At 34.0% G+C, this 57,671-nt stretch carries 59 protein-coding genes (1 of these 59 running past the window's edge); 46 read left to right on the top strand and 13 right to left on the bottom strand.

Going from position 1 to position 57,671, the window contains the following annotated elements:
• Positions 1-449, top strand: the 3' end of a protein-coding gene (locus MRBLBA3_RS10760; protein ID WP_001235295.1) for a dynamin family protein. 2,335 nt of this gene lie to the left of the window's left edge; only the last 449 of its 2,784 coding nucleotides appear in the window; its start codon lies off the left edge, out of view; it ends in the stop codon at positions 447-449.
• A gap of 95 nt (positions 450-544) precedes the next feature.
• Here the strand turns inward: MRBLBA3_RS10760 and MRBLBA3_RS10755 are convergent, their stop codons facing one another.
• On the bottom strand, positions 545-2,464 hold the full coding sequence (locus MRBLBA3_RS10755; protein WP_000791055.1) for an LTA synthase family protein: 1,920 nt from the start codon (positions 2,462-2,464) through the stop codon (positions 545-547).
• 494 nt (positions 2,465-2,958) lie between these two features.
• Entirely contained in the window at positions 2,959-4,296 is a 1,338-nt protein-coding gene (locus MRBLBA3_RS10750) for an NAD(P)-binding protein (RefSeq protein ID WP_000272123.1), read from the bottom strand.
• 560 nt (positions 4,297-4,856) lie between these two features.
• Here MRBLBA3_RS10750 and MRBLBA3_RS10745 point away from each other — a divergent pair.
• From MRBLBA3_RS10745 to MRBLBA3_RS10700, 10 genes are all read left to right on the top strand, one after another.
• Entirely contained in the window at positions 4,857-6,575 is a 1,719-nt protein-coding gene (locus tag MRBLBA3_RS10745) for a methyl-accepting chemotaxis protein (protein WP_000895968.1), read from the top strand.
• 231 nt (positions 6,576-6,806) lie between these two features.
• Positions 6,807-8,216: a glycoside hydrolase family 1 protein gene (locus MRBLBA3_RS10740; RefSeq protein ID WP_097810821.1), complete on the top strand. Its 1,410-nt coding sequence runs from the start codon at positions 6,807-6,809 to the stop codon at positions 8,214-8,216.
• Between the two features lie 30 nt (positions 8,217-8,246).
• Entirely contained in the window at positions 8,247-8,954 is a 708-nt protein-coding gene (locus MRBLBA3_RS10735) for a GntR family transcriptional regulator (protein WP_001274915.1), read from the top strand.
• Between the two features lie 195 nt (positions 8,955-9,149).
• Positions 9,150-9,344 (top strand): hypothetical protein, encoded by a 195-nt coding sequence (locus tag MRBLBA3_RS10730; protein ID WP_000006447.1) that lies wholly within the window; start codon positions 9,150-9,152, stop codon positions 9,342-9,344.
• Positions 9,345-9,376: 32 nt separating this feature from the next.
• On the top strand, positions 9,377-10,057 hold the full coding sequence (bshB2, locus tag MRBLBA3_RS10725; protein WP_000787331.1) for a bacillithiol biosynthesis deacetylase BshB2: 681 nt from the start codon (positions 9,377-9,379) through the stop codon (positions 10,055-10,057).
• Positions 10,057-10,854, top strand: a complete 798-nt coding sequence (locus tag MRBLBA3_RS10720) for an alpha/beta fold hydrolase (protein WP_141528887.1) — start codon at positions 10,057-10,059, stop codon at positions 10,852-10,854. Before bshB2 ends, MRBLBA3_RS10720 begins: the two co-directional genes overlap by 1 nt.
• 67 nt (positions 10,855-10,921) lie before the next feature.
• Positions 10,922-12,355 (top strand): PLP-dependent aminotransferase family protein, encoded by a 1,434-nt coding sequence (locus MRBLBA3_RS10715; protein WP_000454951.1) that lies wholly within the window; start codon positions 10,922-10,924, stop codon positions 12,353-12,355.
• Positions 12,356-12,394: 39 nt separating this feature from the next.
• The gene (locus MRBLBA3_RS10710; protein WP_002099620.1) at positions 12,395-12,751 is read left to right on the top strand and encodes a CidA/LrgA family holin-like protein; all 357 of its coding nucleotides are present in this window, start codon (positions 12,395-12,397) and stop codon (positions 12,749-12,751) included.
• A gap of 23 nt (positions 12,752-12,774) precedes the next feature.
• Positions 12,775-13,446 (top strand): LrgB family protein, encoded by a 672-nt coding sequence (locus tag MRBLBA3_RS10705; protein ID WP_000242915.1) that lies wholly within the window; start codon positions 12,775-12,777, stop codon positions 13,444-13,446.
• A gap of 65 nt (positions 13,447-13,511) precedes the next feature.
• Entirely contained in the window at positions 13,512-13,934 is a 423-nt protein-coding gene (locus tag MRBLBA3_RS10700) for a YfmQ family protein (protein WP_000214621.1), read from the top strand.
• Between the two features lie 10 nt (positions 13,935-13,944).
• Here the strand turns inward: MRBLBA3_RS10700 and MRBLBA3_RS10695 are convergent, their stop codons facing one another.
• Both MRBLBA3_RS10695 and MRBLBA3_RS10690 read right to left on the bottom strand, forming a co-directional pair.
• Complete coding sequence (locus MRBLBA3_RS10695; protein WP_141528888.1) at positions 13,945-14,391, bottom strand: CBO0543 family protein; 447 nt, start codon at positions 14,389-14,391, stop codon at positions 13,945-13,947.
• On the bottom strand, positions 14,339-15,517 hold the full coding sequence (locus MRBLBA3_RS10690; RefSeq protein WP_000284922.1) for a DUF2515 domain-containing protein: 1,179 nt from the start codon (positions 15,515-15,517) through the stop codon (positions 14,339-14,341). Before MRBLBA3_RS10690 ends, MRBLBA3_RS10695 begins: the two co-directional genes overlap by 53 nt.
• A gap of 311 nt (positions 15,518-15,828) precedes the next feature.
• Here MRBLBA3_RS10690 and MRBLBA3_RS10685 point away from each other — a divergent pair, with 311 nt between their 5' ends.
• From MRBLBA3_RS10685 to MRBLBA3_RS10670, 4 genes are read left to right on the top strand one after another with little or no spacing between them, the layout of a single operon-like run.
• Positions 15,829-16,815, top strand: a complete 987-nt coding sequence (locus tag MRBLBA3_RS10685) for a UDP-N-acetylglucosamine 4,6-dehydratase family protein (RefSeq protein WP_000932602.1) — start codon at positions 15,829-15,831, stop codon at positions 16,813-16,815.
• Positions 16,812-17,723, top strand: a complete 912-nt coding sequence (locus MRBLBA3_RS10680; protein WP_000739102.1) for an NAD-dependent epimerase/dehydratase family protein — start codon at positions 16,812-16,814, stop codon at positions 17,721-17,723. Before MRBLBA3_RS10685 ends, MRBLBA3_RS10680 begins: the two co-directional genes overlap by 4 nt.
• 25 nt (positions 17,724-17,748) lie before the next feature.
• Complete coding sequence (locus MRBLBA3_RS10675) at positions 17,749-18,057, top strand: DUF6572 domain-containing protein (protein ID WP_000995931.1); 309 nt, start codon at positions 17,749-17,751, stop codon at positions 18,055-18,057.
• 21 nt (positions 18,058-18,078) lie between these two features.
• A complete protein-coding gene (locus tag MRBLBA3_RS10670; protein WP_001035072.1) occupies positions 18,079-19,143 on the top strand; it encodes an undecaprenyldiphospho-muramoylpentapeptide beta-N-acetylglucosaminyltransferase in 1,065 nt (354 codons plus the stop codon).
• Positions 19,144-19,242: 99 nt separating this feature from the next.
• On the opposite strand, the gene MRBLBA3_RS10665 is transcribed toward MRBLBA3_RS10670, so the two are convergent.
• Positions 19,243-21,963, bottom strand: coding sequence for a putative bifunctional diguanylate cyclase/phosphodiesterase (locus MRBLBA3_RS10665; protein WP_363381213.1), 2,721 nt, complete (start codon positions 21,961-21,963; stop codon positions 19,243-19,245).
• A 434-nt stretch (positions 21,964-22,397) separates the two neighbouring features.
• On the opposite strand from MRBLBA3_RS10665, the gene MRBLBA3_RS10660 reads away from it, so the two are divergent.
• Positions 22,398-22,784 (top strand): VOC family protein, encoded by a 387-nt coding sequence (locus tag MRBLBA3_RS10660; RefSeq protein WP_000872328.1) that lies wholly within the window; start codon positions 22,398-22,400, stop codon positions 22,782-22,784.
• Between the two features lie 210 nt (positions 22,785-22,994).
• On the top strand, positions 22,995-23,570 hold the full coding sequence (locus tag MRBLBA3_RS10655; RefSeq protein WP_363381209.1) for a histidine phosphatase family protein: 576 nt from the start codon (positions 22,995-22,997) through the stop codon (positions 23,568-23,570).
• A 67-nt stretch (positions 23,571-23,637) separates the two neighbouring features.
• Here the strand turns inward: MRBLBA3_RS10655 and MRBLBA3_RS10650 are convergent, their stop codons facing one another.
• Entirely contained in the window at positions 23,638-24,282 is a 645-nt protein-coding gene (locus MRBLBA3_RS10650) for a YczE/YyaS/YitT family protein (RefSeq protein WP_001241274.1), read from the bottom strand.
• Positions 24,283-24,465: 183 nt separating this feature from the next.
• On the opposite strand from MRBLBA3_RS10650, the gene pepT reads away from it, so the two are divergent.
• Together pepT and MRBLBA3_RS10640 are read left to right on the top strand one after the other, a co-directional pair.
• The gene (gene pepT, locus MRBLBA3_RS10645) at positions 24,466-25,698 is read left to right on the top strand and encodes a peptidase T (RefSeq protein WP_000807001.1); all 1,233 of its coding nucleotides are present in this window, start codon (positions 24,466-24,468) and stop codon (positions 25,696-25,698) included.
• A 101-nt stretch (positions 25,699-25,799) separates the two neighbouring features.
• Complete coding sequence (locus tag MRBLBA3_RS10640) at positions 25,800-26,864, top strand: lactonase family protein (protein WP_363381206.1); 1,065 nt, start codon at positions 25,800-25,802, stop codon at positions 26,862-26,864.
• Positions 26,865-26,898: 34 nt separating this feature from the next.
• Here the strand turns inward: MRBLBA3_RS10640 and MRBLBA3_RS10635 are convergent, their stop codons facing one another.
• From MRBLBA3_RS10635 to MRBLBA3_RS10625, 3 genes are read right to left on the bottom strand one after another with little or no spacing between them, the layout of a single operon-like run.
• Entirely contained in the window at positions 26,899-27,810 is a 912-nt protein-coding gene (locus tag MRBLBA3_RS10635; RefSeq protein ID WP_363381203.1) for a DNA-3-methyladenine glycosylase family protein, read from the bottom strand.
• A 2-nt stretch (positions 27,811-27,812) separates the two neighbouring features.
• The gene (locus MRBLBA3_RS10630) at positions 27,813-28,337 is read right to left on the bottom strand and encodes a methylated-DNA--[protein]-cysteine S-methyltransferase (protein WP_000805998.1); all 525 of its coding nucleotides are present in this window, start codon (positions 28,335-28,337) and stop codon (positions 27,813-27,815) included.
• Positions 28,324-28,923: a bifunctional transcriptional activator/DNA repair enzyme AdaA gene (locus tag MRBLBA3_RS10625; RefSeq protein ID WP_001058397.1), complete on the bottom strand. Its 600-nt coding sequence runs from the start codon at positions 28,921-28,923 to the stop codon at positions 28,324-28,326. Before MRBLBA3_RS10625 ends, MRBLBA3_RS10630 begins: the two co-directional genes overlap by 14 nt.
• 154 nt (positions 28,924-29,077) lie before the next feature.
• Between MRBLBA3_RS10625 and MRBLBA3_RS10620 the strand changes: the two genes are divergently transcribed.
• The 15 genes from MRBLBA3_RS10620 (at position 29,078) to MRBLBA3_RS10550 (ending at position 42,088) form a co-directional block, all read left to right on the top strand.
• Positions 29,078-29,836, top strand: coding sequence for an exodeoxyribonuclease III (locus tag MRBLBA3_RS10620; protein WP_363381199.1), 759 nt, complete (start codon positions 29,078-29,080; stop codon positions 29,834-29,836).
• A gap of 307 nt (positions 29,837-30,143) precedes the next feature.
• Positions 30,144-31,109 carry an iron-hydroxamate ABC transporter substrate-binding protein gene (locus MRBLBA3_RS10615; protein WP_001035502.1) on the top strand — a complete coding sequence of 322 codons (966 nt, stop codon included), beginning with the start codon at positions 30,144-30,146 and terminating at the stop codon, positions 31,107-31,109.
• A gap of 27 nt (positions 31,110-31,136) precedes the next feature.
• Positions 31,137-32,144 (top strand): FecCD family ABC transporter permease, encoded by a 1,008-nt coding sequence (locus MRBLBA3_RS10610; RefSeq protein WP_363381196.1) that lies wholly within the window; start codon positions 31,137-31,139, stop codon positions 32,142-32,144.
• On the top strand, positions 32,137-33,159 hold the full coding sequence (locus tag MRBLBA3_RS10605; protein ID WP_363381193.1) for a FecCD family ABC transporter permease: 1,023 nt from the start codon (positions 32,137-32,139) through the stop codon (positions 33,157-33,159). Before MRBLBA3_RS10610 ends, MRBLBA3_RS10605 begins: the two co-directional genes overlap by 8 nt.
• A 14-nt stretch (positions 33,160-33,173) precedes the next feature.
• The gene (locus tag MRBLBA3_RS10600; RefSeq protein WP_000025781.1) at positions 33,174-33,995 is read left to right on the top strand and encodes an ABC transporter ATP-binding protein; all 822 of its coding nucleotides are present in this window, start codon (positions 33,174-33,176) and stop codon (positions 33,993-33,995) included.
• Positions 33,996-34,010: 15 nt separating this feature from the next.
• Positions 34,011-34,829, top strand: coding sequence for an alpha/beta hydrolase (locus MRBLBA3_RS10595; protein ID WP_363381190.1), 819 nt, complete (start codon positions 34,011-34,013; stop codon positions 34,827-34,829).
• Between the two features lie 169 nt (positions 34,830-34,998).
• The gene (locus MRBLBA3_RS10590) at positions 34,999-35,373 is read left to right on the top strand and encodes an ArsR/SmtB family transcription factor (RefSeq protein WP_363381187.1); all 375 of its coding nucleotides are present in this window, start codon (positions 34,999-35,001) and stop codon (positions 35,371-35,373) included.
• A gap of 66 nt (positions 35,374-35,439) precedes the next feature.
• Positions 35,440-36,147 carry a 2,3-diphosphoglycerate-dependent phosphoglycerate mutase gene (gene gpmA, locus MRBLBA3_RS10585; RefSeq protein WP_000240142.1) on the top strand — a complete coding sequence of 236 codons (708 nt, stop codon included), beginning with the start codon at positions 35,440-35,442 and terminating at the stop codon, positions 36,145-36,147.
• A 55-nt stretch (positions 36,148-36,202) separates the two neighbouring features.
• Positions 36,203-36,448, top strand: coding sequence for a ferredoxin (locus tag MRBLBA3_RS10580; protein WP_242399347.1), 246 nt, complete (start codon positions 36,203-36,205; stop codon positions 36,446-36,448).
• A 43-nt stretch (positions 36,449-36,491) separates the two neighbouring features.
• Complete coding sequence (locus MRBLBA3_RS10575; RefSeq protein ID WP_363381182.1) at positions 36,492-37,439, top strand: cation diffusion facilitator family transporter; 948 nt, start codon at positions 36,492-36,494, stop codon at positions 37,437-37,439.
• A gap of 259 nt (positions 37,440-37,698) precedes the next feature.
• Entirely contained in the window at positions 37,699-37,926 is a 228-nt protein-coding gene (locus tag MRBLBA3_RS10570; RefSeq protein ID WP_000849103.1) for a hypothetical protein, read from the top strand.
• A gap of 291 nt (positions 37,927-38,217) precedes the next feature.
• Complete coding sequence (locus MRBLBA3_RS10565; protein WP_000349635.1) at positions 38,218-38,520, top strand: metal-sensing transcriptional repressor; 303 nt, start codon at positions 38,218-38,220, stop codon at positions 38,518-38,520.
• A 203-nt stretch (positions 38,521-38,723) separates the two neighbouring features.
• Entirely contained in the window at positions 38,724-38,930 is a 207-nt protein-coding gene (gene copZ / locus MRBLBA3_RS10560; protein ID WP_000436980.1) for a copper chaperone CopZ, read from the top strand.
• Positions 38,931-39,025: 95 nt separating this feature from the next.
• Complete coding sequence (locus tag MRBLBA3_RS10555; protein WP_363381176.1) at positions 39,026-41,446, top strand: heavy metal translocating P-type ATPase; 2,421 nt, start codon at positions 39,026-39,028, stop codon at positions 41,444-41,446.
• Positions 41,447-41,608: 162 nt separating this feature from the next.
• Complete coding sequence (locus tag MRBLBA3_RS10550; protein ID WP_363381173.1) at positions 41,609-42,088, top strand: GNAT family N-acetyltransferase; 480 nt, start codon at positions 41,609-41,611, stop codon at positions 42,086-42,088.
• Between the two features lie 20 nt (positions 42,089-42,108).
• Here MRBLBA3_RS10550 and MRBLBA3_RS10545 read toward each other — a convergent pair whose 3' ends face one another.
• Together MRBLBA3_RS10545 and MRBLBA3_RS10540 are read right to left on the bottom strand one after the other, a co-directional pair.
• Positions 42,109-42,381: an HU family DNA-binding protein gene (locus MRBLBA3_RS10545; RefSeq protein ID WP_001043903.1), complete on the bottom strand. Its 273-nt coding sequence runs from the start codon at positions 42,379-42,381 to the stop codon at positions 42,109-42,111.
• A gap of 141 nt (positions 42,382-42,522) precedes the next feature.
• Positions 42,523-43,338 carry a formate/nitrite transporter family protein gene (locus tag MRBLBA3_RS10540; RefSeq protein ID WP_363381169.1) on the bottom strand — a complete coding sequence of 272 codons (816 nt, stop codon included), beginning with the start codon at positions 43,336-43,338 and terminating at the stop codon, positions 42,523-42,525.
• Positions 43,339-43,534: 196 nt separating this feature from the next.
• Here MRBLBA3_RS10540 and MRBLBA3_RS10535 point away from each other — a divergent pair, with 196 nt between their 5' ends.
• The 10 genes from MRBLBA3_RS10535 (at position 43,535) to entD (ending at position 55,009) form a co-directional block, all read left to right on the top strand.
• Positions 43,535-44,428: a metallophosphoesterase gene (locus tag MRBLBA3_RS10535; protein WP_363381166.1), complete on the top strand. Its 894-nt coding sequence runs from the start codon at positions 43,535-43,537 to the stop codon at positions 44,426-44,428.
• Positions 44,429-44,541: 113 nt separating this feature from the next.
• Positions 44,542-45,759, top strand: a complete 1,218-nt coding sequence (locus MRBLBA3_RS10530) for a M20 metallopeptidase family protein (protein WP_212087752.1) — start codon at positions 44,542-44,544, stop codon at positions 45,757-45,759.
• Between the two features lie 286 nt (positions 45,760-46,045).
• Positions 46,046-47,440: a GABA permease gene (gene gabP, locus MRBLBA3_RS10525; RefSeq protein WP_000360105.1), complete on the top strand. Its 1,395-nt coding sequence runs from the start codon at positions 46,046-46,048 to the stop codon at positions 47,438-47,440.
• A gap of 133 nt (positions 47,441-47,573) precedes the next feature.
• Positions 47,574-47,912, top strand: coding sequence for a hypothetical protein (locus MRBLBA3_RS10520; RefSeq protein WP_002076883.1), 339 nt, complete (start codon positions 47,574-47,576; stop codon positions 47,910-47,912).
• A 317-nt stretch (positions 47,913-48,229) separates the two neighbouring features.
• Complete coding sequence (locus MRBLBA3_RS10515; protein ID WP_000228315.1) at positions 48,230-48,772, top strand: DUF420 domain-containing protein; 543 nt, start codon at positions 48,230-48,232, stop codon at positions 48,770-48,772.
• Positions 48,773-48,890: 118 nt separating this feature from the next.
• Complete coding sequence (locus MRBLBA3_RS10510; RefSeq protein WP_363381161.1) at positions 48,891-50,054, top strand: iron-containing alcohol dehydrogenase; 1,164 nt, start codon at positions 48,891-48,893, stop codon at positions 50,052-50,054.
• 157 nt (positions 50,055-50,211) lie between these two features.
• Positions 50,212-50,964 carry a DeoR/GlpR family DNA-binding transcription regulator gene (locus MRBLBA3_RS10505; protein ID WP_328024367.1) on the top strand — a complete coding sequence of 251 codons (753 nt, stop codon included), beginning with the start codon at positions 50,212-50,214 and terminating at the stop codon, positions 50,962-50,964.
• Positions 50,961-51,872 (top strand): 1-phosphofructokinase, encoded by a 912-nt coding sequence (pfkB, locus tag MRBLBA3_RS10500; protein ID WP_363381158.1) that lies wholly within the window; start codon positions 50,961-50,963, stop codon positions 51,870-51,872. Before MRBLBA3_RS10505 ends, pfkB begins: the two co-directional genes overlap by 4 nt.
• Positions 51,873-51,885: 13 nt before the next feature.
• Entirely contained in the window at positions 51,886-53,742 is a 1,857-nt protein-coding gene (locus tag MRBLBA3_RS10495) for a PTS fructose transporter subunit IIABC (protein ID WP_363381155.1), read from the top strand.
• A gap of 346 nt (positions 53,743-54,088) precedes the next feature.
• Positions 54,089-55,009 (top strand): cell wall-binding protein EntD, encoded by a 921-nt coding sequence (gene entD / locus MRBLBA3_RS10490; protein ID WP_212087742.1) that lies wholly within the window; start codon positions 54,089-54,091, stop codon positions 55,007-55,009.
• A 93-nt stretch (positions 55,010-55,102) separates the two neighbouring features.
• Here the strand turns inward: entD and MRBLBA3_RS10485 are convergent, their stop codons facing one another.
• Positions 55,103-55,348, bottom strand: a complete 246-nt coding sequence (locus tag MRBLBA3_RS10485; RefSeq protein WP_071771467.1) for a hypothetical protein — start codon at positions 55,346-55,348, stop codon at positions 55,103-55,105.
• Between the two features lie 180 nt (positions 55,349-55,528).
• Between MRBLBA3_RS10485 and miaA the strand changes: the two genes are divergently transcribed.
• The gene (miaA, locus tag MRBLBA3_RS10480) at positions 55,529-56,479 is read left to right on the top strand and encodes a tRNA (adenosine(37)-N6)-dimethylallyltransferase MiaA (protein ID WP_363381150.1); all 951 of its coding nucleotides are present in this window, start codon (positions 55,529-55,531) and stop codon (positions 56,477-56,479) included.
• Positions 56,480-56,504: 25 nt separating this feature from the next.
• On the top strand, positions 56,505-56,729 hold the full coding sequence (gene hfq / locus MRBLBA3_RS10475) for an RNA chaperone Hfq (RefSeq protein WP_000813896.1): 225 nt from the start codon (positions 56,505-56,507) through the stop codon (positions 56,727-56,729).
• Positions 56,730-56,809: 80 nt separating this feature from the next.
• Here the strand turns inward: hfq and MRBLBA3_RS10470 are convergent.
• A partial coding sequence (locus MRBLBA3_RS10470) for a Gly-Xaa-Xaa repeat protein (protein WP_363381147.1) occupies positions 56,810-57,671 on the bottom strand: 862 nt, incomplete at its 5' end.

The raw sequence follows: 57,671 nt of genomic DNA, 5'->3' as shown, positions 1-57,671 counted from the left end.
AAATGGAAGAAGTAAATATTTTACGCCGATTTACGCCAGCACAATTTTTACTGAAAAGTGCCGGTAAATTATTTGGAGTTCTTCCTAAAAATAAAGCTATGCTATATAACAAATACAAACAGTATTTAGAAAATGAAGATTATACCGATGTAACGGCTTCTATTATGAAGAAGTTTTTCTTGCAATTTGAGCTGTTTGAAAACACACAAGAGCGGGATATTAATATGTTCTTTAGAAATCCATTTGGTGCGTTGGAACAAGCTATAGAAAACACTCATTTAGAAATAAAAGAAAAACAAGATAAATTGCATAAAATGAAATCAAACCCTGAAGTTTACCATGATCCTATAAAGCTCTTTGAATTGAGATTACGTCAATGTGAAGTAATTTTAAATATAGGTGATGATAATACCTATACAGATGTAACTTTAGAAACAAGCATAGAATAAAAGTAAAATATATCAGTTTTTTTATATGAAATTGCACCATGTGTTATAAGGAAAGGGAGCAACTTTTAATAAGTTGCTCCCTTTCCTTATATAGATTACTTTTCAGTCTCTTTAATTTTAGTTTTTACTTCTCCAGTTTTAATTTTATTACTTTCTGAGAAACGTAATAAATCGCCTTCAATAATTTTGTCAGACATTCGTAACTCATTTTGTGCACGGTTAATGAGTGCTTGTGCTTCTTTTTTTGGTAAATCTACAATTTCACCTGTTATGCGGTCATAGAAAGTATTGTTTGTGTATGCATACTTGTCTGTAATAAAGCTACCATCACGTAAAACAACAAAACCGGTATATTCATCTGAAAACATATCATGGCCAAAACGGATATCGTTAGTAGTATCAATCCCTAATAAATTTAGAATAGTAGGTTTCATATCGATTTGTCCCGTAGGCTTTGAAATAGTTTGACCTTCTGTTTGGCCAGGGATATGAATATATAAAGGTGTGCGTTGTAAATTTAAAGTATCAAATTCTGTTATTTGATCTTTTTCTAAAAACTGTGCCATTGCGCGATTATGTTTTTCAGAAATGCCATAATGATCACCGTATAACACAATAATAGAATCATCATACATTCCCTCGGCTTTTAGACGCTCAATAAATTTTTTAATTGATTCGTCTAAGTAACGTGCTGTTACGATATAACGATCAAATACGCCATTACCAGAGTTGTATGGTTCAATGAATTTTGTATCTTCATCATACGTAAATGGATAATGATTTGTTAAAGTAAGGAAACGAGCATAAAATGGTTGATCAACAGTTTTTAATATATCTACTGATTGATCAAAGTATTCAATATCTTTTAATCCCCAATTTAAATTTGTTTCGGGTGTAATTTTGTAATCAAGTTCATTATAGTAACGATCATAACCAAGAGCAGAGTACATGATATTACGATTCCAAAATGTTGCGTTATTCGCATGGAATACAGAAGTGAAATAGCCTTGCTGACGTAAAATTTCTGGAGTCGCAGTATAATCGTTGTTACCGTGCGTGAAGAATACAGCTCCTCGATTTAATGGATACAACGATGTATCTATTAGAAATTCAGAATCTGATGTTTTTCCTTGCCCAGTTTGGTGGAAAAAGTTATCAAAGTAATAGCTTTCATTTATGAATTCATTCAAGAACGGTGTAACTTCTTGGCCATTGACGGATGCACCTATTAAAAAGGTTTGCAAGGATTCAAGAGTAACGACAATTACGTTTTTTCCTTTCGCTGCACCAAACATATTAGGATTTGGTTCACTTTGGTTTGCTTTTACGTAGTTTTCAGTTTCTTGTAATTTACTACTATCTGCAAGTGCCTTTTGGGATCCTGCTTTTACTTGTAGTGTTAAATCATATACTTGATGAGTGTATAGTCCTAAATTTTTCACAAGCATTACGCGGTCGAAGGATCTCGTTAATAATTCAGGTCGCTCTTTTTCTGCAAGATGTAGATTCGCAAAAAATACACCAATCGTTAAAAGAAAATATAATAAGCGTGCAGAATGAGTTACACGTTCTGTTTTAAAGACTATTGCTTTCTTTTTTAATAAAATAAAGAAGAAAATAATGTCTACGAATGCGAGTATAATTTTGTAGTTCAATATTTCTATAATACTGCCGCCTAATTGGCCAAAGTTTGATGTTTGTCCAAGTACTGGTAACGTAACGAAATCATTATAAAAATCATAGAACATTACATTCCCAACAAGTACGATTGTTAATAAGAGATTAATACATAGCGCTATATAATTTCTCTTTTCACCGGTTGCAAATAATGCTAATCCAACAAATGCTAACGATGCAGCGAGAGGGCTAATAAACAAAATAAGTTCTTGTGTAGAAGACTCAATTTTTAAATCAAAACTGAATCGCGTAATAAGATATGTTTTTAACCATACTGCTAAAGCAATTATTAAAACAAAGCTTATATTTTGCATTTGTAAATTTATTTTATTCTTCATTTTTACACCTTCTTTTTAGAGTTTATTTAACTAAGGTTATATATTATATTTTTATAACTATTAGAGTGTGGTGAACCATTTAGATTATATTTTTCTAAAGGTAATATTTTGAAGTATTCATATACATACAATGGAGAATTTTAAAGCGAAGTAACATACATCTAATTTTTTTAGAAACAGAGCAGAAAAAGTCATAGTCGTAGTAAAAAATACTTATAGACATCCTAACATATTAAACACTACGGCGATGTTACAAAATATCGAACAAATAAAAGTGAAAATGAATAGAGACTTGTAAAACTATTGACATTCAATTTGTTAGAATTGAATGTCAATAGTTTTACATACATGGTTATATTAAATATGTATCTTGTAAAATCTCGATTCTTTGTGGGTTAATCAGTAGCGCGGGAATGATTTCATTCATGTTATTACTACATAAGTAAAGTACTGGTGAAACTCAAAATATTTGATTGGTATCTAAATTATAGCAATTAAATGTCAGACAAGTATTTTCCAACATACAGACCACTTGCAGCTGCTTGAGATAATGAATGAGTGACGCCTGAACAATCTCCAATTAAAAATAGCCCATTTATACTTGTTTCAAAATGGTTATTGATTTTTATTGTAGGAGCGTAAAACTTGCCATCAATTCCATATAATAAAGTATCTTGATCGATAGGTTCTTGGATAAATTGTTCTAAACGTAATAAAAATTTTTTGAGTCCTTCAATATATAATGGAGGAATTTCTTTATTCAAGTCTCCATAATCTCCGTGTAGTGTAGGCTGTATACGATTATGTTTCATGGTGTTCTCCGCTGTAGGCTGTTTCTTTATTAAGTCCTCTAAACGCTGTATAACAATCCGATCTCGTCCTTGGTTAATGTTTTTAATAATTGAACTTGCGTATACATTTGCTTCTCTGAGAGTTGGAAAATAGCGCGGGATAAATAAAGTGAAATTTAAGTTAGAAGTGCCAGTTTCTTGCTCTCGGAAATTTTGACCGTCAGGCATAATCAAGCCGTCTTCGTACTTTCGAATAATGCGTCCTTTTGGATTCATACAGTAAGTAGTAGCCGTGAAAAGTTCATGCTCATAAGAAAGTTTTGTCTCAAATGTATCTTTTAATATAGAACGTAATTGGTGTTCTTTCATCTCTACTCTAATACCTAAATCTACACGAGTTTGCTCTTGAGAAATATTTAGAGAAGTGCACATTTCTTTTAACCAATCCGCTCCGGAACGTCCTGTTGCAAATACGATTTGCTTAGATTGAACTATTCCTTGATTGGTATCTATTTTAAAATGATTTTTCTGTTTCATGATATGCTCTACATCTATATGAAATTGGATATCTATTTTCGTAAGTAAAAATTCATAGAGCTGCTGAAAAATGTTACGGGAAAGTGTAGTACCAAGATGTCTTACTTCGGTTGTTAGCATTTGTAAACCACACGCTTCAGCTCTCTTAGTGAGATTTAGATTTTCTGTAGAATATTTTGAAACTGAACTTCCGCCAAACTGACATAGAATTTCATCTACTTCATCCATGAGTTGTATAAAGCCTTCTTTACCTACCTTTTGCTCAAGTCCGCCTCCAAAACCGTTTGTGTAATTAAATTTCCCTTCAGATTTTCCTAAACCACCAAACCCGAAATATTTATCACATGCAGTACAGTTACATATTTCCCCTTGTTCTAAAGAGCAATTTCGATGTTCTAACGGTTTACCTTTATCAAGAATTAAAACCTTTTTGTTGCTTTTGGCTAGTGTATAAGCCATAAAAATGCTACTCACTCCAGCACCGATAATGGTAATGTCATACATATTTTTTCACCTGCTAACGAATAGTTTGTTTTTTATTTTCTTAGTGTATAACACTTTTAGGAAGTTAAGAAATAGCTTTTATTAATAAAGAGGGCATTTTTGAACTTGATGCTTTTTTAATTTCTCCGAGTAGTGGAGTAAATACAAATGTTTTTATTTGAAAGAAGAAATAGTTTTAATTGATCACTGTGTCATATGATTAATAAAATCTTACATATAAAAAAACAGACCTTTTAAGTGAAGAGGTCTGTTAATGATTTCAAATCTTATTTAGCGAAGACTTGGTTACCGATTCTCTATCAAGAAGTTATAAGTACTAATAAGTCACTTTAATTTTCAACATAATTTCATAGAAACAATGTAACTCTATTAAAAGTCTTGTAGAATTCCCATAAGGCCTTTTAGTATTTGTTATTATGAGAATCAAAGTTCTTTGAATAGGTTTATATAGTTAATATAATAATTTAATACAATTATAAGATTGATACGAAAAATGTCGATTAATGTCGATTATTGTTGTAAAATAAAACGTATAAATATAATATATAGATGAGGTGTAAATGTTGTTTTTTATTAAAAATAGTAAAATTGGAACGAAATTAAATGTGTTAGTCATTATATCGAGTTTGGCTTGTATCATGTTATCTGCACTGGGGTTTTTAGGGCTTCAAAAAGGTGAAAATACATCTTCTAGTATGTATGACGAAAGGCTATTACCAATTCAATGGATAGGAATTGTAGAATCAAATTTTTACCATGCTAATATGAATTTTATGGAGATTATGATATCGAAAGATGAAAATAGAATGAAAGAACTAATAACAGAAATAGATAAGACTAGGAAAGAAAGTGAGGAGTTATTAAAACAATTTGAAACTAGAATTAGTTCTCATAAAGAAAAGGACTTGTATAATGCATTTCAAGGTCAATTCAAAGATTTAAGAATACAAATGAAGAAAGCACAGGACTTGGGACTGACTAATAATGAAGAAGCGTATAGCTATTATTTAAAAGAAATTGAACCTAATATGGGGAAAACAATTCAGTCTATTCGTGAACTTATTGTACATAATAATACCGCGGCTGAACAACTACAAAAAGAGAATATTAATAGTGTGAAAAATACAATAATAACATTTGTAATTATTTCATTTGTTGGAATCATAATAATCATTTTTATTGGTTTTATAATAAAAAATGCTATAAAAAAACCAATTGTATTATTACAAAAAGATATGGAACGAGTATCTGCTGGAGATTTAACAATTCGAACTTCTTATAAATCCGAGAACGAATTAGGCCGTATGGTACAATCCTTTAATAGTATGTTAGATAACTTGCAACAATTAATCGGTCAGGTGAAGGCTACAGCGAAAGAAGTAATTACTTCAACTGAAAATATGCTACAAGAGACAAAAACGGCAGCACATATATCAAACGAGGTTGTTCGAACTACTTCTGAAGTAAATAAAGAAATAGAGGGACAAGTGACTAGTATTCAAGAAAGTTCAACTTCGATGGAAGAAATTGCAACTGGAGTTCAAACAGTAGCTGAATCTTCAGCGATGGTTGCTGAAGTTGCTGTTGCAACAATAGACCAAGCAAATTTTGGTAGTGAAGTTATAAAACAATCTATTCGTCAAATGAATAGTGTGAATGAAGTTGTCGAAGAAACTTCTAAGGTCATTGATAGACTTGTTACGCGTACACAACAAATTGAAGAAGCGCTAGATATTATTACTAATATTGCGGAACAAACGAATTTACTTGCTTTAAATGCAGCAATTGAGGCAGCACGCGCCGGAGAAAATGGAAAAGGATTTGCAGTAGTTGCAGCTGAAGTAAGAGGTCTGGCGGAGAAATCTAAAACATCTGTAAATGATATAAATAATTTATTACGTTTTATACATCAAGATACACAGGATACAGTTCATGTAATGAAAAAAGGTCAACAACAGGCTAGTGGTGGTAAAGAAGCAGTACATAAGGCAGAAATCGCATTTTCATCTATTATGCAAGATATTAATAGAATAACGTCCCAAATTCAAGAAGTGTCTGCTGCCACAGAAGAAATGTCTGCTGGGACAGAAGAAGTGAATGCCTCTTTATCAATAGTTTCTGAAACTGCAACACAAGTCGCACAAGAAACGAATCGAACGGTACAATCAATTCAAGCACAAGCCACATTGATTCAAGAAATAACGACGAAATCTAATGAAATGAAAAAGAAAGTCGAAAATTTAGAAATGCTAATTTCACAATTCATTATTGAAGAATAAGTCTGTTAACATTTATCATTAGTAAAAACTTTAAGATACTCAATATAGTGCTGCGTTGCACAATTTGAAAAGGACCTTCATAGGTTCTTTTTTTTATAAATGGTGTGAATGCTATGTTTAATTATAGTGAAAAGCAGAAACTTATTATATAATAAATATTTAAATTTATACCTATAAATTTTATATGTAATAATGAATTTGATTTATTCTAATGAAACGGAGGTATATATTATGAAGTTTCCACATGATTTTTTATTCGGGGCTGCTTCAGCTTCTTATCAAGTAGAAGGTGCATGGAATGAAGATGGAAAAGGTGTTACGAATTGGGATGAGTTTTCAAAAATCCCTGGCAAAACATACAATGGAACAAATGGTGATGTAGCTGTTGATCATTATCATCGATATAAAGAAGATGTTCGTTTAATGGCTGAGATGGGATTAGAATCGTATCGTTTTTCTATTTCTTGGGCGAGAATATTGCCGACTGGAGATGGAGAGGTAAATGAAAAAGGAATAGAATTTTATAACAACTTAATTGATGAATGTTTAAAATACGGGATTGTACCGTTTGTCACTTTATATCATTGGGATTTACCGTTACCTTTAGAAAAAGACGGTGGATGGATGAATAAAAGAACAGCAGAAGCTTTCGTAAAGTACGCAGAGATTTGCTTTAAGGCGTTTGGTGATAGAGTGAAACATTGGATTACTTTTAATGAGACAGTGATGTTTTGTGGATTAGGGTACTTAAAAGGTGCACATCCACCAGGAATACAAAATGATGTTTCAAAGTATTTTCAAGCGACTCATTATGTATTTTATGCACATGCAAAAACAGTTGCAGTGTACAAGCGGTTGAAACAATATGGAGAGATTGGTATCACGCATGTTTTCTTGCCTGCTTATAGTGTGGATAATCAAAAAGAAAATATACTAGCAGCAAATCATGCGAATGAATATGAAACGTATTGGTACTATGATCCAGTTTTAAAGGGTGAGTATCCGTCTTATGTTGTACAGCAATTAAAGGAAAAAGGATGGACTCCTAATTGGACGGGTGAAGAATTAGAAATCATTAAACAAAATGCCGGGAAAAATGATTTTATTGGCTTGAATTATTATCAACCGATACGAGTGGAAAGATATGATATGGATCTAAAGAATGAAGAACATTCTCGAGAAAACTCAACACTTGCTCCAGGTAATCCTTCTTTTGATGGTTTTTATCGAACAGTTAAAATGGATGATAAAACATATACAAAATGGGGATGGGAAATATCTCCCGAAGGTTTCTTAGATGGATTGCATATGTTGAAAGCACGTTACGGTGACATAAAGATGTATGTAACGGAAAATGGACTTGGTGATGAAGATCCAATCATTGACGGAGAAATTGTAGATGTTCCGAGAATTAAATTTATTGAAGAACATTTAAAAGTAATGAAGCGTGCAATTCAAGAGGGAATTAATTTAAAAGGTTATTATGCATGGTCTGTTATTGATTTATTAAGTTGGCTAAATGGATATAAAAAGCAATATGGCTTTATTTTTGTCGATCATAATGATAACTTAAAACGTAAGAAAAAACTTTCGTTTCATTGGTATAAGCATGTGATCGAAACGAGAGGAGAAGAGTTATAATAGATAAAAGAGTATTTTAGGAGAAAGTGTATGAGTGCAAAGTATAAACAAATTGCAGATGTGTTAGAGCAAAATATTCGAGATGGGCTTTTTAATGAAACGAAAAAACTACCTACAGAAGAAGCGTTGATGAATCGATTTGAAGTAAGCCGTAATACGATACGTAAAGTAATTAGTCAGCTTGTGAATAGAGGCTATATTTTTCAAGTGCAAGGTAGTGGGATGTTTTTACGCGAAACTTCTGTAACAGATTACATTAATTTAGGAAGTTTACGTGGATTAACGAAAAACCTCGTTTCACAAAACATTGAAACGAAAGTGTTAGAGCTTGAAGTAATAGATGCGGACGAAGAGATAGCAAAGCGGATGCAATGTGAAATTGGAACTAGGTTATATTTCTTGAAGCGCTTAAGAATTGTAGATGGGAAACCATTCTCTATTGAAGTAAGTTATTTCAAAAAAGATATCATTCCTTATTTGAATGAAGAAATAGCATTAAGCTCTGTATACAGTTATTTCATTGAAGATTTACGATTAAATATTGGCTTTGCCGATAAAGTTATTAGTTGTGAAAAAATAAATAAAGAAAATGCAAAGCTTTTAGAACTAAATGAAGGTGATCCAGCACTTCTTATTGAAAATACAGTTTATCTTGTAAATGGAACAATTTTCGAGCTATCTCAATCAATGTTTCATTATGAAAAGACCAAACTTTTAAATCGAATTAATTTTAATTGAAAATGAATATAAGTAGCCTTGTAAAAAAAGCAACTGGTCCTAAGTGAGCAGTTGCTTTTTATTTTTAAAGTGGATGAGTAAAAAAACACAAAAGTGGTTGGTCCGTTTTTTACAAACTTCTATTATGATAAGAGAAGAAAGGTAGTATTTTATTCATGCTTTAAAATAGACTGGCCTTAGAGAGGTGAAAAGACAATGAGTTTTGCGATTTCACTAGTTATTATTATTGTAGTTGTATCACTATTTGGGACCGTACTAGTCGCACGAAATGTAGAAGATAATTACGGTAAGTCTACAAAGAGGAATGTAAAAAACTTATCTGCTATCTATATCATTCTTCTTTTAGGACTTCTTGTGGGAGTTACTTGGTATGCGGTCGTTATTTTATAGAGTTTGTATATGATGAAGGAGTTAATGCATTGATGAAAAATGAGCGCCATGTTTTAGTTGTTTTCCCGCATCCAGATGATGAGTCGTATTGTGTGGCTGGCACAATTTTGGCTTATACTGAGCAGAAAGTCCCTCTTACCTATGTTTGCTTAACACTTGGTGAAATGGGGAGAGCGATGGGGAATCCACCTTTTGCAACTCGTGAATCTTTATATACTATTAGAGAGAAAGAGTTAAAGCGAGCTACAAATATTTTAGGGATTGAAGATTTACGTATGATGGGATATCGTGATAAAACTCTTGAATTTGAAGAGCCTGGAAAATTAAGAAGCTTGATTCAAAACTGTATTGAAGAATTGAATCCTTCTGTAGTTATTTCTTTCTATCCTGGGTATGCAGTTCATCCAGATCACGATGCAACAGGGGAAGCGGTAGTAGAGGCGTTAGCTAATATTTCGGAAAGTAAACGACCAGCCTTTTATGCTGTAGCTTTTTCGAAAAATCATGAAGACGAAATAGGACCTCCAGATTTTAAAAATGAAGTAAAAAAATATGTTCCGAAAAAATTGGAAGCATTACGAGCACATGCATCACAATTTACAGCTAAAGTGGATGAGCTGGAAAGAGAGTATGAAGACGGTATTTCAGACACAGTTGAGTGGTTAGAAAAAGAACCGTTTTGGATATATTCATTCAAAGATAAAAATATGTGATGCTACATCTGAAGGTGATGAATATGTATTTTGAATATAAGAATCGAAAGGTTTTTTACAATATAGAAGGATCGGGGCCTGTCATATTGTTTTTACATGGTCTTGGAGGAAATTCGAATAATTGGTTATACCAAAGAAAATACTTCAAGGAAAGATGGACAGTAATCTCACTCGATTTACCTGGACATGGGAAATCCGAAGGGATTGAAATTACTTTTAAAGAATATTCAAATGTTTTATATGAGTTATGTAATCATTTAAAGCTAAAATCAGTAACAATTTGCGGTCTATCAAAAGGAGCTAGAGTCGGTATCGATTTTGCCATTCAATATCCAAGTTTTGTTTCTAGCTTAATTGTTGTAAATGCATTTCCCTATTTAGAACCGGCAGATCGTAAAGAACGACTTGAAGTATATGATTTACTTAGCTTGCATGATAAAGGGAAAACTTGGGCGGATACGTTATTGAGAGCGATGGGAGTAGAAGATAATGATGCGATTGTCCGAGGATTTCATCAATCCCTACAAACTATTCATCCGATGCATATTCAAAGGCTATTTACTGAATTAGTTGATTACGATCAAAGACCATACCTCTCTAACATTACATGTCCTGTATTAATAATACGAGGAGAGAATGATTATTTTGTTCCAGAAAAGTATGTGAGAGAATTTGAAAAACACCTGAGAAACGTGACGTTCGTTGAGTTGAAAAATAGTGGGCATTTGCCTTATTTAGAACAGCCGACTAATTTTAATGTGACGGTTGAGGTATTTTTAAACCATGTGCTTGATTAATACCATTTTTACAGTGAATACTGTTGTTAATGAATTCAGGACACTAGCTTGGAGAGGAGGGAACTAAATGGAATGGAAACCGAATCGTGCAGATAAGATACCAGTGTATAAACAAATTGCTGATTACATTGAAAGAGGCATTTCTACCGGTGAATTCCCTTCTGATAGAAAATTACCTTCTGAGCGTATGTTAGCACAGAAGTTACAAGTGAACCGGAGTACGGTAGTAGCTGCTTATGAGGAATTAAAATCCCTTGGGGTAGTAGAACGGCAAAAAGGAAGCGGCACCCGGGTGAATACAGACATATGGGGTGTGTCACATAAACGAATACCGAACTGGGGGAGGTATGTTGAGGATGGATCGTTCTTACCTAATGTACCACTTGTTCAACAAATTCGAACGGAAACACAAAAAGATGATTTAATCAATTTAGCGAGTGGTGAATTGTCACCAGAATTAATTCCGAGTGATAGATTTCGAACAATTTTGTCGGAGAAAGCATTTATGGAAAACCTCGGTTATGACCATCCACTTGGAAATGAAATGTTGCGAAAAACAATTGCGGCACATGTCGAGCAATATAAACAAATAGAAGCAGATTCAAGCTCTATTCTTATTACATCTGGAGCTCAGCAGGCACTTAATCTTATCGTTCAATGTTTGTTAAAACCTGGCGATGCGATTGCAATTGAGGATCCTTCATATTGTTATTCACTTCCGATGTTTAAATCAGCAGGTTTAAACATATTCCGTTTACCAGTTGATCAGCATGGTATGAATCCAGATGACTTAATCAATTTGCACAAAAAGCATCGCATTCGTATGGTGTTTTTAAATCCGGATTATCAAAATCCAACTGGAACGGTACTTTCATTGGCAAGACGTAAAAAGGTTTTAGAATTATCTTCTGAATTTGGTATACCGATTGTAGAAGATGATCCGTATAGTTTGACTTCTTTTAATGGAGAAGTAAATCCAACATTGAAATCGATGGATCAAAATGGAAACGTTCTTTATGTAAGCTCATTATCAAAAATTGTTGCATCAGGATTACGTATTGGTTGGGTAATTGGCCCCACGCGCGTAATTGAGCGATTGGCAGATGCGAAGCAGCAAGTTGATTTCGGTCATAGTGTATTTACACAGTGGGTAGCGAACCAATTTTTAGAATCTGAGGATTTTCATACGCACATTACGATGCTTCGTGGACAACTGAAGCAAAGAAGAGATGAGTTAATTAGAAAGCTTGAAGAAATATTAGGGGACCAGGTTGAATTTTTTGTTCCTGAGGGCGGAATACATTTATGGTGCAAAGTGCAAGGAACGTTTGATGAATATCATTTACTAGGTGAATCTATACAAAATGGTGTAGCATTTGTCCCAGGAAGCGTCCTAGGTTCGAAAAGTGAATATATCCGATTTACTTTTGGCAGAGCGAATGTAGAACAAATTCAGCTTGGAATTATAAGATTTGCAGAGACATTAAACGAGATTCAATAATAAATTGTGGGAATTTGGTATTGAAATGGGGAGTAGCAATTGAAGTTTTTGACGCTTTTACTTCAAGTAGGAGTGCTATATATGTTTAGTTTGGTTGGTGTATGGATTCAGGAAGTATTTCATCTATCTATGCCAGGAAGTTTAATAGGAATGTTAATTCTTTTTCTGCTTCTTTCCACTCGCATTGTGCCATTAAAATGGTTTGAGATAGGTGCAGAAAAGCTAATAGTATTTTTACCTTTATTTTTAATTCCTTCGACGACGGGGTTAATGGAATACGGCTCATTTCTTTTAAGTAAGGGTAGTATTATGTTCTTTCTAGTTGTTGTAAGTACTTTAGTAACATTGATTATTTCAGGTTATGTAAGTCAATTATTAATAACATCTAAAAAATAAAATTGATAAGGTGCGCTATTCAAATGGTCTTAATTTTTATTACTGTAGTGATTTATTTATTGGCGACAAAGCTATATAAAAAATTTACGTTTCCATTTACTTTACCGGTGTTAACAGTTACGACAATTATGATTTGTATATTTTTTACCTTCGGGATCTCGCATCAAGATTATAAGGAAAATGGGGGAGATATTCTTTCCAGCTTCTTGAGCCCTGCGATTGTAGCTTTAGCAATACCGCTATTTAAGGAACGAAAAATACTTATGAAAAACTTCTTATCAATACTTGTTGGGGTAGTAATCGGTATAGTGGCTTTAATAAGTTTGAATGTAGTGATTGGGGAAATGTTGAATATAGATAAGAAACTTATATTAACAACTATCCCGCAATTAGCGACAATGCCTATTGCCATTTCATTAGCGGATCAAATTGGTGGCATTCCATCTATGACTGCTAGTTTTGTAGTTGTTGCGGGAATAACAGGTGCTATCATAGGACCGACGGCACTTAAGTTTTTCCGAATAACAAGTGCAATTGGAAAAGGAGTTGGGATGGGCTGTGCATCACATATCATTGGTGTGAGTCGCTTAGTGAAAGAAGGAGAGAAAGAGGCAACTATCGGTTCGGTAACGATGATTGTAACAGGGATACTTATTAGTATATTAGTACCTTATGGAATGAAATTTTTATTTTGAAAATTAATGAATCGTAATAAGGAGTATAACACTACTCATTTTAGAGCGTAATGGAGATGATTAAAATGACAACATGGTTTATAGTTACATTATTTATTTTTGGTGCTCTTAAAGTACTAGTTTCTAGTATGCCAACTTCTGTTGTAGAATCAATTATTAGTAGATTTGAGTTACATCAAAAACTTGATGAGGAAAATACTACTGTAACAATAGATGGGGAAAGTATAAAAGGAGAAATGAAAGTTCAAGTTATTCATGAATTTAACGAGGCTTTATTTTTAGATAAACATTATTTTCCGCCACAAGGGAATGGTACACCAATAGTCATGGAGACGAAGAAAGGAAAAAGAGAGATTAGATTTTCTATATATAGCTACGAGGAACACGTTGATGTAATAAAGCAATATAAGAAGAAAGTAGTTGCATATCGTTTGCGATCAAAAAGCCTTCAAAGTCGTTCAGTAGCAGTAACTGAAGATTATGCTTAAGGAGAGACCGTTATAAAAACGGTCTCTTTATTTTTAGCATCCAATTATAAAATTTCCAAATAAGAGAAAAGAAAATGATATATCCAAACAAAGAATAACTATGCTGCCAATCCGTACTATGTACAAATAAGCCTAGCCTCTCAGCAACTTGCTCAAAAATGCTAGCGCAAACGCCTATTGAAATAATAAATAGAGTTCTAGAAACGGTCGATAATTTCTTTGAAATTTGAATAAAAGAGGCTGTTAAAATCGGTAGTACGAGTAACGTGAAAGCTATGTTAACTGAAAATGTGGATGAGAAGGGTCTAACCGGAAAAGAATATATTTGTTTATTAATAAAGAAAGCATCTAAGCAAGTTCCGATAATGGAAGAGAGAAAGAGTGTAACTACTATTGCTAGAAAATCATTCTTCTTCACGGAGGAGAACGTTTTTCTTTGCGAGAATTGCGAGTTCAATTTTTTCGAGTGTTTTGCAGTAGTCTTCTGTAATTTGTCCACTTACCTTTTCCTCCTTATCAACTAAGTAATTTACAACTTGCCAATCAGTAAACCAATCTTTACTTTCATCTTCTTCATGTTTCATATCGCGCCATGCATAGATGAGTGCAGGGCTGTATATACGATAAGCGCCACTACGCAACTGGCATTTCTTTATTCGGCGTTTATAAAACTCACGGGAAAAAGATTCATTTACACTTGAAAATAAATGAGGCCAGTAATCTTTCCTTGAGCCTGTGTGTGGATGATGCTCGGCCCAACGTATTATTTGAGATAAAATATGTGTATCCCGAAATAATAGTGAATACAACCTTTTCCCAATTAAGATTCGTTCATGCAAGGACGTAAAATGTTTCATTGTATCACCAAATAGTAATACTTTTTGTTTCTTATCATTTTCGTAGAATGGGAAAAGGATATGATTAAACTGAAAGAAATCAAAGAGTTTAAATCCAATACTATTTAGTACAGTCTTTTTAAAGTGTGCATTTTGAATAACTCTTTTTTCTAAGTAGTTTTGCTCATTAATAATAGTTGCAATCGCTAATGTTTTTTTGTTACCTGTTTTCCAAAAATCGTTCCACATCGTTTCCATAAATGTAGAAACATTTAGGTGAGGGAGAAGGTGAAATAGCCTTTGCGATCTTTTTACACTTTGTTCATATAGCAAAAATTGAGGATATACATCTTGGAAAATAAGCCAATTTCCCCTTTCTAAAAAAGAAAAAAATGTAATTTGATCTTTCTCTGATAAAATTCTCGTATATAAATCTCCCTTTAAATCGGTCATATTCCAACCACCGTTACGTGATACCATATGCCCAAGTAGTGCCCAATGTATTTCTGGATATTGAATGTAAAATTGGTAGTATGCACGTGTTCTTGTTACATTATTTTTATTTAGTTGTTTTGTTTGTACTTTTATGTTCTCGATGATGAGTTGCTCTTCTTTCGTTAATTTATACATGGTTTCAGAATGAATGAGTGTGCATTTTTGTTTTAACTCATTTTTCACATCAAATAGGGAGAGAGGAAGTGCTTTGGAAGCTTCATTATATGTATTATTTGAGTTGCTTTGGTACATTCCATTACCTCCCTTTTCATGAATTTAAACATGATATTGGTTATGAATCATTCTATTTATTTTATTACGAGTATATGAAATAAATGAGCGGTGTTTTTTTACAAGTAATATAGTTATCGTGCAAACAGTATGAAAAAATCTTACTGTTAAGAGGTGAAATGAAAAACAGAAACTATGTTTAATAGTTTCTGTTTTTTTATTTTGTCAATTTAATGTAACAAACGACGATTATGATTTGAATCAATTGAAAAATAATTCAATAGCTTTGGTAAGTACAATTTTTATTGAAATGTATGGTAGGAGGAAAAGGAATGCTTAATAAAATAATTTTAATTACTGGTGGCACAGGTTCGTGGGGACATGAACTTATAAAACAACTATTAGAAAAATCGCCGAAAGAAATTAGAGTTTTTTCAAGGAATGAAACGGTTCAGTTTGAAATGCAGCAACAGTTTATAAATGACGATAGATTAAAATTTATTATTGGAGATATTCGTGATAAGGACCAACTAGTCTATGCGTGCCAGGGTGTACATTATGTATTCCATCTTGCAGCTTTAAAACATGTTCCAGTATGTGAGTATTATCCTTATGAAGCTATCAAAACAAATATACATGGTACGCAAAATGTAATTGAAGCATCAATCCAGGAGCAAGTTGAGAAAGTTATATATGTTTCAACTGATAAAGCGGCCGACCCATCAAATACGTATGGGATGACAAAAGCAATTGGTGAAAAGTTAATGGTTCATGCGAATGTGCAAACGAAGAAAACAAAATTCATTTGTGTTCGTGGTGGAAATGTTTTAGGGACGAGTGGGAGTGTGGTACCGCTCTTTAAAAAGCAAATTAAAAAGTCTTCACAGGTAGGGATTACTGATGAAAATATGACTAGATTTTTCTTAACAATTGAAGATGCTGTTGGATTGTTATTTAAAGCAGCATCTGAAGGAAGAGGAGGGGAAATCTTTGTTATGAAAATGCCAGCATGTAAAATAACGGATTTAGCAAAAGTATTGATTGAAGATTCAAAAAAAGAAAACGTGAAGATAAAAGAGGTAGGGATAAGACCTGGTGAAAAATTAAGTGAAATGCTTTTATCTGAGGTAGAGAGTAAAACAAGTATTAGTTTTGATCAAAATTATTTTGTGGTACTACCGACTATTCCTATAGAAGGACTTCAAGAATATTATGCTAGTTATCCGCTTGTGGATGTGAAGAGTTTTAGTTCTCAACAAGACTTACTTGCAAAACATGAGGTGAAACAAATGTTAGAAAAAGGAGGGTTTTTACGATGAAAAAAAATGCGAGCCTTTTAATCACTGGTGCAAATGGCTTCACAGGACGTCATGCTTGCCAATATTTTTTAGAGCAGGGCTTTCATGTAATTCCTATGTTTCAAAATCGTTCACATAGTGAAAAAATCGAAAATGGTATTACTTGTGATTTAACAAATAAGAGTGAAGTAATGAAGGTAATGAAACAAATAAAGCCAGACTATGTATTGCATTTAGCAGGAAGAAATTCGGTCATAGAGTCTTGGACAGCTTCTCTGGAATATATAGAGATTAACGTAATAGGGACTTTATATTTATTAGAAGCCATTAAGCAGGAAGCCTCGCATTGTAAAACATTAGTTATAGGATCTGCATTGCAAGCAGATAGTATGAAAAACATAAAAGTTTCAAATCCATATAGTTTAAGTAAAACTATGCAAGTCATTATTGCAGAGGCTTGGGGTGGGTTAATGGATTCAAATATTATCATTGCAAAGCCCTCGAACTTAATTGGTCCAGGAGTATCGAATGGTGTTTGTTCAATTCTCGCAAAAAAAATGATAGATATAGAATCGGGTAGAAGTAAAGCGATTATTGAAGTAAACAGTTTGAAAGATAGTAGAGACTTTCTAGATGTACGTGATGCAGTTAAAGCGTATCATGTGTTATTACGTGATGGTATAAATGGAAAACAATATAATATTGGATCAGGAGTAAAACGCTCTTTATTAGATGTATTGGAGCAATTTAAAGGATTAACACAGCTGAATTTTACTATAAAAGAAAAAGAGAATAGTGGGAGTAACTCAAATGAAAATTTATTATTAGAGGATATAAAAAAATTAGGATGGATCCCAGAAATTCAATTTCAGCAATCATTAAAAGATGTACTTGAATATGCGAAGTGTAGTGAAATCTGCATTCAATAAAAATATAAAAGGATGTAACAAATATATGAATTGTTATGAAGCGATAGATAATCAAAGTACGCTATTTCTTTCGATTGTTGATACGTTGGATTGGAAAGATGAAGAAGCGCATGTGTTGCACCTTTATGAGGCAATAAATCAATATCGAGCGTATGTGGAAGAAAAGAAGGTTGATCGAATAAAGCCAGCACTAGAGACTAGAACTAGGCATGTGATTCAAGTTTTTGCTCAGCATGAGTGTAGTGAGTATGGAAATGATTTTTATGAACTCATCAAAGATCTTTTACAAGATATAGGACTTGAGTTAAAGATTAATATAAAGCTAGATTTTTAATGATAAAGGTGGATATAAGTTATGAATAAAAAGATTCTCTTTACTGGGGGCGGTACAGCCGGACACGTAATGATTAATATGGTATTGATTCCTAAATTTATGGAAAAAGGATGGGGAGTTGAGTATATTGGATCTCAAAATGGAATTGAAAAATTATTAGTTCAAAATGTTAAATACAATAGTATTTCGACGGGGAAGCTTAGGAGATATTGGGATTGGGAGAACTTTAAAGATCCTTTTAAAATTATACACGGTTGTTTACAAAGTTATAAATTAATTAAGAAAATGAAGCCTGATGTTATCTTTTCAGCAGGAGGATTTGTTTCAGTTCCTGTAGTTATAGGGGCATGGTTAAATCGTGTACCTATAATAATACGTGAACCAGATAGTACGTTAGGGTTGGCAAATAAAATAGCATTACCTTTTTCTAAAAAACTATGTACAACATTTCCTCAAACAGGGGGTAATGTAAGTACTGAGAAGAAGGTTTATGTAGGGCCAATTGTAAGGGAAGAAATTGAGAGAGGTAACGTATTACGAGGAAGAAGCTATTGTAAATTTCAGCAAGATAAACCGGTATTGTTAATAATGGGTGGGAGTCAAGGTGCACAATGGATAAATGATATGGTAAGGAAAAGTTTAGATACATTATTATTAAATTTTAATATTGTTCATATGTGTGGTAAAGGGAAGGTGGACCCAGCTATTGGAATGGAAGGTTATATACAATTTGAATATATAGGGGAAGAGTTACCGCATATACTGAATATGGCAAGTGTTGTAGTTTCCAGAGCGGGTTCTACTGCTATTTCTGAATTGTTATTTTTGAAGAAACCGATGTTGCTTATTCCGTTAACTAATGGTTCCAGTAGAGGGGATCAAGTTTTAAATGCTGACCATTTTGCACGACAAGGATATGCAGAAGTTTTACTTCAAGATAGAGTAAACAGTAGTACATTTACACATGCAGTAAATAAGTTGTATACAAATAAGGAGAGGTATATTCAAAACATGAATGGATATAAGAAAACAAATGATGAGGGGATTCATCAATTAATAGATATAATAAATGAAGTGGTGAAGTAATAGAAATTTAAATAGAAAAACAAAAGGAAAGAAGGTATCTTCTTTCCTTTTTACTATAGTTGCTCAAATTCATTATTACTTATACCGATTAGCTATGTACTATTGGTGAATACCGATTTCTAATAGCTCAGTAAATGCATTAGTATGAATAGGTTTACTGTAATAGTAACCTTGAATAAAATGACATTTATTTTTTTGAAGGAAATTTACGTGTTCTTTCGTTTCTACACCTTCAGCAATGACAGACATTCCTAATGTATTTGCTAATGTGATGATCGTTTTAATGATTTCCATTCCATCTTCACATGTTTCAGACATTGTAATAAATTCTCTTGGGATTTTTAACGTATCAATTGGATATAAAGGTAAGTAGGCTAGGGAAGAATAGCCTGTACCAAAGTCGTCGATTGAAATGTGAATCCCTAAACTTTTTAGTGTACGCAGTTTTATCAATGTTTCTCTTTCATCCATCATTGCAATTCGTTCTGTTAATTCAAGATCGAGAGAACTTGCTGGTAAACCTGTAGTTGCTAAAGTAGAAGAAATAGACTTTACAAAACCTTCTTGTTCAAATTCTTTAGCAGATAAATTTACCCCTATTTTTAAATGTGAATATCCGAGTACGTGCCAACGCTTCATTTGCTTACAAGCCTGCTGCAATGTCCACTTTCCTATTGGAATAATTTGTAGTGTTTCTTCAGCAATCGGAATAAATTCATATGGAGAAATAACACCTAATTCAGGATGATTCCATCTGATTAAAGCTTCTGCACCGATAATTTTATTAGATCCACTATCAACTTGAGGTTGATACAAAAGGAACAATTCTTCATTTTGTATTGCGTTTGGTAAATCTTTTTCTAATCGTAATCGTCTTTCAATCTTTCTAGCGATTACATCGTCATAAATAGAGACAGAGTTAAGTTCTTTTGCCTTTGCATCATACATTGCAACATTAGCGTTTTTCAGAAGTGTAGCGGTATCGATTCCGGAATGTGGATAAATAGCGATGCCGATACTTAGTGATAAAGTTAATTTGTGCTCATGTATGACAAACGGCTTTTTCATGCATTCAAATAATTGGTTACATAATTGGAATAAGGAATCTTCGTCAGTATAGTTTTCAATTAAGATTGTAAATTCATCGCCACCAATTCTTGACAGATGAGTATGTGATGGAAGACATGATTGGAATCGGCTTGCTACTTCTTCTAATATGTAATCACCTGACGAATGTCCAAGTGTATCGTTAATTACTTTAAAGCGATCTAAATCTAAATATAATAATGCAAACTCACTTTGTGTTGTTTGGGCATTTTTTATAAATTTTCTTAACTTCCTATGGAAAAAGGATCGATTCCCAATTTTCGTTACAGTATCGTGGAATGCTAAATATTTTATTTCTTCTTGTTGTTTTTTTAGTGCGGTAATATCCTTTACCATAATATAGCTTCCTGAAATTTGTCCATCTATTATAATAGGAACGATGGTAACGTATAAAAAATAAGTAAAGCCATCTTTATATTGAGAACTAAGTTGTAAGGATGCTGATTCTTGTTGTTTAACTTTTTCTAATGCAGATATCAGTTTATGTTTATCTGCATCTAAAATGATAGAAAAACATGTCTCACCGAGTAACTCGTTCGTTGGTGCTCCAAGTAGTATACTTCCTGCTTTATTTACATTTAAGAATATTCCATTTAAATCAATCGTAAAAATGGGATCAGGATGATATTCATATAATGATTTGAATTTTTGTTGTTTCTGAGATAGGGCCTCTGATTTTTGAACTAAATCAGAAGTTCGTACAGCAACTTTTTCTTCTAATTGTGCATTAAAGAATTGTAACCGTTCTGTTAAGCTCTTGTTTTGCATACGTCCAATAGAATGGCGAATAAGTACGAAAACAAAAGTGATACAGTTTCCTGTAATAAGAATGGAAGAAGCTGTTTGTTCTTTAAGGGTAAAGCCAATTAGAAATGCAACAACGAGATAGGGAAATGTGACTAAAACTTTTTTCCCTAGTACAGGGTTTACGATGGAATAACTTGTATTATTCGTAAGACCGCTTGGAATAGAAGCAGCTATTGCAACAAGTAATAGTGGTATTCTATATAAAAGTCGTAATAATGCTACAGTGTCATGCGATAAATGAGTATTTAAATAAAAATAAATATAATTAAAAGCTGCAGAACTTATTAATACAAAAACAAAAATATATATTTTCCATTTCGACTTAAAAACAGTTGGGCGAAAAATGAGACTAGCACCTAGTAGTAAAAAGAGTAGGTCTGCAATTGGATATAAAAATGACAGGAAAATTTCTCCCATTGGTAGAGAGAAAACACTTAAATCTGGTTGATTAAATAAATACCATTCTAATGTGAGTATGGAAGCGAGTACTATACATATATCGCAAATAAAGAAAGCTTTTTCCCACTTATTACATTCCTTTAAAATCTTATAACAAAAAGCAATAAGGAAGAAGAATAGAAATATCATGTAAAATATATCTGAAAAAGTGAAATTATGTATTGGGAATTCGAAAAATTCATGTTGAACCGTATATATTATTTTTCCTAATAAAAAACTGCCCATTGCAATTGTAATACATATCCAAAAAGGATTTGAACTAACTTTTTTAGAATATATAGAGTAAATTAGCGATATAAATGTAATGACTTCAACGATGAGTGAAGCAAAGCGTACATTGAAATTTGAAAAATGAGTAGGGAACAGAAAGAAAAACATAAAATAGATTGAATAGCACATTAGTGTTGTAATTAATATACATAGTTGTAAATTTTTATTTATTTTCAATGAAATCACCTTCTTTAAGTATGCACTATATTCGTAATATCTATACATATTAATATTACTTAAGGATTGTATCAGATTTTCTTATAAAAAGCATGCTTATAAGAAAAAAATGAAGAATGTAATACTTCTTAAAATTGAAAAAGTATTGAGTTCAATAATTTTTAATTTATAAGGAATGCAGATAGAATTTGTATATTTAGTCATCCTTTAGATTTTAAAGGTTTTTTAGTGATTTGCAAGCGGAGATGTAAAATTGCATATAAAGTGATGGGAACTTCTCTCTAGATGAGGGGAGTTTTTCGTTATTAAAGTGTATTAAGTAAGACCTTTGTATGTACCTATTCTCATACTAATGAGGGATTAAAGAAACGTGTTGATTATATACAATAATATGTAATACAGTAATTGATTTTTAATATGGAGGGAAAATCACGATGAAATGGGTGAAGTTTAGAATAGCACGTCCAAGTGATAAATTTGAAGCGGTTATTGCATTCTATGAAGAAGGATTAGGTTTAAAACGTATAGGTGAGTTTTATGATCATGATGGTTATGATGGAGTCATGTTTGGTCTACCGGATGAAGAATATCATTTAGAATTTACAAGACATATAGATGGAAGCCCATGTCCAGCCCCAACAAAAGATAATTTACTTGTGTTTTATATAAGAGAATATAATGAAATAGAAAAAGTGAGTAAAAGGCTGCATGCAATGGGATACGATGAAGTAGAACCAGAAAATCCATATTGGCAAGAAAAGGGGATTACTATAGAGGACCCAGATGGTTGGAGAATTGTATTGATGCAAATAGAAGAATGAGGCTAGAGAAGTTTCGAATTTTTATAGAGTATAAGAAAATATAAAAAAGTTTCCTTGGAGGAGATAAACTTAAAGGGAAACTTTTTTACGCCTTATAATCTGAAAATTAATATTTGATAATCTATTTTGAGGAAATGTAAAATAGAAACGTATATTCCTATGGGTTTGATAGTCATGTCTTTAAAGAGGGATATAGAAAAGGGAGGACTTATGAATACATATATCTATATGGTTAGACATGGTGAATCGTCAAAATTAGAAGGAAATGAAAGAACACGTGGATTAACTGAGAAGGGAATTTTAGATGCTCATAGAGTAACTGAGATATTAGAAACAGAGGGAATTAATACTTTCATTTCAAGTCCGTATAAGAGGGCTATGTTAACGATAGAAGAGTCGGCGAATCTCCATGAAAAAGAAATAGTAGTATATGAAAATCTCAAAGAGTGTAGGTTTTTAAGTGAGAATAAGATTATATCAGATAAGGAAGTGTATCCACTCGTAAAGAAGATGTTCTCTAATCCAGATTTCACACTAACTGGAGGAGAATCGTATGTGGATTGTCAGAGAAGAGTAGTGAGAGTGTTAAAAGAAATATTAATGAATTTTCAAGGACATAAAATTATAATTGGTACACATGGGCTTGTAATGACACTAATGATGAACTATTTTGATAATCAATATGGACTTGAATTTTTAATGAATACATCCAAACCGGATATATATAAGCTAGAATTTAAAGAAGAGCAATTTATGAATGTAGAGAGATTATGGAGAGAAGAATGAAATGGAGTATATGGAGTGTGTTTTAAAAATTATTTTTAAAACACACTCTTTTGTATTAAGTTGAGCTTCAAATATTTTCACTAATATGTTCTTTGTTTTTGTTATTTAAAGTATGTAAGAATTTTTGAAATACCTTAAATGAATGTTGGAATATTGGACTTTGAATAAAAGTGTATAGAAAAGTTACGATAAAAACAGGACCTCCTAGCACGTATCCAATGACTAGTACAAAGCATTCTACAATGATTCGAGCACGGCTAATAGATAACCCAGTTTTGTCAGAAATGGTAAGCATGAATCCATCGCGGGGTCCAGCACCAATGCCAGCCGCAACGTACATGCCGCCCCCAATTCCTGTAATTGCAATACCAGAAAATAAAATGAGTAAGTTTATCCATAAATAATCACTAGCGTTTGGAAGGATTTTTGATTGTAAGAAAAAGTCCATAATAGGACCGATAAGTAGTGCATTTAAAAATGTACCCACGTTTATATATTTTCGATCTACTAGTAAAGAGATAAGAACGAGACATAATCCACATATGACACTCCAAGTACCAATTGTCCAACCAAATCGTTGGTAGAGAGCCATATTTAAAACTTCCCAAGGGTGTAAACCGAGGAATTGAACTTTGACTGCGAGAGCATTTCCAAGTCCAAAGAAAATTAATCCTAGGAAAAAAAGAAAATAGCGAAAGAGAGTTAGCCTCATCTTTAAAACCTCCCAATATATAATGATGTATATTACATGTTTGAATTCCAATGTACAAATATTATGTCTTTTTATGATTTATTAAAAATGTAAATGGATATATATTTTCACAGTCAAAAAAGTTAAAATATTTCGTTTTAAGGATTATAATGGAGAAAGAAACAGAAAAAGGAGTGAACGAACTTGAAACAAGAACTTATTGAAAGATTTACGAGATATGTAAAAATTGATACCCAATCAAATGAAGAAAGCCATACAGTACCAACAACACCTGGACAAATTGAATTTGGTAAGTTATTAGTGGAAGAGTTAAAAGAGATTGGATTATCAGAAGTGACGATGGATGATAATGGTTACGTAATGGCAACACTGCCTGCTAATACAGATAAAGATGTTCCTGTAATCGGCTTTTTAGCGCATTTAGACACAGCAACAGATTTTACAGGGAAAAACGTAAAACCACAAATTCATGAAAATTTTGATGGTAATGCGATTACTTTAAATGAAGAATTAAATGTTGTGTTAACACCTGAACAGTTCCCAGAATTACCATCATATAAAGGACATACAATTATTACAACTGATGGTACAACACTTCTAGGAGCAGATGATAAAGCTGGTCTTACAGAAATTATGGTTGCAATGAACTATTTAATACATAATCCGCAAATTAAGCATGGGAAAATAAGAGTAGCATTTACACCGGATGAAGAAATTGGTCGTGGACCAGCGCATTTTGATGTAGAAGCGTTTGGTGCATCATTTGCTTACACGATGGATGGAGGTCCATTAGGTGGTTTAGAGTATGAAAGTTTTAATGCTGCAGGTGCTAAGTTAACGTTTAACGGAACGAATACACATCCTGGAACAGCGAAAAATAAAATGCGTAACGCAACTAAACTTGCTATGGAGTTTAATGGACATCTGCCGGTAGAAGATGCACCAGAATATACGGAAGGTTATGAAGGGTTCTATCATTTACTTTCTTTAAATGGTGATGTTGAACAAAGTAAAGCGTATTACATTATTCGAGATTTTGATCGTGAAAATTTTGAGACACGTAAAAATAACGTTGAAAATATTGTGAAGCAAATGCAAGAGAAGTATGGGCAAGATGCGGTTGTTTTAGAAATGAATGATCAATATTATAACATGCTTGAAAAAATTGAACCGGTAAGAGAAATTGTTGATATTGCATATGAAGCGATGAAAAGTTTAAATATCGAACCGAACATTCACCCGATTCGTGGTGGAACAGATGGATCACAATTATCATATATGGGATTACCGACGCCAAATATTTTCACTGGTGGTGAAAACTATCACGGTAAATTTGAGTATGTTTCGGTAGATACTATGGAAAAAGCTGTTCAAGTTATTGTAGAAATCGCAAGACGATTTGAAGAACAAGCTTAAAAAGAGAACCAAGTAGTAATGAAGTGCTACTTGGTTCTTTTTTATAGTAAAAAATACAAAGTGAAACTTGTTACAGGACGTTTGTAAAAGGGGGAAATGATATGAGTGAAAATCAGTTTCATGGTTATATAGGGACATATACAAAAGCAGAGAGTAAGGGGATTTATAAATTTATACTTGATACGAACATCGGAAAAATTAAAGGGGTCGAATTAGCAGCTCATATAGGAAGTCCGACATATGTAACGATTAGTCATAACAACGAGTACCTTTATTCTGTTGCGAAAGATAATGGGTTAGGTGGAATGGCTAGTTTTTCCATTCATAATAAATCCGGTAATCTAAATTCGATAAACATGCAAGTTTTAGAAGGGGCATCGCCGTGCTATGTAAGTGTGAATCAGGAGAATAGTATAGTAGTAGCAGCGAATTATCATAAAGGAACAGTAGAGTCCTATTTAGTGAAAAAGGATAATGGAAGTTTAAATGCTGCTACGGTAATTGTAGAACATAAAGGGGCAGGACCAAATAAGGAAAGACAAGAAAAGGCACACGCTCATTATATGGATTTTACTCCTGATGAAAAATATGTAGTAGCAGTTGATTTAGGAATAGACAAGGTGATTACATATAAAGAAAGTGAAGGAGAACTAATAGAAGTTACACGGTTATCTGTAAAACATGGTAGTGGTCCAAGGCATCTTATATTTCATCCAAGTGCGCAGTATGCATATGTTATGACAGAATTCAGTTCAGAAATTATTGTACTGCAATATGATGCACAGAGTGGCAGTTTTAAAGAAAAACAATACATCTCGACATTACCTAAAGAGTATAGTGAGGATAGTTATGGAAGTGCAATTTATATTTCTTCTGATGGCAAATTCGTTTATGCAGCAAACAGAGGACATAATAGTATCGTAGTTTTTCAAGTGAATGAGCATAATGGGAAGCTCACTTTTATTGAAACGGTATCGACAGAAGGGGATTGGCCACGGGACTTTTCTTTAGATCCGACAGAAAGATTTTTAATTGCAGCGAATGAAAAATCTAATACATTGACTTTATTTACTAGGAATGATTCTACAGGTAAGTTAACGCTTGTACAGACGGACGTAAATGTTCCAGAACCAGTATGTGTGAAGTTTTTACATGTAAAAAAATAGATAGGTTTGCCTATCTATTTTTGATTAGGAAATTTTAATATAGTACCCGCCACAAATAAAAGGTCGCGTAAGATTCCCAACTTGTCCAATTTGCTGCAAATTCTTTTATTTCGTTTTTAGTAGGTTTCTTTTCGGCACCTGTAATAAATTTGATAGCATTATGCAGGCCGACATCATCAATTGGAAAGGCTGAAGGGAATCGTAAGCAGCGCATTAAAACATAGTGAGCCGTCCATGGCCCTATACCGCGAATGCTAGTTAATTGTTTTTCAGCTTGCTTCACATCTTGTATTTGTAATAGAGATTCTTTTGAAAATTTACCTTCTGTAATGAGCTGTGCGATGTCAATTATGTATTCACATTTTCTTGTAGTCATTTTTAATATTGCGAGATCTTCTACACGTAGATTTGCTATTACTTCAGGTGAGGGGAATATCCAATGTTTTCTGTCGTTCCAATCTACATAATCGCCAAAATTTTCGACTAATCTTCTTTTTAGAGTATAGGCATATGTGAGGTTGATTTGTTGACCTGAAATCCCCCAGCACAGTGCTTCAAATAAATCTGGAATACCTATAGTGCGAAGCCCATAATACTTTTCAAGGGGTTTTTGAAGGAGCGGATCATGTTTTGCTAATTTATAAAAAGGTGCTAAATCAGTAGTTAAATCAAACCACTCTTTTACATAGTCAGCTACAGCATCGCGGACTCGTTTTTCAGAGATGTATGATTCTTCTAAAAAACGTATTTGAATATTACTATCGGCATTCAAACCAATTTCAACGAAAGGGTTTACGTCTTGAATAGGAATGACTTTATAGATTTTATTGTTTTCAATATGAAACATACATTCATTTTTAGAACGCGATAGATAGCGTAAGTTTTCTTGAAAACTAAATTCTTTTGGAACGACTAAAGACAATATTTCATTACAACCCTCTGTCATATTTACTCCTCCCGAAGCGCTTCTAATTTGAGCAATTCTTTTTTCATTTCTAAACCACCTCTAAAACCGGTCAGTTTACCATTTTTCCCAATAACGCGGTGACAAGGAATAGTGATAAGCAGAGGATTTGCCCCAATGGCAGTCCCAACTGCACGTACAGCGTTAGGTTTTTGAATTTTTTCCGCAATCTCTGAATAAGAATGTGTCTCTCCATAAGGAATTTCACGTACCGTATTCCAAACAGCTAATTGAAATGCAGTTCCGTAAACATCGATAGGAATTGTAAAGGTTTCTAGTTTGGTTTCCAAATACTCGATAAGTTCTTTTGTATATGTTTGCAGATAATCTGGATTTTGGATGAATGTATGTTGTGGCAGTTTTCTTTTAGCCCACGTATTTAGTTCTTCAAAATTATCGTTTTGCGATCCGATAAAGCATAATCCGTTTGAAGTAGCTGCAATATGCATACGCCAATTTTCATGAACAAGTAATGTCCAATATATAGTTTTATTTTCATATGGTTTCATAATCTGATGCCTCTTTTATTCTATTCTTTTTTCGATATTCAGTAGGGGTAAATCCTATCTTTTTTTTAAATAAAGTCGCGAAATACTCTGGGTTTTCTATTCCAACAGCAATACTAATTTCCATAATAGATTGATTTGTATGCGAAAGGTATTTTGTCGCTTTTGTAATTCTGCATTGTTGTATATATTCAATTGGACTAATCCCTACAATTTTCTTGAAAGTGCGTTGTAAATGATAAGGGCTACCATGACACATTTCTGCGAGGATATCGAGAGTTAATGCGTCACAATAATGCTTTTGAATATATTCTGTAATTTGATCTATCCACTCTTCATTAGGTAAAGTAACTCCATTTGGTTTACAACGTTTGCATGGACGAAAATTTTCATGTGACGCTTGTTGTACATTAAGAAATATTTTCACATTATCTTTATTAGGTACTCGTGATTTACATGATGGACGACAAAAAATACGAGTCGATTTTACAGCATAAAAGAATTTGTCATCATAGGAAGAGTCATTATGAATAATTGCTTGCCAATACTCATCTGTTAATTCGTATCTTTGTAATTTCTCATTGTTCATAGAATGTCACCTCTGAGATTAGTATAACCTGAATAAAGTACGTATGTACGCAATTACGGATGTAAGAGCAAGATTACAAAGATGAAACTATGATAGGTTATCTATTTTGTGTTAGCATGAACTTTGAAAGTGAACATCAAGAGGAGGACTATAAGTGAAGTTAATTTCATGGAACGTAAATGGTTTGCGTGCAGTTATCGCGAAGGGTGGTTTTTTAGAATATCTTGAGGAATCCAATGCAGATATATTTTGTCTACAAGAAATTAAATTACAAAGTGGACAAATTGATTTAAATCCTGAGGGATATTATACATATTGGAATTATGCTGTGAAAAAAGGCTATTCAGGAACGGCTATTTTCACGAAAAAAGAACCGCTTTCTGTTACATACGGTTTAGGGATTGAAGAACATGATCAAGAAGGACGCGTTATTACATTAGAATTTGAAGATTTTCACATGATAACGCTATATACACCAAATTCAAAACGAGGATTAGAACGTTTAGATTACAGAATGAAATGGGAAGATGATTTCAGGGCCTATATAAAGCGATTAGATAAAAAGAAACCAATTATTTTCTGTGGTGATCTAAATGTTTCCCATAAAGAAATCGATTTGAAAAATCCGAAAAGCAATCGGAAAAATCCTGGTTTTTCGGATGAAGAAAGAGAGAAGTTTACAAAAATTTTAGAGGAAGGCTTTGTTGATACATATCGCTTTTTATACCCTGAGCAAGAAGGCGCATATTCATGGTGGTCATACCGTATGGGAGCAAGAGCGAAAAATATCGGGTGGCGCTTAGACTACTTTGTAACTTCTGAAAGGCTAAAACATAAAATTACCGATGCGAAAATTAATAGTGAAATAATGGGATCCGACCATTGTCCGGTTGAATTACATATGGATTTCTAAAAAAAGAAGTATCTTCCTGAGAAAAGGAGATACTTTTTTTTGTTCAGTTTGTTAAAATTTTTCAAATCATTCTTGAAATAATTAAATATTAAATATATACTTAATAACGATAATCATTATCATTGATAGTAGTTATCGTTGGTGGGAACGGCAAATAATTTCATACTAGGGGAAGTGAACGAGGATGAATCTTCATTTTACATAGATTTGTTAATGATGTGAAATATAGATGAAGATTATGTTTCATATAATTAAGTTTTGTTGTTGGAATAATATACTTAAAGATTTCGAGAGGAGATATATAAAGATGAACAAGAAGTTATTTACATTAGGGATGGTTACAGTTTTAAGTGTAGGGTTAGCAGCGTGCAATAGTGCGGATAAGACTTCAGGAGAGCAAAAGCAACAGACAAAAGCTACGGAAACGAAAAAAGACGAAAAAAGAAAAATTACATATTTAGGTAAAGAATATACAGTACCAGCAAAAGTAGATAAAATAGCGACGGCTAGTTTAGAGTCAATGGAAGATGCGGCAGTACTTGGAATTAAACCAGTTGGTGCAATTACTGTAGGCGGTAAATTACCAAAGTATCTTGAAAAAGAATTAGAGGGTGCAAAATCTGTAGGTGAAAAGATGCAACCGAACTTTGAAACATTGCTTCAATTAAAACCAGATGTTATTACATCTAGTACGAAATTCCCAGCAGAAACAGCTGAAAAGTTTACGAAAGTAGCTCCGACGTTCCCAGTATCACATGTTTCAACAGATTGGGAAGATAACTTAAAGTTAATGGGAGAACTAACTGGTAAAAAAGATAAAGCAGAAAAAATTATTAAAGATTACAATGCGGATGCTGAAAAAGCAAAAGTAAAACTAGGAGATAAGTTAAAAGATAAAAAAGTACTTGTTATTAGACTAAGAGCAAACGAATTATTCCTATATCCAGAAGGAGTATACTTCAACCCTGTAATTTATAAAGATCTTGGACTAACTGCACCAGAACAATTGAAAGCTGTAAAAGCACAAGAGAAAATTTCATTTGAAAAACTTGCTGAACTTAACCCAGATTATATTTTCTTACAATATGAGGAAAGTGAAAATAAAAATCCGAAAGTGCTAGAAGAAATTGAAAGCAATCCAATTTGGCAAAGTATGAATGCTGCGAAGGAAAAGAAAGTATTTGTAAACGTTGTGGATCCAATGGCACAAGGTGGTACAGCTTGGAGTAAAACAGCATTCTTAAAAGAAGCAGTGAAAAATTTATCTAAATAATACAATAAGTAAGGTGCGTTGAATGATATGCAGAAAACAAATGCAGTACCAGTAACCATATTAAGTATAGCACCCATACTCATCTTATTTACAGTTATACTTTCTATTTTGTATGGGGCAAAGAGTATTGATGCTGAAACAGTGTGGAACGCATTATTTCATTTTGATTCAAGCAATGTAAATCATAATATTATTATTACTTCACGTTTACCAAGGGTAGTTGCAGCTCTTTTAGTCGGAGCATTTCTAGCCATATCAGGAGCACTTATGCAGGGGATGACAAGAAACTATCTTGCATCCCCTTCTATTATGGGTGTGACGGATGGGGCAGCCTTTGTTATTACACTTTGTATGATTTTTCTTCCGGGAATGTCATCAATTGGTATGGTTTTATGTTCAATGATTGGTTCTGCACTAGGAGCCGGTATCGTGTTTGGTTTTGGTTCGCTCCTTCAAAATGGCTTATCACCAGTTAGGTTAGCAATTATCGGAACAGTTATTGGAACATTTTTAAGTAGTGTATCTGCTGCAATGGCTTCATATTTCCAAATTTCTCAAAATGTTAGCTTTTGGTTTAATGCAAAATTAGATCAAGTGGACCCGAATATTATTAAAATTACGATACCGTTTGGGATAATTGGAATAGTTTTAGCGCTGTTTATATCAAAATCTATTACTATTCTTTCTTTAGGAGAAGAAGTTTCCATTAACCTAGGGCAGCGTACAAAACTAGTTAAAGCGATGGCAATTTTATCGGTTATTTTCTTAACAGGAACAGCAGTTGCTTTAGTGGGGAAAGTTGGTTTTGTAGGTTTAATTATTCCGCACATTACTCGTTTTATAATTGGAGTAGATTATAAGTGGATTTTACCATGTGCAGGCGTTATTGGTGGCGTGTTCTTAGCATTATGTGACGTTTTAAGTAGATTTGTAAATTATCCATTTGAAACGCCAATTGGAGTCGTAACATCTTTAATTGGAATTCCTTTCTTCCTTTATTTAATCCGTACAAGAGGAGGAGAGAGACATGCTTAAAAGTTTAAGTCAACGTTTTGGAATGACGATGGGGATTGTTATATTTTTAATACTATGTGCTATTTATATTAGTTTAACAAATGGTACGTTCGACATTACGATTACAGATGTATTTAAAACACTCCTTAGAATAGATCCAGTACCAGATCATGATTTAGTTATATTTGAATTTCGTCTTCCGCGTATTGTAATTGCTGGATTAGTAGGACTAGGCCTTGGTGTTGCCGGTGCCGTTATTCAAGGAATTACGAGGAATGGATTGGCAGACCCAGGTATTTTAGGCGTAAATGCCGGGGCAGGAACAGCAATCGTCATTTTTATGTTTTTCTTTCAAGGCCAATTAAAGAGCACAGACTGGGTTTCTATTATGATGATGCCGATGTTTGGGTTAGTTGGTGGATTAGGTGCAGCCACCATAATCTATCTGTTTTCTTGGAAAAACGGTAAGTTAGATTCGCAGCGTCTTTTATTAACAGGGATTGCAATTGGATCAGGATTTGGAGCCTTTTCTATGTATTTATCACTCAAAATGAAGTCAACTGATTTTGAAATGGCTGCAGTTTGGGTGTCTGGAAGTATATATAGTGCAAATTGGAAGTATATTGTTGCTATGTTACCGTGGCTTATCATTTTAATTCCGCTTATACAAAAGAAAGCTTATTTATTAGATTTATTTCAATTGGAAGAAACGAGTATTACAAGTTTAGGTGTTGCAGTAGAACGAGAGAAATCCATTTTACTATTAAGTAGTATCGGACTTGTGAGCGCATGTGTTGCTGTGTCAGGGAGTATTGGTTTTATTGGACTAATGGCACCGCATATAGCGAAAAGACTTGTCGGTATTCAGCATAAGTATATCATTCCTACGTGCGGAATAATCGGAATGTTCCTTGTAATTGCTTCAGATTTTATTGCAAAAACAGTTTTCACACCTGTAGAGTTACCAGTTGGAATCGTTATTTCTATTGTCGGTGTACCGTATTTCTTATATTTACTTTATAAGGCGAAAGCGTAAGAGGAGGAGTAAAAGTGAGTATTTTAAGTGCAAAAAATTTAGAAACGAGTTATGAAAAGCTTACAGTGTTTCGCGATTTAAATGTGGAAATACAAGAAGGAAAAGTAACGACAATTATAGGGCCAAACGGGTGCGGTAAATCGACATTGTTAAAAACAATGGGAAGAATCTTAAAGCAAAAGAGCGGTAAAGTATATTTGCAAGGACAGGATTTAAATACAATTCCAACGAAAGAAATTGCGAAGCAGTTAGCTTTACTTCCGCAAACTCCAATTGCGCCAGGAGAGCTTAAAGTAGAAGAGTTAATTTCTTATGGACGCTATCCACATCGAAATAACGTAAATAAGTTAACTTCAAAAGATAAAGAAATGATTGATTGGGCATTAGAAATAACGAAAACTTCTGAATTTCGAACGAGACAAATTGCAAATTTATCAGGTGGTCAACGACAGAAGGTATGGCTAGCGATGGCTTTAGCACAAGAGACAGAAGTGTTACTACTAGATGAACCAACGACATATCTTGATATGTCTCATCAATTAGATGTATTACAAATTGTGGAGAAGTTAAATAAAGAGCATAATTGTACGGTCGTAATGGTACTACATGATATTAACCATGCAGCAAGGTTTTCAGATGAAATTATTGCAATGAAGGAAGGGGAAATCGTTACAACTGGTATCCCAGAAGAAATCATTACAAATGAAGTGTTAAAAGAAGTATTTCATATTGATGCGCGTGTCATGATTGATCCGTATAACGGGTCTCCTGTTTGTTTCGGCTACGATAGCGTTGTATCTCAAGAAGAGAAAGTAGAAATATATGTAACGAGTTAAGAAGGGGGATATAAGATGAATACTAATATTGAAAAACAGCAGATTATTACATCTAATACAGAACAGTGGAAAATGTATTCGAAATTAGAAGGTAAGGAATATCAAATTCATATTTCAAAGCCGAAGCAACCAGCACCAGAGTCAGGATATCCTGTCATATACGTATTAGATGGAAATGCGTTTTTTCAAACATTCCACGAAGCGATTAAAATCCAATCGGTAAGAGCGGAAAAAACAGGTGTTTCACCAGCCGTTATAGTAGCTATTGGTTATCCAATTGAAGGGGCATTTTCAGGAGAAGAAAGATGCTATGATTTTACGCCTAGCGTAATTTCAGAAGATGCCCCGTTAAAACCGGACGGTAAACCGTGGCCTAAAACAGGGGGAGCGCATAACTTCTTTACTTTTATTGAAGAAGAATTGAAACCACAAATTGAAAAAGAATTTGAGATTGATAAAGGAAAGCAAACGTTATTTGGACATTCTTTAGGTGGTCTATTTGCTTTACATATACTATTCACAAACGTAAATGCCTTTCAAAATTATTTTATAAGTAGTCCATCTATTTGGTGGAATAACCAATCCGTGCTTGAAAAAGAAAAGAATCTTATAAATGGATTAAACAATGCTAAGGTTGAAACGAGAGTATTCCTTACAGTTGGGTCATTGGAACGAGAGCACATGGTTGTAGGGGCAAATGAATTATCAGAGCGCCTTCTCCTAGTAAAACACGATCAGTTTAAAATTAAATTCTATGAGGCTGAAGGGGAGAATCATGCATCTGTTGTGCCGACTACTTTAAGTAAAGGATTAAGATTCATTAGTCATTTATAGAAGAATTAATAGCATAAAAAAGAATTCCATATTATGTGGGATTCTTTTTGTTATATATACATATTTAAGATATTAACCAAAAACATTCAAATAAACATTTGAATGTTTTTGGTTAATAAGGTATACTACATACATAATCAAATATATATTTGAATAAGAGGTGTTACATATGAGTGAAGAACATTGTGAACTTTGTTATCATGATGAGAAAAAAGTCAAACATGCAAGTGACATGTTGGAGAAAGAAAATATAAGTAGTGTAGCGAAAATGTTTAAGGCACTTGCAGATGAAACACGTTTGAAAATTGCTTATGCGCTGTATACGGAAAATGAGCTTTGCGTACGAGATGTCGCAAATATTATTCATAGCAGTATTGCAACGGCATCGCATCATTTAAGACTATTACAAACAATAGGATTAGCGAAAAAGCGTAAAGAAGGGAAACTTGTTTTTTATTCATTAGATGACTCTCACGTAAATGGATTAATTGAATTAGCGTTTAGTCATAGTAGTGAAATGAACAAGAAAGAACTTGATATGTAATCATGCATTTTCATAAAGATACTTCTTTATGAAAATGCAACTTTAAAAGGAGAGGAGATAATAAGTATGGTAAAGCTAGTTTTAATACGGCACGGACAAAGTGAATGGAATGTTGAAAATAGGTTTACTGGTTGGACGGATGTTGATTTATCCAATAAAGGTTTGGAAGAAGCAAGAGAAGCCGGAGTAATGCTGAAAGCGAATGGTTTCTCATTTGATATAGCATTTACATCTGTTTTGAGAAGAGCGATGCGTACTTTATGGATTACTCTCGAAGAAATGGATTTGATGTGGATACCTGTTCATAAAACATGGAAATTAAATGAGCGTCATTACGGTGCGCTTCAAGGGTTAAACAAGGAAGAAACAGCGAGAAAATATGGCGATGAACAAGTAACTTTATGGAGACGTTCAACAAATGTACGCCCACCAGCACTTACAAAAGATGACGAAAGATATGAAGCAACACATCCGAAATATAGAGATTTAAATGATTATGAGTTTCCTCTTACAGAAGATCTAGAAGATACAGAGAAACGAGTTGTTTCATATTGGAATGAAGAGATAGCTCCTAATGTAAAAGCTGGTAAACAAGTAATTATTGCAGCCCATGGAAATACAATACGTGCTTTAGTAAAACATTTAGATCAAATTTCAGATGAAGATATAGAAAATGTAAACATTCCAACAGGAACACCATTGGTTTATGAATTGGATAACGATTTAAAACCGATAGACCATTATTATTTGAATAGGGAAATTTGTATAAAATAAACATTTTAACATACCCTACCCGTGTATTGTATGTTTGTAACGGAGGTGATTTATATTGTTACATTATACGATCGTAAATAAAAAGAATTGTGAGTCATGTGGATTATGTACTTCTATAGCACCTGATATATATCAATTAGATGGAAGAGGGAAATCATTTAGTGCATTAGATAACAATCAAGGAATAATGGGGATCCCAAAAACTTTCTTGAAAGCAATGATGGCGGCAAGTGACGGCTGTCCAACAAGTTCGATTCAGGTAAGAAAAGAGCCATTTATAAATAAAGTAAAAATTCAATAGAGGAATTATGAAAGACAAAACAAAATTAAAGGGAGGAATTTATATGGGACATCATCACGGTCACCAACATCATGTCCATACTCACGGGCATTCGCATGGACATCATCATTTTGAGGAGAGCAGGAAAGGGAATAGAAAAGGGTTAATTACAGCTTTAGTAATTACAGCAACTATTATGTTCCTTGAATTTTTTGGAGGACTAGTTACAAATAGTTTGGCCTTATTATCTGATTCAGGACATATGTTAAGTGATACAAGTTCATTATTATTAAGTTTAATTGCAATAGGACTTGCAGCTAGAACGGTTACTTCTACAAAAACATATGGATATTATCGTTTTGAAATATTAGCAGCATTAATTAATGGAATTACATTATTTGTTGTAGCAGGGCTTATCGTATGGGAAGCAGTTGGTCGTTTTTTTGAACCACCAACTGTAGCAAGTGGTCCAATGATGTTAATCGCATCAATTGGTTTACTAGCAAATTTAATTAGCGCATGGGCGCTCATGAGACAAGGTGATGTAAAAAATAACGTGAATTTACGTAGCGCATATTTACATGTTCTTGGGGATGCTTTAGGATCAGTTGGCGCATTAGTAGCTGGTGTACTTATGTCATTATTCTCATGGTATATTGCAGATCCAATTATTTCAGTAGTTGTAGCTCTATTGATTTTAAAGAGTGCGTGGGGAGTAACAAAACATTCCATTCATATACTTATGGAGGGTACACCTGTTTCAATTGAAATAGAACAAGTTAAGAAAGCTATTAAAGGAGTAAAGGGTGTACGTGATATACACGATCTTCATATTTGGACTATTACATCAGGATTAGATGCTTTAAGTGTTCATGTAATGATTGATAAAAATCAAGATGATCAAGAAGTGCTTCAAAATATTATTGATATGTTAAAGCAAGAGTTCCATATTGAACATGCTACAATTCAAATTGAAACACTTACCATTAAACATAACGAAATGATTGTCTAATAAAATGCAAATGAAAGGCTATGGGGAAATTCTCCATAGCCTTTTGTTTGTGCAAGTAGAATTGTCCTTTTTGAAAGTTTTGTTTCAACTTTTCGTCTAAAGAGACAAAAAGTTGTCACAATTCGGTCACAATTAGCATAAACATAAAATAGACGAAATGAACTTATTTCCAAAAAGGCTTGATTCATTCCATTCATGATTAGTAGAGCTGAAAAAGCATGGATTAAAAGTTCACTATATTCTCAAGGAGGTAGATCGTATGAAAACTATTCTTGCTATCGCTGGGCTTATTTGGGTTTTATCACATGGCATTCCAATTTATGAAGGAGAACAAATTCGCAGTGCTCTGAATAAAAATTTTAATGAATATCATATCATTGATCGGCAAGATAATGTCGTGACAGTTCGTGTAAATGACTGTTTTCATACGGTAACCGTTGAAGGAACTTCAGTAGTGAATGATACAAAAGTATGTGATCAGCAATAATTATATATAGGAAGAAAAAAGTCTCAATTTACACGTATGAAAATTGAGACTTTTATATTTGTGGATGAATAATAAGCGGGGATGAATAATCCCTGCTTATTATTGTTTTTTGAAAAAAGGCAAGGGTATCATAATAATTGAGTCTGAGAAGCTAATAAGTTGTTAAGAATAGGCATAGAGTGGAAATATACTCATATGGGGTATCATACGTAGATAATTAATGCTATAATTGGTATACTCGTAAAAGCAATTGTTTTATTGGATGAAGAGAAACTTTGAGAAGGTGATAATATGGATCATAAAGATCATGAAGCAGTAACACATAGATCAGAAAAAGAAAAAGAACAAATTATAAATAGATTAAAGAGAATTGAAGGGCAAGTCCGCGGTATTCAAAATATGATTGAAAATGATCGTTATTGCGTGGATATTTTAGTGCAAATTTCAGCAATTAATGCAGCGATGAAAAAAGTAGGAATGGGTGTATTAAAAAACCATACAAGTCATTGTGTTTCAGGTGCTATTAAAGATGGCAATGGTGACGAAGCAATTGAAGAATTAATGACAGTATTTGAACGTTTTTCAAAAGCGTAAAAACAAGCTAGTATGTAACTGGCTTGTTTTTTTGTTTACCTTTATATAGGATTTCGGGGAATTGATGTGAAAAAGTGTGTGTAAAATAAACTTTTAGAAAATAACTGAAAAATCGTGATACAAAACCATTGATTACCTTAGGGGGGTATGGTAAGATGTAATTGTGATTAACAAACATTGAAGAAACAAGAGGAGGATTTTAAATGGAACAGTTAACATTACAAGTTGAAGGTATGTCTTGTGGACATTGTGTAAATTCTATTGAAAGCAGTGTAAAAGAACTCAACGGTGTTGAACAAGTGAAAGTTCAATTAGCAGAAGGAACTGTTGAAGTTACGATCGACTCATCAGTTGTAACGTTAAAAGATATTGTTGCTGTAATTGAAGATCAAGGATACGATGTTCAATAATTATTTTTAGATATGGAAATAAATCGTACTTTATAGGAAGTACGATTTATTTTGCTAATAATTATACCTCATAAGGGTATATAGAGGTGAGAGACATGAATGAGCAAAAAGAGGCCAATCTTCAAATATCAGGAATGACATGTGCGGCATGTGCGAATAAAATTGAAAAAGGCCTGAAAAAAGTAGAAGGTGTTCACGATGCAAATGTAAATTTTGCACTTGAAAAAACAAAAATAATGTATGATCCCCAAAAAACAAATCCACAACAATTTAAGGAAAAAGTTGAATCGTTAGGATATGGAATTGTAAGTGATAAAGCTGAATTTACTGTTTCAGGGATGACATGCGCAGCATGTGCGAATAGAGTAGAAAAGCGTTTAAATAAGTTAGAAGGTGTGAACGGAGCGACAGTAAATTTCGCTTTGGAATCGGCTACAGTAGATTTTAATCCTGATGAAATTAATGTAAATGAAATGAAGAGTGCAATTACGAAATTAGGATATAAATTGGAAGTGAAATCAGATGAGAAAGATGGATCAACTGATCATCGCTTACAAGAAATTGAGCGACAAAAGAAGAAGTTTATCATTTCGTTTATTTTATCATTCCCGTTATTGTGGGCAATGGTAAGTCACTTCTCATTTACATCGTTTATTTATTTACCTGATATGCTTATGAATCCTTGGGTGCAGCTAGCTCTTGCAACTCCAGTTCAGTTTATCATTGGTGGGCAGTTTTATGTTGGGGCTTATAAAGCATTACGTAATAAAAGCGCCAATATGGATGTTCTCGTGGCACTTGGAACGTCTGCGGCATATTTCTACAGTGTGTATTTAAGCATTCAATCAATTGGTTCTTCGGAACATATGACAGACTTGTATTTTGAAACGAGCGCAGTACTTATTACGTTAATTATTTTAGGTAAATTATTTGAGGCGAAAGCAAAAGGACGCTCGTCAGAAGCGATTAAAAAATTAATGGGATTACAGGCGAAAACCGCTACTGTTGTACGAGATGGAACAGAAATAAAGATTTTAATCGAAGAAGTGGTAGCTGGTGATATCGTTTATGTGAAACCAGGGGAAAAAATCCCGGTAGATGGGGAAATTGTAGAAGGAAAGTCAGCAATAGATGAATCGATGTTAACGGGCGAGAGTATTCCGGTTGATAAAACAATTGGGGATGTAGTAATCGGTTCTACAATAAATAAAAATGGCTTTTTAAAAGTGAAAGCAACTAAGGTAGGAAGAGATACGGCATTAGCTCAAATTATTAAAGTAGTAGAAGAGGCGCAAGGTTCAAAAGCTCCTATTCAAAGGGTAGCAGATCAAATTTCAGGTATTTTCGTACCGGTTGTAGTTGTGATTGCTATTATCACATTTGCAGTGTGGATGCTATTTGTTACACCTGGTGATTTTGGCGGAGCACTTGAGAAAATGATAGCCGTACTTGTTATCGCTTGTCCATGTGCATTAGGTCTTGCGACACCTACATCTATTATGGCTGGATCAGGAAGATCAGCTGAGTATGGTATTTTATTTAAAGGTGGAGAGCATTTAGAAGCAACGCACCGATTAGATACAGTTATTCTAGATAAAACAGGTACTGTGACAAACGGGAAGCCTGTTTTAACAGATGTAATTGTAGCAGATGGATTCCATGAAGAAGAAATACTACGTTTAGTAGGTGCGGCAGAAAAAAATTCTGAACATCCACTTGCAGAAGCGATTGTAGAAGGAATTAAAGAAAAGAAAATTGATATCCCAAGTTCAGAAACGTTTGAAGCGATTCCAGGATTCGGTATCGAATCAGTTGTAGAAGGGAAACAATTATTAATTGGTACACGTCGATTAATGAAGAAATTCGATATTGATATTGAAGAAGTTTCTAAATCGATGGAAGAGCTAGAACGAGAAGGAAAAACAGCAATGCTTATTGCGATAGATAAAGAATATGCTGGTATAGTAGCCGTTGCAGATACTGTAAAAGATACTTCAAAAGCAGCTATCGCAAGACTTAAGAAAATGGGTCTAGACGTTGTTATGATTACAGGAGATAATACACAAACTGCTCAGGCAATCGCTAAGCAAGTTGGTATTGATCATGTAATTGCAGAAGTATTACCAGAAGGAAAAGCAGAAGAAGTGAAAAAACTTCAAGCAAAAGGTAAGAAAGTAGCGATGGTTGGGGATGGAATAAATGATGCTCCTGCTCTTGCTACAGCAGACATTGGTATGGCAATTGGAACAGGAACGGATGTAGCGATGGAAGCAGCGGATATTACGTTAATCCGTGGTGATTTAAATAGTATTGCCGATGCAATTTTTATGAGTAAAATGACGATTAGAAATATTAAGCAAAACCTATTCTGGGCGTTAGCTTATAACGGCTTAGGGATCCCAATTGCAGCATTAGGTTTCTTAGCACCTTGGGTTGCAGGAGCGGCGATGGCATTTAGTTCTGTATCCGTTGTATTAAATGCATTACGACTGCAAAGAGTGAAATTAAAAAAATAAAAATCTATAGAGTAATTGCATATGCTTTTAAACAAAAAAACAATACTTTGAAATAAGTATTGTTTTTTGTTTATATAGAAAGAAAAAAGATATAATAAAGCAGAAATATTGAATACTAGATGGTAGAAAAGTTAAATGATAGTTTAGTAAGGAGGTTCATATATGTTAAAAGATATGATCATTAGAACATTCCATAAAGAGGATTTAGAACAAGTATTACAGTTATTCTATGAAACAGTTCATACAATTAATGCAAAAGATTATAACGTGTTACAGCTACAGGCATGGGCAACAAATCAACTAGAGAGAGAAAGCTGGTTAAAGTCTTTAGAGAAGAATATTAGTTATGTAGCGGATTATAACGGTGTGATAGTGGGATTTGGGGATTATAATGATGAGCATTACGTAGATCGTTTATTTACACATAAAGATTATCAAGGGAAAAGGATAGCTTCCTACATACTACAGAAGTTAGAAAAAGAAGCAGTAAACTTGGGGCATAGGGAGATATATACAGAGGCGAGTATTACAGCAAAACCTTTCTTTGAAAGTAAAGGTTTTATTTGCATAAAGGAACAAAAGAAACAGCATAATGGTCAGATTTTTATTAATTATATAATGAAAAAAATAGCCCTCTCGTAAACGAGAAGGCTATTTTTTCATTATTTTACAGCTTCTTTTAGTTCTTTACCAGCTTTGAAAGCAGGTACTTTAGAAGCTGCGATTTGCATTTCTTCACCAGTTTGTGGGTTACGGCCTGTACGAGCAGCTCTTTCACGAACTTCGAATGTACCGAATCCGATAAGTTGTACTTTTTCACCAGCAGCTAAAGCGTTAGTGATTGATTCTACTACAGTTTGTACAACTACAGTAGCTTCTTTTTGAGAAATCTCAGCATTTTGTGCTACGTTTTTAATTAATTCTGTTTTATTCATGTTTTTCACCTCATATGTAAATAATGCTATTTAAGTTGTTATTATAACGTATAAAACATTCGAGAACAAGTGTACGTACATATATTCGCAAAAAAAATGAAATTTGTAATATTTTTTAGAACCACTTTATAGACATTCAATTTAAGCGGATACAGACTTTTTCTTTAATGCAGTTTGCTCTTTATTGGAAGGTAGTTTCTTATTATAAGATAGGAAATAAGGTAATGCTACAAATAACATGCCCCCTACTAAGTTTCCGAAGAAAACAAAAATGAAGTTTGGAAAATATTCAACCCAAGTTAAATGACCAGAAAAAATTGCAGCTGGGATGACAAACATATTGGCTACAACGTGTTGAAATCCAATCGCAACAAAAGTCATAACAGGGAACCAAATACCGACAATCTTTCCGATAAATTCTTTACTTCCCATACTGAGCCAAACAGCTAAACAAACGAGCCAATTACACCCGATTGCAGAAATGAAGGCTTGCAGTGGTGTATCTTGTAGTTTAGCTTGTGCAATAGAAACTGTTTTTGCTAAAAAAGCTCCCTCCGTTAAGCCGACGATGTGACCGAAAAAATAAGCGACGAATACAGCACCTATGAAGTTGCTAAACGTAACAATAACTAAATTTCGTATGAAGTGAAATAAGTCGATTTTTTTGTGAAGCCACGCCATTGAAACGGTCATCATATTGCCAGTTACTAATTCACCGCCTGCAAGGATAACGAGTATAAGACCGATAGGGAATACGGCAGCACCTAGAAAACTAGTAAATGATCCCCAAGATTTTGGCATTGTTCCGATAACATGGATATCAAGTAAATATCCTAATGCTATGAAAGCACCACCAAAAAAACCGAGAATTAGCATAGGGAGCAATGATAAATGAGCTGTTTTTCTTCCAGAATTAGCAGCAAGTTCCGTAATTTCTTCTGGTGTAAATACAGACATGAATAACCTCTCCTTAATAGAATGATGGAATGAATAGAAGGAACATTTTAAAGAATCTATGTATTATAAAAATATGTTATGACTTCTGTATAAATTTGTCAAAGTGAGTGAAGGTAAAATTGGATATAACGAACATTGTTCATGTTGTCACATTAATGTAACAATAAGGATTTAAAGTGATTTTAGAGGTGAAAACATGAATACGCATCATGTAAAAAAAGAACGGAAAAAATCAATGGTAAAGATATGTATTATTAGTTTCATAAGTATAGTAATGATACCAATAAGTTTGTACTTCTATGCGACAGAAATAGAAAGAAGACTAGTAACAGTTACGTGGAATGAAATAGAAGCTCCTACAATTCCTAAAGAGTTTAATAATAAAAAAATATTGCAGTTCTCAGATGTACATTTAGGACCAGATTTTACATTGAAACAACTAGAAAATTTGGTGGAGAAGATGAATGAATTACATCCAGATATAGTAGTTTTTACAGGAGATTTAATAGATAAGTTTGGATCCTATAGTGCGGAAAGAGAAGAAGCAAAAGTTATTTTGCAGAAAATTAAAGCTCCCCTAGGAAAATATGCTGTGTTTGGGAATCATGATAGAGGTGGGGGCGGTAGTTTATTTTACAAAAAGTATATGGAGGAAGCTGGTTTTTCTGTGTTAGTAAATGAAGTGCAGAAAATTAAAGCGGAAAACGGCAAGTATATTACAATATCAGGTTTGGATGATTTTTTATTAGGGAAGCCACAAATAGACTCGACTTTAAAAAGCTTAAGACAACAAAATTTCAATATGCTATTAATACATGAGCCGGATGTTGTAGATAAAGTATCTCGTTATCCAGTCGATTTTCAAATGTCAGGACATAGTCACGGAGGACAAGTTCAGATTCCTTTTGTAGGTCCTTTAATTACTACAAAATTAGCTGAGAGCTATGTTGAGGGTATGTATGAGTTAGAAGGGAAGAGTAAGCTATTACATTTATACGTAAATCGTGGTATTGGGACAACACGAATGCCTGTTAGATTTTGGAGTGTACCTGAGCTTTCAGTATTTGTGTTGAAGCAAAATAGTAACTAGACTATTACTAGAATAGTAAGAGGACTTTCAGAGAAAGTTTTCTTTTTTATTGATTAAATACAGAATATTATGTAACTTTTATTTAAAGTGTTAAAAAAGAAAGGGGAATTTCTATGATAGAAACATGGCATAAAGAATTGGAAAGTATATATAACCAAATGGTTTCGTGGCGAAGAGATTTTCATCAATACCCAGAGCTATCGTTTCAAGAAATAGAAACACCGAAAAAAATAGCTGAAATCTTAAAAAGTTTTCATATTGATGTGAAAACAGATGTTGGGGGAAGAGGGGTAATCGGCGTAATTGAAGGCGGAAGACCTGGGAAGACGATAGCGCTACGTGCTGATTTTGATGCACTACCTATTCAAGATGAAAAGAAAGTTTCATATAAATCAAAGGTTCCTGGCGTAATGCACGCTTGTGGCCATGATGGACATACAGCAACACTTTTAGGAGTTGCAAAAATATTAAGTGATAACAGAGACCAACTTTCAGGAAAAATAGTCCTTATTCATCAACATGCAGAAGAGAAAGAGCCTGGCGGAGCAATTGCTATGATTGAGGATGGTTGTTTAGAAGGAGTAGATGTTGTTTTTGGCACACATTTATCTTCTCAAATGCCTGTAGGAATTGTTGGTGCGAAAGCGGGAGCAATGATGGCGGCAGCTGATACTTTTGAAGTAAAGATTCAAGGGCGAGGCGGTCACGGAGGTATGCCGCATCATACTGTAGATGCCATTATCGTTGCAACACAAGTTATTAATCAGTTGCAACTTTTAGTGAGTAGAAAAGTCGATCCACTTCAATCAGCAGTTTTAACAGTTGGTACATTCCATGCTGGTCAAGCAGATAATATTATTGCGGATACTGCTATATTTACAGGGACAATTCGGACGATGGATCCTGAAGTGAGAGAATTTATGGAGAAGGAATTTAAAAGAGTTGTTGAGGGGATTTGTCAATCTCTTCATGCTGAAGTTAATATTCAATATAAACGCGGCTATCCGATATTAATAAATCATTTAGATGAAACGAGTCATTTTATGGAGATTGCGAAACGAGATATTGGAAGAGAAAAGGTCATTGAAGTACCACCGATTATGGGGGGAGAGGATTTTGCATACTACTTAGAACATGTACCAGGAGCATTTTTCTTCACAGGTTCGGGTAATGAAGAAATAGGAGCCACATATCCACATCATCATCCTCAATTCGATTTTGATGAACGTGCGATGTTGGTTGGTGGGAAGTTGCTTTTAAGTCTTGTGAATAGTTATTTAAGAGATGGAAAAGAATTTCTTGAGACTTTAGATGTGAATGCGATAAATTAATTTGCATAAATAAAAACAACAATAGGTTGTAAAGGGATCTATTGTTGTTTTTTGAGTGGAAATAGTATCGAAATATAATCTATACAAAAAGTTATCTAGATCTATAATTTTCTCAACAATTTTGTATGGAAAATTATTAAACCTAATGTAATAATTTCTGTAGGAGCTTGCATTGTAATTGTTAAATTCAGAATATTTTGATATATTTTAAAGTGTAGGACAAGATTTTTCGCATAATACTCTTACATAAATTTCAAAATCAAGTTTGGAAGGGGATGTACAAGAGTTGGATAAAAATCTTAAGAAAGATCTCAAAATACGCCACATTACAATGATCTCAATTGGCGGTGTAATAGGAGCTGGTTTGTTTGTCGGAAGTGGTGCGGTTGTGCATTCAGCAGGGCCAGGTTCTATCGTTTCATATGCATTAGCAGGACTTCTAGTTATTTTCGTTATGAGAATGTTGGGGGAAATGGCAGCTATTAATCCGACAAGTGGTTCGTTTGCAACATATGCACGAGAAGCAATCGGCCCCTGGGCGGGTTATACAATTGGGTGGCTATATTGGTTCTTCTGGGTAATTGTTATTGCAATAGAAGCTACAGCAGGGGCTGGTATCATTCAATACTGGATTCCACAAATCCCACTATGGTTATTAAGCTTACTATTAACAATTTTATTAACGTTGACGAATGTTTTTTCAGTGAAATCATTTGGAGAGTTTGAATATTGGTTTTCATTTATTAAAGTAATTAGTATTGTTTTGTTCCTATGCCTTGGTCTTGCTGTGATTTTAGGATTTGTACCAGGAACGGAAGCACCTGGCACTTCAAATTTAGTAGGGCAAGGGGGATTTATGCCAAATGGTATAAGTTCGGTGCTGCTTGGAATCACCGTCGTTATATTTTCATTTATGGGATCAGAGATTGTTGCAGTAGCGGCTGGTGAATCTGCCGAACCTGTAAAAGCAGTAAAAACAGCAACAAATAGTGTAATTTGGCGTATTCTCGTATTTTTTATTGGATCTATCGCTGTAGTTGTTACACTTCTTCCATGGAATTCAGCAAACATATTAAAAAGTCCGTTTGTAGCGGTACTTGAACATATAGGAATACCAGCGGCAGCACAAATTATGAATTTTATCGTTTTAACAGCGGTACTTTCTTGCTTGAATTCAGGTTTATATACAAACTCAAGAATGCTTTTTTCGATGGCAGAAAGAGGAGATGCTCCAAAGGCATTTTTAAAATTGAACAGTAGTGGTGTTCCAGTTCGGGCAGTTTTATTTGGAACGTTCTTTGCTTATATTGGAGTTGTTTTTAGTTACATATCTCCAGATAAAGTCTTTTTATTTTTAGTGAATGCATCTGGTGGGATTGCGTTACTAGTTTATCTCGTTATAGCAGTTTCACATTTAAAGATACGTAAAAAAATGGGGAAAGTAGAACAACAAAATTTGAAAGTGAAAATGTGGCTTTTCCCGTATGTAACGTATGTTACAATTGCCGCTATTATAGCAGTTTTAGTTGCAATGGTTGCAATTGAATCTTTACGTTCACAAGCACTTTTAACGATGCTTGTTACTGTTCTTATTATAGTTTCTTATTTTATTTTTAATAGAAATAAAAATAGTTCGGTTTTGAATCCTAAAAGTGAGGATAAAGAACCCGTTCAATTCTAATTTTTTGTTTTCGAAGAAAGGTATATCCAATCATTGCTAGAAAAGATTCATATATAAGTAAAGAAAAGAGTAATTACTATTGTCATAGTGAATATAAACTTTTTTCTTGACTTTTTATACGAAGGCGAGCAAAATGGTAAAAAAGGAAGGGGGGATGATGATGGAAGAGTACGTATTAGAGCTGTATAACTTGTTATATACGACAGAATGGCAAGATATTGTTTCGTTTCTAGGAATAGTATTTTGTATGAAAATTGTAATTGTATATATGGAAGAACAAGGTATGTTCTATTCCTTCTCATCTCCGTTCGATGTGCAGCGCGAGCCGCTGCTGAACTATGCCAAGGTAAATTACGAACAATTTCCTTTTGTTATTTTCTTTATGATTCGATTTATAACAGCAATTGTAAAGAAGAAGGAAAGTGACGATGAAGAGTGCCACTCAACTTGTAATATAGCAACTGCTTTATAGGCTAAATACAAGGAGGAGATTTATATGTGGTTTCGATTTCTTATGATTGGTTTTTTTTCATTAACAGCAATTTCTTTAATGGGATATCAAGTGTCTGAAATTTTTCAAGCATATAGCAATACGTTTTTCAACAAAAACTAATTACATTGCTATTTAAATAATAAAGCGATAAAATCCTTCTTAAGAAGTTTTATTAAGAAGGATTTTTTTCTTTGCTCTGTCTTACTGTGTCAAACTATTGTCACATTTACACTGTGAATAATATGTTAAAATAGTGAGGTTACGTATACATATTTGAAGGAAGAGGAGTGACCATTTTGGTGGATCAATCAACTAATCAGAAAAGCTATGCTCCTATTGTGATAACGCTTTCTGTAATTGTAAATGCGATTATTTTATTTTTGTTCTTTGGACCTGTTGGCTATGAAGGAGAAGTACATTTTGATGTAACAATTTTACCAATGTTAAATGCAATTTTTAATAGCTTTACGTTCGTATTCTTATTAGCAGCGTTATTCTCTATTATTAAAAAGAATGTAAAAATGCATCGTGGTTTCATCCTGGCAGCATTTACAACGACTTTACTATTTTGTGTGTCTTATTTATCGTACCATTACTTAGCGCCAGCAACACATTTTGGCGGAGAAGGGTTCATTAAATATGTGTATTTCATTATTTTAATTACACATATTATCCTGGCAGCAATTATTGTACCACTTGCATTGTTTGCACTTGTATTTGGTTTTACAAATCAATTAACACGTCACCGTAAAATTGTACGTTGGACGATGCCAATTTGGTTATATGTAAGTTTATCTGGTGTTATTGTTTACTTAATGATCTCACCTTATTACCAATAAAAAAATCTCAGCCTGTAGGCTGGGATTTTTTTTGTTAAGCAAATATTTTTGTGAAATGAAAAAAATATGTTATACAAAAGTATAGTTGCTTTTCATATAGAAGGGATGGTAAAGGAATATGCAAAATTTTGTATTTCGTAATCCAACGAAACTTATTTTTGGTAAAGGTCAATTAGAACAGTTAAAAGCTGAAATTCCACAGTTCGGTAAAAAGGTTCTTCTCGTATATGGAGGAGGCAGCATAAAAGGAAATGGTATTTATGATAATGTAATTTCTATTTTAAAAGATATAAATGCGGAAGTATTTGAATTGACAGGTGTTGAACCGAATCCGCGTGTATCAACTGTAAAGAAAGGGATTCAAATTTGTAAAGATAATGGTGTTGAATTTATTTTAGCAGTTGGTGGGGGAAGTGTAATTGACTGTACGAAAGCAATTGCAGCTGGTAGTAAGTACGATGGAGATGTGTGGGATATTGTAACGAAAAAAGCATTTGCTAGTGAGGCATTACCATTTGGTACTGTGCTTACGCTTGCGGCAACAGGATCTGAAATGAATGCTGGTTCTGTAATTACAAACTGGGAAACGAATGAAAAATATGGCTGGGGTAGCCCGGTTACTTTCCCGCAGTTTTCGATTTTAGATCCAGTTCATACTGCATCTGTACCGAAAAATCAGACAATTTACGGTATGGTAGATATTATGTCACATGTATTAGAGCAATATTTCCATCATGGAACAAATACAGAATTACAAGATCGTTATTGTGAATCTGTTTTAAAAACAGTAATTGAAACAGCGCCTAAGCTTTTAAATGATCTAGAAAATTATGATCATAGAGAAACCATTTTATATTGCGGTACTATGGCGTTAAACGGCATTTTAGCGATGGGAGTAAAAGGAGATTGGGCAACTCATAATATTGAACATGCAGTTTCTGCTGTTCATGATATACCACATGGAGGTGGCCTTGCGATTTTATTCCCGAGCTGGATGAAGCATGTTGTAGATGAGAATGTAAGCCGCTTTAAACAGTTCGCTATTCGTGTATTCGATGTAGAAACAGATGGGAAGACAGATAAAGAGGTTGCATTAGAAGGAATTAAGGCGTTACGTCAATTTTGGACTTCGATTGAAGCGCCAGTAACATTAGCTGATTATGCTATTGGGGAAAATGAAATTGATTTAATGGCGGATAAAGCGATGGCTTATGGTGAATTTGGTAACTTTAAAAAATTAAATAAAGACGATGTTCTAAATATATATAAAGCTTCTTTATAAGTGAATCGAGCAAAGAAACCCATTTGATTGTTATATCAAATGGGTTTCTTTTTGTTGTTTATAACTGCTTGTGATTGTTTTTGATTATTTATGAATGTTTATGGTTGATTTTTGTGATCGTTTTCATTATACTGTAATCAAAGAAGAGGTGAATAAAATGTTAACTCCTGAACGTCATCAAATGATATTGCAACTTGTAAAAGAGCAGAAGGTTGTTAAATTACAACAATTAGTGGAAAGAACAGAAAGCTCTGAATCAACAATTCGTCGTGATTTAGCACAATTGGAAAAGCAAAGGTTATTAAAAAGAGTTCATGGTGGTGCCGCTGTTTTAACAGGAAAAGGACAAGAGCCAACGATGGTTGAAAAATCATCCAAAAACATTCAAATAAAACAACGAATTGCTAACTATGCCGCTAGCATTGTTGAACAAGGTGATTGTATTTATTTAGATGCAGGAAGTACAACATTTGAAATGATTCCATTTTTAATAAATAAAGACGTTACAGTCGTTACGAATGGACTTATGCATATTGAAGCTTTAGTTGAAAATAATATTCGTGCGTATTTACTAGGCGGGATGATGAAGAGTAGGACGAAAGCTTTAATTGGTGTTATGGCACAGGAAAGTATGCAGAAGTATCGCTTTGATAAATGTTTTTTAGGAGCGAATGGTGTACATGAACAGCTTGGTTTTACAACTCCAGATCCAGAAGAGGCACTCTTAAAACAAATGGCATTAACATTAGCAAACGAAGGATATTTCTTAATTGATGAAAGCAAGTTTTCAGAAGTTGCGTTTGCGAAAATTGCAAATGTTGAAGAGGCAAGTATTATTACAAACCATTTAGAAATTGATTTAGAAAAATATAAAAGACAAACCAATGTAATTGAGGCTGATAAACAATGATCTATACAGTTACTTTAAACCCATCTATTGATTATGTAGTACAAGTTAATTCCTTCGATTTAGGCGCAGTAAATCGAGCAGAGAAAGATATGAAGTTTCCTGGAGGAAAAGGGATTAATGTTTCTCGCGTTCTTCATCGTTTAGGTGTTGAAAATGTAGCGCTTGGATTTACTGGTGGATTTACTGGTCAATTTATTAAAGATGTATTACAGGCGGAAGGTGTAACAACAAACTTCGTTCAAGTAGACGGAGATTCCCGAATTAATGTGAAAATAAAAGGTCAAGAAGAGACAGAATTAAACGGGCAAGGTCCTAGTGTGACAAATGAGCAATTTGAACAATTAATGAAACAAATTGAAAGTATGAAGCAGGGAGATTGTATTGTACTAGCTGGAAGCGTACCGGCGTCTATCTCAACTACTTTTTATGAATCAATCGCAGCGTTCGGAGCTGAAAAAGGTATTCGCGTAGTAGTAGATGCGAGCGGAAGTGCACTGCAGCATGTAATTAAAAATAAGCCATTTTTAATAAAGCCTAATCATCATGAACTTGGTGAGTTATTTGGAGTAGAGATTTCAACAGTAGAAGATATTTTACCGTATGGAAGAAAATTAGTTGAACAAGGTGTAGAGCATGTTATCGTATCAATGGCCGGAGATGGAGCTTTATTATTTACGGCAGAAGGTATATATGAAGCAACTGTTCCGAAAGGTGTTGTAATTAATTCGGTTGGGGCCGGAGATTCTCTCGTTGCAGGATTTGTAGGTAAATATGAACAGACAAAAGATATTGAAAAGGCATTTCAATATGGCATTGCTACAGGGAGTGCAACAGCATTTTCAGCTGATTTATGTGAAAAGGAAAAAGTAGAAGAATTATTGTCGCAAGTAATTGTAGCTAAGCGATAGGGGGAAGCAACATATGAAAATTACAGAACTATTAAAAAGGGATACAGTCATTATGAATTTGACAGCTTCAAATAAAGAAGCTGTCATAGATGAATTAGTTGAGAAATTAAACGGTGCAAATCGTTTAAATAGTAAAGATGAATTCAAAGAAGCTATTTTAAAGCGGGAGTCACAAAGTACAACTGGAATTGGTGAAGGTATTGCTATACCTCATGCGAAGACGAAAGCTGTTAAGCAACCAGTGATTTGTTTTGGTAGAAGTGTAAGCGGTATCAACTATGAATCACTTGACGGACAGTCAGCGCATTTATTCTTTATGATTGCTGCGAGTGAAGGGGCGAATAATACTCATTTAGAAACGTTGTCGCGTCTATCTACATTATTAATGGATGAAGGGTTTCGTAAGCAACTATTAGAAGCGAAAGATGAAGAGGAACTTCTTCGTTTGTTTGATGAAAAAGAGAATGAAAAAGAAGAAGAAGTTGAAGTGGCAAAGCCAGAAGGGAATGAACCATACGTATTAGCTGTCACAGCTTGTCCGACTGGTATCGCTCACACATATATGGCTGCGGATAGTTTAAAAGCAAAAGCAACAGAGTTAGGGATTGCGATTAAAGTTGAAACAAACGGATCAACAGGTATAAAGAATGGTTTAACGAAAGAGGATATTGAACGCGCGACTGCGATTATCGTTGCGGCAGATAAACAAGTAGAAATGAACCGTTTTGCCGGAAAACATGTCATTCAAGTGCCAGTCGCTGATGGGATTAGAAAAACTGAAATACTTCTTAATCGAGCTGTAAAACAAGATGCACCGATCTTTAAAGGTGTAAAAGAGAATGGGAAGACAGAAAGTGTAGAGAAAGAAAAAGGATTAGGAATTTATAAGCATTTAATGAGCGGTGTAAGTAATATGCTTCCATTCGTTGTTGGTGGCGGGATCTTAATTGCATTAGCATTTATGTTCGGTGGAATTAAGGCGGAAGGTCCTATTGCTGAAATATTAATGAATATTGGCGGTGGAGAAAAAGGAGCCTTTTTATTCCTTGTACCTATTTTAGCTGGATTTATTGCAAGTTCTATTGCTGATCGACCTGGTTTTATGCCTGGTGTTGTCGGTGGATTTTTAGCAGCGCAAGCGAATGCTGGATTTTTAGGTGGATTAATTGCTGGTTTCTTAGCTGGATATGTTGTTTTAGGATTGAAAAGATTGTTTTCGGGATTACCAGTACAGTTAGAAGGAATTAAACCTGTTTTGTTATATCCAGTCTTTGGATTGTTAATTACAGGAGTTGTTATGCAAAAAGTAGTAAACCCACCTGTAGTAGCATTAAATGAAATGTTAACAGGATGGTTAAATGGTTTGAGTGGAACGAATGCTATATTATTAGGTCTTATTTTAGGTGGCATGATGGCAATTGATATGGGTGGCCCAATTAATAAAGCGGCATTTACATTTGGTATTGCTGCAATAGAAGCAAAGAATTTTGGAGTGCACTCTGCTGTAATGGCTGGTGGTATGGTACCGCCATTAGCAATTGCATTCGCAACAACATTCTTTAAATCGAAGTTTACAGAAGCGGAACGTAAATCTGGCTTAACAAATTATATTATGGGAGCTTCGTTTATTACAGAAGGTGCGATTCCATTTGCAGCTGCAGATCCAGTTCGAGTAATTGTAAGTTGTGTTGTTGGTTCAAGTATTGCGGGTGCGTTATCTATGTTATTCCAAATTACATTACCAGCACCGCATGGTGGGTTGTTTGTTATCGCATTAGTAAATAAACCGTTGCTATATATTTTCTCTATATTAATTGGAACGATTGTTTCAGCGGTTATGATAGGTGTTTGGAAAAAGAAAGTTAAATAAATGATAAAAGGGACAGCTAATAGGGGTTGTTCCTTTTTTATTACAAAAAAGTAGGTTAATAGTTGGAGAATGATGAATTTTGGTAAAAGATGTAATGAAACGTGATTTTTTTGTAACAAAACAGTAATACTGTAATTTTTTCTGGAAAAAATTCTCATGCTTCTATGTGGAAAATATATGAAAACTATTGGGGATTTTATTGGAAATGCACTTTATGAATATGGAAATTTATGTTACAGCTCATTAATTGTATATTACGAATGCTTTGTAATTGTGTGATTTCTAAAAATCACCAAAATCTGTTGCTATAATGAAAATACGAAAACAAAGCAAATGGAGGCTATTCATGAAAAAATTATTAGGTATAGCAACAGCAGCAGTTTTTGGTCTTGGGATTTTTGTAGGTTCTGCGAAAGCGGAAACGATTGTAACAACGGATGTATTAAACGTTAGAGAAAACCCAACTGTAGAGTCAAAGCTTGTAGGTAAAATGTTAAATGGGAATAAATTAGATGTGATAAATACAGAAAACGGATGGACAAAAATTAAGTTAGATGGCAAGGAAGCTTTTGTCAATGCTGAATTTACAAAAAGTAAGTATTATGTCACGGCGGGCGTATTAAATGTTCGCGCTGGAGCGAATACTGACTCTGAAATCCTTGGTAAACTTAATAAAGATGATTTGATTGAAACGACAAATCAAGTTCAAAATGAATGGTTACAATTTGACTATAATGGAAAAACAGGATATGTTCACGTGCCATTTTTAACAGGAACGGCACCTGTGATTGAAAAGAAAGAAGTGGTAACTCAAGAAGAAGCACCGGCTAGAGTGAAAACGTCGGTTAAAAATAATACGGCAGTTAAGAGTAAAGAAGCTGTTAAGAGTGTAGAATCAAGTAAACCTGTAGAAAAAGCAAAGCCAGTTGCGAAATCTACTGAAACTAGTGCACCTGCTGGTGGGCGTGAAATAACAGTAGAAGCGACAGCATATACAGCGAATCCAAGTGAGAATGGTACATATGGTGGTCGTGTACTAACTGCAATGGGGCATGATTTAACAGCGAATCCAAACATGAAAGTAATTGCTGTAGATCCAAAAGTAATCCCTCTTGGATCAAAAGTATGGGTAGAAGGTTATGGAGAAGCGATTGCTGGAGATACTGGTGGCGCGATTAAAGGAAACCGTATTGATGTATTAGTTGGTTCAGATGGTAGTGCTAATAGCTGGGGGCGTAAGTCTGTAAAAGTGAAAGTTATACAATAGTGTATTTGTATTAATATAAAAAGCGGTTGCTTGAAAATATGTAAGCAACCGCTTTTTATCATTTTGTAATAACGATTTCGCTGCAAAGAGTGGTTATTGAAATGGATAAATTGTTTTACCTGTAATAATTTTATATGCGCTGCAAAATTGAGTTTGCATATACTCTGTATGTGTGTTTTCTGAATGTAACGTTGTTTCTTGAAGAGTAGAATGAAAAGAACGTAGTAAACAATTTAAGGCGAAGTATAATTCGTCTTGTGAACAATTTTGTTCTTTTGTAGCTGTAGCCAAAATGAGGTCATTTGTAAGTGTTGAAAAATTGATAGTGGATTGTTTCATAGTCAACCATCCCCTCCGAGCGATTTTTATCATGTATATGCAGAATTGGACAAACTATGTTCTTTTTTTATTTATAATTTCATTTACCGAAATGAAAGAACTTGCAATCATGTCGTTAAAATTGGTAAGATTGGGTATAATCAATAGATGGAGTACATTACATAAAGAGAGTTGAATGATATGGGAGAAGTGCAACGTGAAAAAGTTGCTGTCATAATTGGACCCACTGCTGTTGGGAAGACGAAGTTAAGTATCGATCTTGCAAAAGCGTTGAACGGTGAAATTATAAGTGGCGATTCCATGCAGATCTATCGCACGATGGATATTGGTACTGCAAAGGTAACAAAAGAAGAGATGGATGGAATTCCACATTATATGGTCGATATAAAAGATCCGGAAGAATCATTTTCCGTTGCGGAATTTCAAGAACGTGTTCGTAAGTATATTCGAGAGATTACAGAGCGTGGTAAATTGCCAATTATCGTTGGTGGAACTGGTCTGTATATACAATCTGTTTTATTTGATTATCAGTTTACGGATGATGCTGGTGATACTATATACCGAGAACAAATGGAAAAGTTAGCTTTAGAACGTGGTGTGGAATATGTACATAAAAAATTGCAAGAAGTAGATCCAGAAAGCGCGGAGCGTATTCATGCAAATAATGTGCGACGTGTCATTCGTGCGTTAGAAATCTTCCACACGACGGGCGGAAAAATGAGTGATCAACTTGAAAAACAAGAAAACGAGTTATTATATGATGTTTCATTAATTGGCTTGACAATGGATCGAGAAATGCTATACGATCGCATTAACTTGCGAGTGGATTTAATGATGGAACAAGGTTTATTAGAGGAAGTAGAAGGGCTGTATAATAGAGGGATACGAGATTGTCAATCTATTCAAGCGATTGGGTATAAGGAGATATATGGTTATTTTGAGAATCGTGTCTCTTTAGAAGAAGCGGTGTCACAATTAAAGACGAATTCACGCCGTTATGCCAAACGTCAATTAACATGGTTCCGCAATAAAATGGATGTCACATGGTTTGATGTTACGGATGGTGAAAAAACGTCAGAAATTTTACGATACATAGAAGGAAAGTTACAACTAAAGTCGAATAATATTTAAGTAGAGAAAAAGAGGAGGATTCGACATGAAGCAATCAATCAATATTCAAGATCAGTTTTTAAATCAACTCCGGAAAGAGAATACGTTCGTTACGCTGTACTTATTAAATGGTTTCCAGCTTCGTGGATTAATTAAAGGATTTGATAATTTTACAGTCCTACTGGAAACAGAAGGTAAGCAACAGCTTATTTATAAACATGCAATTTCTACATTTGTACCACAAAAAAATGTTTCGATTGAACTAGAGTAGTAATGAATTATTGTACATAACAAAAAAAGAGCGAATTTCTCGCTCTTTTTTTATTTGTCATAAACAATAAATGGTGAAATTTAAGCGATTCTAAATACAGTAAGACGAATGTTAGTGTTTCCTGTTGCAGGGACCGTAATCTCGTTAAGGGTAGATTGGACAGAAATGTTTGCTCCGGCAGCTAATGTTTCGATTGTAGTAAATGAAAGTGAGTCGCCTATGAGATTTGAAGAGAAGTTGTCAGTAGCAACTGCTCCATTAATTGAAATTCCTACTCCAAGTGGAGCGCATCCTGGCGCAGTTGTAGAAATAGATACGCTAATTACATAAATACCAGCGTTAATAACAGTAACTGTATTTATGCCGTTAAAGATAATATTGTTTACGTTAATTGCAGTACTAAAAATAAAGTTATTAAATTGGAGTACTGTTTGTTGGATGTTGTTTGTTACAACGATTGTCGCTACTGGGAAGCTAGGTCCAGTAGGTCCGGTAACTCCTATACCCGTAGCACCTGTTGGTCCTTGAGGTCCAGTGGCACCGGTAGCACCCATGTTACCTTGAACACCTTGAGGTCCAGTAGCGCCAGTAGCACCTGTGTTACCTTGAGCGCCTTGAGGTCCAGTAGCGCCAGTAGCACCTGTGTTACCTTGAGCACCTTGAGGTCCGGTAGGTCCAGGAGGCCCACCAGAAGGTCCAGTAGGTCCAGTAGGTCCGGTAACTCCTATACCCGTAGCACCCGTGTTACCTTGAGGTCCAGTGGCACCTGTGTTACCTCGAGGTCCGGTAGCGCCAGTAGCACCTGTGTTACCTCGAGGTCCGGTAGCGCCAGTAGCGCCTGTGTTACCTCGAGGTCCGGTAGCACCAGTAGCGCCTGTGTTACCTCTAGGTCCGGTAGCGCCAGTAGCGCCTGTGTTACCTCGAGGTCCGGTAGCACCAGTA

Source organism: Bacillus sp. LBA3-1-1.1 (genome assembly GCF_040676495.1).
GTDB lineage: Bacteria > Bacillota > Bacilli > Bacillales > Bacillaceae_G > Bacillus_A > Bacillus_A nitratireducens.
The sequence above is the reverse complement of the archived record's forward strand: the minus strand, read 5'-3'. Positions and strand labels throughout refer to the sequence as shown.

Excerpts from the sequence above, each read along its gene's own strand:
- MRBLBA3_RS10485 (WP_071771467.1), bottom strand. The coding sequence starts at position 55,348 with ATGAAACAATCCACTATCAATTTTTCAACACTTACAAATGACCTCATT.
- MRBLBA3_RS10505 (WP_328024367.1), top strand. The coding sequence starts at position 50,212 with ATGTTAACTCCTGAACGTCATCAAATGATATTGCAACTTGTAAAAGAG.
- MRBLBA3_RS10570 (WP_000849103.1), top strand. The coding sequence starts at position 37,699 with ATGAAAACTATTCTTGCTATCGCTGGGCTTATTTGGGTTTTATCACAT.
- MRBLBA3_RS10690 (WP_000284922.1), bottom strand. The coding sequence starts at position 15,517 with ATGTACCAAAGCAACTCAAATAATACATATAATGAAGCTTCCAAAGCA.
- pfkB (WP_363381158.1), top strand. The coding sequence starts at position 50,961 with ATGATCTATACAGTTACTTTAAACCCATCTATTGATTATGTAGTACAA.
- MRBLBA3_RS10590 (WP_363381187.1), top strand. The coding sequence starts at position 34,999 with ATGAGTGAAGAACATTGTGAACTTTGTTATCATGATGAGAAAAAAGTC.
- hfq (WP_000813896.1), top strand. The coding sequence starts at position 56,505 with ATGAAGCAATCAATCAATATTCAAGATCAGTTTTTAAATCAACTCCGG.
- MRBLBA3_RS10670 (WP_001035072.1), top strand. The coding sequence starts at position 18,079 with ATGAATAAAAAGATTCTCTTTACTGGGGGCGGTACAGCCGGACACGTA.
- MRBLBA3_RS10715 (WP_000454951.1), top strand. The coding sequence starts at position 10,922 with ATGGAATGGAAACCGAATCGTGCAGATAAGATACCAGTGTATAAACAA.
- MRBLBA3_RS10510 (WP_363381161.1), top strand. The coding sequence starts at position 48,891 with ATGCAAAATTTTGTATTTCGTAATCCAACGAAACTTATTTTTGGTAAA.
- MRBLBA3_RS10635 (WP_363381203.1), bottom strand. The coding sequence starts at position 27,810 with ATGACAGAGGGTTGTAATGAAATATTGTCTTTAGTCGTTCCAAAAGAA.
- MRBLBA3_RS10610 (WP_363381196.1), top strand. The coding sequence starts at position 31,137 with ATGCAGAAAACAAATGCAGTACCAGTAACCATATTAAGTATAGCACCC.
- MRBLBA3_RS10550 (WP_363381173.1), top strand. The coding sequence starts at position 41,609 with ATGTTAAAAGATATGATCATTAGAACATTCCATAAAGAGGATTTAGAA.
- MRBLBA3_RS10745 (WP_000895968.1), top strand. The coding sequence starts at position 4,857 with ATGTTGTTTTTTATTAAAAATAGTAAAATTGGAACGAAATTAAATGTG.
- MRBLBA3_RS10605 (WP_363381193.1), top strand. The coding sequence starts at position 32,137 with ATGCTTAAAAGTTTAAGTCAACGTTTTGGAATGACGATGGGGATTGTT.
- MRBLBA3_RS10750 (WP_000272123.1), bottom strand. The coding sequence starts at position 4,296 with ATGTATGACATTACCATTATCGGTGCTGGAGTGAGTAGCATTTTTATG.
- MRBLBA3_RS10520 (WP_002076883.1), top strand. The coding sequence starts at position 47,574 with ATGGTAAAAAAGGAAGGGGGGATGATGATGGAAGAGTACGTATTAGAG.
- MRBLBA3_RS10680 (WP_000739102.1), top strand. The coding sequence starts at position 16,812 with ATGAAAAAAAATGCGAGCCTTTTAATCACTGGTGCAAATGGCTTCACA.
- MRBLBA3_RS10530 (WP_212087752.1), top strand. The coding sequence starts at position 44,542 with ATGATAGAAACATGGCATAAAGAATTGGAAAGTATATATAACCAAATG.
- MRBLBA3_RS10730 (WP_000006447.1), top strand. The coding sequence starts at position 9,150 with ATGAGTTTTGCGATTTCACTAGTTATTATTATTGTAGTTGTATCACTA.
- MRBLBA3_RS10650 (WP_001241274.1), bottom strand. The coding sequence starts at position 24,282 with ATGAGGCTAACTCTCTTTCGCTATTTTCTTTTTTTCCTAGGATTAATT.
- MRBLBA3_RS10625 (WP_001058397.1), bottom strand. The coding sequence starts at position 28,923 with ATGAACAATGAGAAATTACAAAGATACGAATTAACAGATGAGTATTGG.
- MRBLBA3_RS10685 (WP_000932602.1), top strand. The coding sequence starts at position 15,829 with ATGCTTAATAAAATAATTTTAATTACTGGTGGCACAGGTTCGTGGGGA.
- entD (WP_212087742.1), top strand. The coding sequence starts at position 54,089 with ATGAAAAAATTATTAGGTATAGCAACAGCAGCAGTTTTTGGTCTTGGG.
- MRBLBA3_RS10735 (WP_001274915.1), top strand. The coding sequence starts at position 8,247 with ATGAGTGCAAAGTATAAACAAATTGCAGATGTGTTAGAGCAAAATATT.
- MRBLBA3_RS10660 (WP_000872328.1), top strand. The coding sequence starts at position 22,398 with ATGAAATGGGTGAAGTTTAGAATAGCACGTCCAAGTGATAAATTTGAA.
- MRBLBA3_RS10630 (WP_000805998.1), bottom strand. The coding sequence starts at position 28,337 with ATGAAACCATATGAAAATAAAACTATATATTGGACATTACTTGTTCAT.
- MRBLBA3_RS10545 (WP_001043903.1), bottom strand. The coding sequence starts at position 42,381 with ATGAATAAAACAGAATTAATTAAAAACGTAGCACAAAATGCTGAGATT.
- MRBLBA3_RS10555 (WP_363381176.1), top strand. The coding sequence starts at position 39,026 with ATGAATGAGCAAAAAGAGGCCAATCTTCAAATATCAGGAATGACATGT.
- miaA (WP_363381150.1), top strand. The coding sequence starts at position 55,529 with ATGGGAGAAGTGCAACGTGAAAAAGTTGCTGTCATAATTGGACCCACT.
- MRBLBA3_RS10535 (WP_363381166.1), top strand. The coding sequence starts at position 43,535 with ATGAATACGCATCATGTAAAAAAAGAACGGAAAAAATCAATGGTAAAG.
- MRBLBA3_RS10740 (WP_097810821.1), top strand. The coding sequence starts at position 6,807 with ATGAAGTTTCCACATGATTTTTTATTCGGGGCTGCTTCAGCTTCTTAT.
- MRBLBA3_RS10565 (WP_000349635.1), top strand. The coding sequence starts at position 38,218 with ATGGATCATAAAGATCATGAAGCAGTAACACATAGATCAGAAAAAGAA.
- copZ (WP_000436980.1), top strand. The coding sequence starts at position 38,724 with ATGGAACAGTTAACATTACAAGTTGAAGGTATGTCTTGTGGACATTGT.
- MRBLBA3_RS10720 (WP_141528887.1), top strand. The coding sequence starts at position 10,057 with ATGCTACATCTGAAGGTGATGAATATGTATTTTGAATATAAGAATCGA.
- MRBLBA3_RS10755 (WP_000791055.1), bottom strand. The coding sequence starts at position 2,464 with ATGAAGAATAAAATAAATTTACAAATGCAAAATATAAGCTTTGTTTTA.
- MRBLBA3_RS10615 (WP_001035502.1), top strand. The coding sequence starts at position 30,144 with ATGAACAAGAAGTTATTTACATTAGGGATGGTTACAGTTTTAAGTGTA.
- MRBLBA3_RS10675 (WP_000995931.1), top strand. The coding sequence starts at position 17,749 with ATGAATTGTTATGAAGCGATAGATAATCAAAGTACGCTATTTCTTTCG.
- MRBLBA3_RS10700 (WP_000214621.1), top strand. The coding sequence starts at position 13,512 with ATGACAACATGGTTTATAGTTACATTATTTATTTTTGGTGCTCTTAAA.
- MRBLBA3_RS10595 (WP_363381190.1), top strand. The coding sequence starts at position 34,011 with ATGAATACTAATATTGAAAAACAGCAGATTATTACATCTAATACAGAA.
- MRBLBA3_RS10655 (WP_363381209.1), top strand. The coding sequence starts at position 22,995 with ATGAATACATATATCTATATGGTTAGACATGGTGAATCGTCAAAATTA.
- MRBLBA3_RS10640 (WP_363381206.1), top strand. The coding sequence starts at position 25,800 with ATGAGTGAAAATCAGTTTCATGGTTATATAGGGACATATACAAAAGCA.
- bshB2 (WP_000787331.1), top strand. The coding sequence starts at position 9,377 with ATGAAAAATGAGCGCCATGTTTTAGTTGTTTTCCCGCATCCAGATGAT.
- gpmA (WP_000240142.1), top strand. The coding sequence starts at position 35,440 with ATGGTAAAGCTAGTTTTAATACGGCACGGACAAAGTGAATGGAATGTT.
- MRBLBA3_RS10495 (WP_363381155.1), top strand. The coding sequence starts at position 51,886 with ATGAAAATTACAGAACTATTAAAAAGGGATACAGTCATTATGAATTTG.
- MRBLBA3_RS10575 (WP_363381182.1), top strand. The coding sequence starts at position 36,492 with ATGGGACATCATCACGGTCACCAACATCATGTCCATACTCACGGGCAT.
- MRBLBA3_RS10705 (WP_000242915.1), top strand. The coding sequence starts at position 12,775 with ATGGTCTTAATTTTTATTACTGTAGTGATTTATTTATTGGCGACAAAG.
- MRBLBA3_RS10540 (WP_363381169.1), bottom strand. The coding sequence starts at position 43,338 with ATGTCTGTATTTACACCAGAAGAAATTACGGAACTTGCTGCTAATTCT.